Genomic DNA, 56116 nt, shown 5'->3' with positions numbered 1-56116 from the left:
AAGGCTGCTGCTGCCGCAGCAGGGGCTCACCGAGGGAGTGCTGGGCGTCATCGACGGCCGCATCGCCATCATCGCCGAGCCCGGCACGCCGCTCGAAGCCCGCGAAACCATCGACTGCCAGGGGCTATGGGTGCTGCCTGGCCTGATCGATCCCCACGTGCACTTCGGCTTTGGTTCGCCGGAGACCGACTTCGAGACCGAATCGCGCTTTGCCGCGCTGGGCGGCACCACCACGGTGCTGTCGTTCCACCGGTCCGCGGACATCCGGGAATCCTTTGAAAAGGTGCGCGACCGGGCGCTGTCGCAAAGCTGCGTGGACTTCGGCTTCCATTTCGGCATCACCAGCAACCTGCATGTGGAGACGCTCGATGAGATATCGCGCCGTTTCGGCGTGTCCTCGTACAAGCTCTACATGATGTACAAGGGCGCGGCGGGCCTGTCGAAAGGTTTCACCGACATCGACGACGGTTTGCTGTATTCGGCCCTGCGCGCCACCGCCGCCATTCCCGGCGCGATCATGGGCGTGCACTGCGAGAACGTCGAAGTCATCCCGGTGCTCAGGGATCCCTTGCGCGCCGCCGGCCGCGACGATCTGAAGGCCTGGAACGAGCAGAGTCCGGACTTCCTGGAGGCCGAGAACGTGCATCGCGTGTGCTACTTCGCGGCGAAGACCGGCGCCGCCGTCAACATCGTCCACCTGAGCAGCCGCGAAGCGCTGGACGAGGCGCGGCGCCACCGGCGCACGCCCAACGCGCCGCCCATCTACGTCGAGACCTGCCCGCACTACTTGTTCCTGAACGACGAGTCGCCCGCCGGCACCTACGCCAAGGTCAACCCCCCGGTGCGCGGGCAGGGCGATGTGGACGCCATGTGGGAAGGCGTGCTGGATGGATCCATCACCACCATCGGCACAGACCATGTGCCGCGCAAGCGTGCCACCAAGGATACGGACATCTGGGCCGCCAGCAACGGCTTCCCCGGCACCGGCCTGATGCTGCCGATCCTGCTGCACGAAGGCTATCACCGTCGCGGCGTGCCGCTGGAAACCCTGATGAAGGTCAGCGCCGGGAACTCCGCCCGCATCTATCGCATGCCCGGCAAGGGCAGCATCGAAATCGGCAAGGACGCGGACCTGGTGCTGGTGGACCCAGACCTGGAACGCACGGTCGATCCCGCGACCCTGGAATCGAACTCCGACTACTCGCCGTACGAGGGCATGACCCTGAAGGGCTGGCCCGTGCGCACCCTGGTGCGCGGGCGCACCGTGGCGCAGGACGGCCGCATCACCGATGCGGCCCGCGCCACCCCGGGCGGCCGTTATCTCAAGCGTCTTTGAACTGAATCCATCTTTTATCTGGCGGACAACACTATGAGCGACACCAAGCGAATCTGGGACGACTTCCTCACCGAACGCGACAAGCAAGTACTGGCCCAGGCCGGCTACGGCAAGCGCGGCGGCTTCGGCAAGCGTCCCGCGCTCTTCATCATCGACGTGCAGTACAACTTCTGCGGCGATACGCCCCAGGACATCCTGGAAGGCCTCAAGCAATACCGGACCCATTGCGGCCGCGAGGCCTGGGAAGCGGTTGCGCATATCGTGCCGCTGCTGGAATTGGCGCGGGACAAGAACATTCCTGTCTTCTATACCGAAAGCGGCCGGCGCGCGGACTTGCTGGACAGCGGGGTGCAGGTGGGCAAGAACCATCGCGGCGGCGAAAAGACCGTACTTGCCGACACGCATGCCACGCAGACCGTGGAGCCGCTGGCCCCGCGGCCGCAGGATATCCGCATCACCAAGCAAAAGCCCTCCTGCTTCTTCGGCACCATCTTCATGAGCCACCTGAATTTCCTGGACGTGGACACGCTGATCCTGGTGGGCTGCACCTCATCGGGATGCCTGCGCGCCACGACGGTGGACGCCTATTCGTACAATTTCAAGGTCATCATTCCCGAAGAGGCGGCGTTCGACCGCTTCCAGGCCAGCCACGCAATGAGCCTGTTCGACCTCAATTGCAAGTACGCCGATGTGATCCCGTCGCGCGAAGTGCAGGACTACCTGCGCGAATTGCCTGCGCCCGCCAGTAAGGCCCAGGGCTGACCCAGGGCGGATGCCAAAACCATGTCCCTGACAGCCGGACCGATTCCCGTCTACCTCTTGACCGGCTTTCTGGGCAGCGGCAAGACCACGCTGTTGTCGCGCCTGGTGCGCAGTCCGCAATTTGCCGACACGGCGGTGATCATCAACGAGTTCGGCGAGATCGGCCTGGATCACATGCTGGTGGGCAAGGCCGACGACACCGACGTGGTGCTGCTGGACTCTGGATGCCTGTGCTGCGCAGCCACCAGTTCGCTGCAGGATACGCTGGAGTCGCTGTACTACCGGCGCCAGCGCAAAGAGATCCCCGCCTTTACGCGGGTGGTGGTGGAAACCTCCGGACTGGCTGATCCGTGCCCCGTCATCAACACGCTGGCGGCCGATCCGCTGATCGCCCGTCATTACCGCTTTGGCGGCGTGGTGGCCACAGTGGACGCGCTGCATGGAATGGCCACGCTGCACGCCTATCGCGAAGCCAGCACCCAGATTGCGATCGCCGACCGCATCGCGCTGACCAAGACCGATCTGGCCGAGGTCAGCAGCATCGAGGCGCTGCGAACCACTCTGCAAGAGTACAACGCCAGTGCGCCGGTCCGCGCGGTATCGCCCGATACGGTTGACGAGGACGCACCGGCACTGTTCCACGGATTGAAACCGGAGCATCTGAACGCGGCGGTTTTGGCTGCCGCGCGGCCAATCGCTGCCAGCCCGCTGGCGCACGTCTTGCGGTACGGCATCGTTTCGTATGCGTTCCGGCAGGAAACGCCGGTGAGCTGGGAGGCCTATGCACACTGGACCCGGCATATGCAGCGCCACGTCGGCGAACGCCTGTTGCGGGCCAAGGGCGTCCTGGCGTGGTCGGACGGGACTGTGCGCGCAGTGCATGGCGTGCGGCATGTGTTCAGCACGCCGGAAATCGTGGCGCTACCAGACGGCGCGGATAGGTCGGGCGCGATGATCCTGATCGTGCAGGATATGTCCGCGCAAGAGATAGACGAGGTGGTGCGGCCGCTGTTGCTGGACCGCACGGGGCGGTGACGCGCGGGGTGATCCGCCCAGGATCCTGACGCCGCAAGAAGACGCGCCGCGATCGCTGGCGCCGCTTTGCTGGCCGGTCATGGAACTGTTTTCGGGCGCCGGTTACTCAAGGGCGTACCAACCCCTTTCCAAGGCCCGCTTCGTCATGCCTACCCGGCCCACCCCACACAATCGCCCGCAAGTGCCGGCGCAACTGGCGCGCCTGCGCCTGACGCCCTTGCACCTCGCGCTGGTTTGCGCCCTGTCTGGCGCGCTTGCGGCCGCGCCCGCCCAGGCGGACAGCTTTCTCATCGGCAGCGGGGGCAACGGCGGGGCGGCCGACAATGTCAACGGCACAGGCATAGGGGCCGGTGGCGGGGGTGGCGGCATCGGCGGCGGTGGGGCGGCCGGCCTCTCGCCCTATGGCGGCGGCGCGGGCGGCGGTGTGGAAATGGGCGGGTATTTCGACCCCCTGGGCGGCTATGGCGGCAGCAATACCGGCCCAGACGGTGGCCTGGGCGCGTACCACATCTCGCCCATCAGCGGCGGCTACAGCATCGGCGGCGGCGCTGGCGTGGGCGGCGGGGGTGGCGGCGCCCAGCACCCGATGGGCTCGAACATGGGGGGCGGCGGCGCCGGACTGGGCGGCGCGGGTGGCGCGTCGCTGACGCCTGGGGAGTCCGGCGAAAGCGGCGGCCCGGTTCGTGATGCCTTGGACAATCTCGCTTCCGCCAGCCTGCCTGGCCAAGGCGTCCAGGTTTACAGCAATGCGCTGGTGTGGGGCCCAAAAACTTACGATTATGTCGGCGTGGGCGGCGGCGGCGGCGGCGCCTCGGACGCTGGCGCCGGTGGCAGTGGTACCCATGGCGAGCTGACCTACGACACGACGCGCCTGACCGTGAACCGCTCGATCCTGATCGGCGGCGGCGGCGGGGGCGGAGCAAGCATCAACGCCGGCGGGCGCGGCGGCAACGGTGTCGTGACGCTGATCAACGGCGCGGAGCTGGTGGTCGCCGAGCACCTGCTGATCGGCGGCGCCAACGGCGGCGGGAGCGCCGCCATGACGAACGGCGGCCAGGGCGGCGACGGCCGTCTCACGGTGAATAACGGCACCGTTATTGTCGGATCCGGCGGCCGCCTGCGCTTGGGGGCGGGCGCACAGGGCGGGTCGGGCGAACTGTTGCTCGGACCGGGCCTGCTCCAATTCGATAGCGGCGCCACGTTCGTCATCAACAACAACGGCGTTCTCCTGGTGGGTGGCCGGCCGGGATCCAGCATGCAGGCCGGCAGCATCGAGGGCCTGAGCACCCTGCGCAACGACGGCAGCATCGAGTTCAACCAGACCGGCGCCGCCCGGCTGAACACCGCGATTACCGGCACGGGGCAACTGCACACCAATAACGGCACCACCTCGCTAACCGGCAGCAATACCTACACCGGCGGCACCTGGGTCGGATCCGGATCGACGCTCAATATCGGCGCGAACGGCGCCAGCGGAGACCTGGCTGGCCCGGTCGCGGTCAGCGGCACGCTGGTTTTCCAGCGTAGCGACGCCAGCACCTTCAGCGGCGCCCTGAGCGGGGCTGGACACGTGAGCAAGTCGGGCGCCGGCACGCTCACCTTGGCGGGGGCGCACTCCTTCAGCGGACAGGTCTCGGTCGACGCTGGCGTGTTGGACGTGGCGGGCTCGGCGCCGAACGCCGCCTTCGTGGCGAATGCCGGCGGCACCCTCAGCGGCACGGGGCGGTTGGGAGGCACAGTCATCCAGTCTGGCGGCGTGCACGCACCCGGCAATCCGCTTGGCACGCAAACCGTGGCCGGCGGCTACAAGAACAGCGGCACGCTGCGCATCGCCGCCACGCCCACGGCCAGCGCCAGCCTCACGGCGCTTGGCGCGGTCGAGCTCGACAACACCACCTTGGCGCTGGCCTTCAGCCCGAACGACGCGGCCTCCTGGGCGCCTTCCGCCGCGCCGGTGGTCATCCTGGACAAACAAAGCGCGGGCGCCATTGCCGGCGGCATCGGGCGGATCGAGAATCCCTTGCTGTTCCTCGATGCCAAAGTCAGCACGAGCGGCGGCGATGGCAACGACCTGACCTTCCAGCTTGTACCCAAAGGGGCGGAAGAACCCGGGGTCGGTCCCGGAATCGACCCGGGAATCGACCCCGGGGTTGAACCCGGCAGCGGCGCGAAGGAGTTCGCCAGTCTTGCGGCCACCGCCAACCAGCGTGCCGTGGCCAGGGCGGCGCAAGCCCTGCCCGCCACCAGCGAGGTATGGCGCGCACTGGCGCTCTCGACCGACGTGGGCGACTACAGGCAGGCGCTGCAAGCCTTGTCGGGCGACACGCACGCCAACGTGAATTCGGCGCTGGTGAGCGCGGGCACTCCGGCCCTGCAACGCGGCCTGGACGGCCTGCGCGGCAATCTCGCCGCGGGCCGGCTGCCAGGCGCGCCCACGGCCCAGGCCGGCACGAGCGACGCGCCGCCCGCGGCCAGCGCGCTGCCACGCTCAACCGCGCAACCGGTGTGGGCGCAGATCGAGGGCGATTGGCGCCGCCTGGGCAGCGACGGCAATGCGCCGGCGCTCACCCAGCAAACCACGACGCTGGCGCTCGGCGGCGACGCGGAAGTGGGCCGCGGGTGGCGCCTGGGTGCGGCCCTCGGCTACGCCGACGCCAAGCTCAAGACGGGCAGCCGGGCCGCCACCGCCGATACGCAGAGCTATACGGCCACGCTGTATGGCGGCAAGGCCTACGCGCTGGGCGCGGGTTCCCTGAACCTGCTGGCCGGCACGGCCTACTCGTGGCATGACATCGCCACGCGGCGCCAGATCGACTACGGCAGCCTTTCGCAGACCCTCAAGGCCGATTATCACGCGTCGACCACCCAGCTTTTCGCTGAAGTGGGCTACGCAGTGCCGATCACGCCGGACACCACGATCGAACCGTTCGCCGGACTGTCGTGGAGCGACTTGCGCACGCGGGCCTTCTCGGAATCAGGCGGGTCCGCCGCGCTGTCCGGAAAAAGCCAGAGCCAGACCCTGGCATCTACCTTGGCGGGCTTGCGCGCGCGCTGGCAGGTGCCTGACTCGGCCATTGCACTGCGCGGCATGTTGGGGTGGCGCCATGCCTACGGCAATGTGCAGCCCAGCACCACGCTGGCCTTCGATGGCGGCGTGAGCTTTTCGGTGGCCGGCGCGCCCATCGCCCGCGATGCGGCGCGCGTGGAGGTGGGTGCCGACCTGGTCACGATCCGCAACCTGACGATCGGCCTGGCTTATGCCGGCGAATTCGGCGGCGGCAATCGCCAGCAAGCCGGTACGGTGGACATGCGCTGGCGCTTCTAGGCTCGGCGGCGGGGTATTCACTCCGCTTCGCGCGCCACTTGCAGCAACGCCTGCTCGAAGGTTTCGACCGGCTGCGCCCCTGACAGCAGATATTGACTGTTGATGATGATGGACGGCACCGACGAGATCCCCGCGGCTTGCCATTTCTGCTCTTCCGCGCGTACCTCATCGGCAAAGCGGCCGGATGCCAGCACTTCACGCGCGGCCTCGGCATCGAGGCCTGCCTGCGCCACGGCCTGCAGCAGCACGTCGGCCTGGCTGGTGTCGAGGTTGTCGTGATGGTAGGTCTTCAGCAGCGCGCGCTTGAGCGCGATCTGCGCATCTTGTCCTTGCTCGCCGGCCCAATGCAGCAGGCGGTGTGCATCGAAGGTGTTGTACGACTTGTCGGCCTCGGTCATGCGCATGGGCATGCCGACGGCGGCGGCCCGTTCGCTGATGACGGCACGGTTGGCGGTGATCTGCTCGCGGCTGTAGCCATACTTCTTCTCAAGCCGTTCCAGCGTGTTCTGGCCGCCGGCAGGCATGTCTGGATTCAGCTCGAAGGGCCGCATGCGCAGTTCGACCGATACCGAATCCTTGACACGGTCAATGGCGGCCAGCAGGTTGCCCAGGCCGACCGCGCACCAGGGGCAGGCGACGTCGGACACGAAGTCGAGGATGATCTTGCCGGGGGTGGCTTGGCTCATGGCGGGGGGTTCCGATAGGGGGGGGTGCACCATCATCGCGCAAATTCCGGCGAGAGGCGAACGGCCGCTTGCAGGACGGACGATTCGGGCCTGCCACCCGAGGATGGCAGGCCTGATATCAGGCGGGGTGGCGGCCAGTCGTGGCGCGCCGCGCGGTCACGGGCCGGGTTTCGCGTGCGTGAGCGATATGTGCCTGCGCCACCGGGCGGGGAGCTCCATCTTCCGCAAGGCGGAACACGCTGACCAGCTGCACCAGTGTCGCGGCCTGCTCGTTGAGGCTGTGGGCGGCGGCGGCCGACTCTTCGACCAGCGCGGCGTTCTGCTGCGTGGTCTGGTCGAGCTGGTTGATGGCGTCGCCAACTTGCGAGATGCCTTGTCCCTGCTCGTGTGCCGCGGCGCCGATTTCGGCGATCAGGTCGGCAACGCGACGCACCTGCGTCACGATGTCGTTCATGGTGCCGCCCGCCTCGCCGACCAGGTTGGAACCCGCTTCGACGTTGCCGACGCTGTCGCTGATCAGTTGCTTGATTTCCTTGGCGGCGCTGGCGCTGCGCTGGGCGAGGGCGCGCACTTCGCTCGCCACGACGGCAAAGCCGCGGCCTTGTTCGCCCGCGCGGGCCGCTTCGACAGCCGCGTTCAGGGCGAGGATGTTGGTCTGGAAGGCGATGGAGTCGATGACGGCGATGATGTCGACGATCTTGCGCGAGCTGGCGGAGATGGCGTCCATCGTGTTGACCACATTGCCGACGACTTCGCCGCCGCGCGCGGCGGCTTCACGGGCGGATCCGGCCAGCGAAGCCGCCATCTGCACGGATTCGAGGTTCTGCTTCACCGCCGCGTTCATCTCTTCCATCGAGGCGGCGGTCTCTTCGACGTTGGCGGCCTGTTCTTCGGTGCGCTGGCTGAGGTCGGCGTTGCCGGAGGAGATCTGGGTGGCGCCCGTGGCGATCGACTCGCTCGACTGGCGCACCTGGCTCACCAGCTTCGCGAGGTTGGCGCGCATGGCGTCCATGTTGGCCAGCACGCTGGTCTCGTCGCCATCGCGGCGCTGCACGCGCACGGCCAGATTGCCCTTGGCGACTTCCTGGGCGATCCGGGCGGCGTATGCCGGCTCGCCGCCCAGGCGGCGCATGACGGAACGCACGAGGACAAGGCCAAGGACGATGCCGATCAGGGCGCACAGCACGATAAGCGCGGTAAGCGTCCAGAAGGTGCGTTCCACGGCCGCGGCGGCGTCTTCGGTGTCGAGCCGGGCCAGTTCTTCCTGGCGCTTGGCGGCGTCCATCAGGATGTTGCGCGCCGCGACATGCAGCTCGGCCGAGTCCTTGTGCAGCACGGCCATCGCGGTGGGGTCGTTGCGATCGGCCAGGCTCTTCACGTTGTTCACGGCCGCCTTGTAGCGGGTCCAGGTGTCGGCCAGTTTGCCGCCCAGTTCGCGCAGCGCGGGATCCTGCTCTTGCTGCAGACGGTCACGTGCCTGCAGCACCGATTTCTCGGAATCTTCGTTCAGGCGCAGTTCGTTCTGGCGGCCTTGAGGATCGGTATTCCAGATATAGACGTACATGCGCCTGAAGTGCGTGGCGCCTTGCCGCGCGGCGTCTACGACGACGCGCAACGGCATCACGGTTTCCGTGTACATGGCGCGCTGTTTCTGGCTGATGCTCCAGAGCTGCTGCATGGCAATGACGCCAACGGCGAGCAGCGTCACGATGAAGAAGAGCACCAGCGCGATCAGGCTGCTCCGGAGAGAGAGATTTCTGAGTTTGGACATGTTGGGCACGCGACGGGGCGCGGAATGCACCCGCTACCCGTGCACTACAGCACATCATGCGGCGGTGCAATATGGCGAACTACGGGGGAAAAATCCGAGTCGATCCCCACGGGTGGGCTGCTGTTCCAATATGCGGGACGGCCCGGGTGCCGTCACGTCGAAACGCTGGTTCACCGCTTTCACCGGCACGGCTGTGGATCCGCACCGTCGGCGCGTGCGAACCCGGCCGTCAGCGCAAGGCAGGCAAAGCCGATCACGGCGTGATTGGCCGTCAACCGGTCCATGAGCAGGCCGAAGCCCGAGGCTCCCGCGGCCTGGCCAACAGCCAGCGCCAGAAACGCGATCATCACGCCGGTGGCGGGCCGACAGGGTAGTGCCGACACCCCCCACAGCAGATAGATACCCGTAAGCACGATGTAGGAGGCGCCGAATAGCGCGCCGCCGCATAGCGTCAGGGCTGTCGAGGTGCCGTCGGCCCCGATCAGCAGTATGCCTGCTGCCATCCCCGCAAGAAATACCCGGTGCACCGCGTCGATTCCGAATCGCGCGATCAAATGGCCGGCGCCCGCCCCCGCGATGCCGGCCGAGCCGATGGCGATCCAGAGCAGCCCGGCGCCGGTGCCGCTCCAGTCGAGTCGAAGTGCGACAAGTTGCCCGCCAAAGGACCAGACAGCGGTGCTGGCCGCGCCGGTCAGAAAAGCCGCCGAGGCCAAGCGCCGAAGGGCGCCGTCGATCGGCGGCATGCCACGCGTGCCAGTTGCCGTTCCGGGTGTGTTTCGCGGCAGGGCCAACGCCACGGCGTATGCCAGGCCGACCGCGGCGGCGGCAAACCCCGCGAAGGCGAGGCGCCATTGACCGCCCATCAGCAGCGCCACGGGGCCAGACAATGCCACGCCCGCCCCGGTGCCCGCGTTGATGATCGTGTTGGTCGCGTTCTGCCGGTCTGGCCTGACCGCCGCGGCCACCGCCGCCGCCAAGGGCGGCGAGGCCAGCCCCGTGCTTGATCCGGCCAGCATCACCGCGCCCGCTAGCCAGGGGGCCGAGGGCGCGGCCGCGATACCCGCCATGCCCGCCGCCGCGATCAGCGCGGCGGCGATGGCCACGTGGCGGGCGCCGATGCGTTCGGTCAGCCAGGCCGATAGCGTGACCGCGACGCAGTAAGTCAAGAATGCCCCGCCCGAAACCAGCCCGCTCAGGGTCGGCGACAAGGAAATTTCCGCATCGATCGCGGGCAGAAACAGTCCGAAGGCGAAGCGGGCAAAGCCGTAGCAGACGGCGATCAGCGCGAAACCCGTGGCGCCCAGATACAGACTCGGGTTCATGACCGAGCCCGCGCGATGGCCGGGCCGAGCGCTCGCGTCACAGGGTGTCCAGCGAGACGATCCGGCCGCCTTCCGCCTGCAAGCGCAAGAGATACGAGCCGTGATCGACAACCTGGTACGGGAAATACAAGCCCGCCGGGGTGGGAGCATTGCCGTCCAGCCCGGCCAGCCGCTCAAGAATCATGCTGACGCCCAGCGCGGTCAGGTGGGCCGCGCCGCGCGGGTGGAACACCGCGTGGCGTGTGCGCAGCGCAAGACCGTCATGGCCCTTGCCTGCCAGTTCGATGAGGATCTCGGTGGACTTGGGTTCGCCACGGCGCCGTGACGAACTGATTCCGGTGGCGATGTTGAACTGCACGTTGGGTGCACCGGTTGCAGCCGCCAAGCCGGCCACATCGATGGACGAGAAGCCAGCTGCTTGCATCGTGGCGCCATCGATCGCACGGAATTCGGTTTTTGCGTCGTCCTTGCCGCGCCAGACATAGCGGCCATCTTGCCGCGTCAGCGCGGCCGGCATCATCCGGTTCAGCCGTTCGAAGTCTTCGGCTACGGCGGGGCCGCCGCCGTCCTGCTCATCGACAAGCGCGCCGATCTTGATGTCGTGGATTTGCGCAAAGGCTTGCGCGCAGGCGAAGGTGGCGATGGTCGTGGCGCCCACGAGCCACTCATAGCCCAGCACGATTGCCGCGGCGCTGGGCGCATGCATGTAGGCCGCGACTTCGGGGGCGATTTCGAAGACGCCCGAAGAAATGCCCAGGTGCGCCGCGCCGCGGCGTTGCGCGTAGCGCAAACCGGCCAGTCGGTCGTCAGCGTAAAAGACCGCCACAGCCGCGACCGGACGGTCACCCAGGCCAAGATCGTCCACGCGAGGGTCTATCACCACCCCTTCGGCATTCCCCAGATCGTCAGCCGCTTCAGCGCTTTTGGCGGCATTGCGCCCGCCGATCAGCAACGGCACATCGGGGTGCGCGGCGCGCAGTGCCCGGGCGCTCAGGCGGCCGATGGCGCCGGTGCCGCCCATTAATAAAATTGGAGTCGACGTCAATTCAAGGTACCTCCGCACGTGGGTCCGGGCGCGGGCGGTTCCGCCTTATCGCGCGTGAAAGGGATGACCAGGCGCATCGTCAACCATACCGATTTCGGCGACCGGGTCATCCTCCCGCACGGTCAGTCTGCCGCGGCGGGGACCGGCGTGTTCAGCAACTGCTGTTCCCACAGGTAGGCGATGCCGCTGCCCGCGGCATGCTGAACGAGTATGTCGGTCAGCGCCGGGGCGGTGTCGGTGCGCGCCCAGTCCCGTTGCCACTCGGCGGCCACCGCCAGCCACGTCATCAGATTCACGCCGGCGGCCGCCATGCGCTGGAGGGCGACTTCGTGCGCTTCGACCGAAACGCCACCCGACGCGTCGGTGATGACCGTCACATCCCACCCTTCGCCCGCGGCCTGGATCGCCGGCATCGCGACGCAGATTTCGGTCCACAGACCGGCGATGACCAACTGCTTGCGGCCCGTGGCCTTGGCCGCGTCGACCACCTTTTTGTCTTCCCAGGTATTGATGAGCGTGCGGTCAATGACTTCCTGGCCGGGGAACACATCGGTGATCTGGGAAAAGATGCGGCCGCCTCGGGCAGCGATCACGCTCGTCAGGATCGTGGGTACGCCAAAGACCTTTGCGGCCTTCGCCAACGCCGTCGAATTGTTGACCACCGCATGCGGATCGTGGCTGTTCAGGTTGGTCAGTTGGTAAGGCTGGTGGTCGATCAGAACGAGTACCGAATCTTCAGGACGGAGAAGCGAATCGAGGCCGTTGCGAAAAGTCATTGGTGATTCCTGGTTGGCTTGGTTTGCGGAAATTGCATTGCGAGTCGCGTTGCAAATTGCTTCCCGGAAGGCGTGCGCTTGTGGCGACGCTATCCGGATCCGCCATTATGTTTTCGTCAATCTGGATGCGGTAGTTCCGTTCCGAGGCGAACTGTGTCGCGCGATCAGGAACACCATCGTCTCGCCCGGCACGCCGATTCGGCGCTTGCGGCGGTAGTGCTATCCTGGGGCGAACCGCGACGCGGAAAGGGGAGCAACGCCAAATTGGATCTCGAAGAACTTCAAACATTCGTCGAAGTTGCCGATGCGGGCGGCGTGTCGCCCGCCGCGCTCAGACTGGGGGTGTCCAAGTCGATCGTCAGCCGCCGGTTGCTGCGGCTGGAAAAGGAACTGGGCGTGCAGTTGCTTGCACGCACCACACGCGGGGCAGCGCTTACCGAAGCCGGGGCGATTTTCCGGGACCATGCGGCCAGAGCCAGCGCCGAGATCGACATGGCCCGGGAAACGATCGTGCCCGCCGGTGATCTGCGGGGCCGCTTGCGTGTTGCCGTGCCGGTGTCGTTCGGCCTGACGCATTTCGCGCCGGTGGTCGCGGAATTGGCGCGGCGCCACCCCAAGCTTCAGGTCCAGACCTGCTATAGCGATCGCTTTGTCGATCTCATCGCAGAGGGTTATGACTGTGCGATACGGGTGGGCTATCTGCAGGACTCCAACCTGATCGCACGGCGCGTAGGCCCCATCCACGGCAAGCTGCTCGCCAGCCCGGGCTACATCCAGGCGCATGGGGCGCCCGAAGCGCCCGAGCAACTTGTCGCGCATGAGGCACTCATGCAGGGCACCGAGACCTGGCAGTTCATGGATGGCGACAAGATCATCGCGGTTCGTCCGCAAGGGCGCTTCAAGGCCGACAACGGCGCGGCCTTGGTCGCCGCCGCGACGGCCGGACTGGGGATCGCTTATCTGCCCGATTGCCTCACCCACGACCATGTAGCCGCAGGCGCCCTCGTGCCCATCATGACCCGCTATCCCCCACCGCCGGCCGGAGCCTACGTTATCCGCCCGCCCGGCCAGCATCCCGCACGGAAGATACGGGTGCTGACGGAGCTATTGATCGAGCATTTTGGGCAATCGCCGCATTTCGCGGGGGCCGGCGCGGGGTGACGGCGGCTTGAGCGCCGGGCAAACCTGTGCGGTCAGACGGGCACGCCCTTCGCCCGCAGAATCGAATCAAACCGCTCCGGGTCGGACGTTCCCGAACGGTTCTCCTCGCGTATCCTGGCCTCTTTCTCCAGATGGCGGCGGGTCCGCTCCAGGATGTCCCTGGCCTGGATGGCTGGAACGGCTATCACGCCGTCTGCATCGCCGACGATTACGTCGCCCGGCGCGACCTGCAAACCCGCGCAAGCGATCGGAATATTGATTTCTCCGGGGCCATCCTTGGTCGGGCCGCGATGGGTGTGGCCCCTGGCAAAGAGGGGCATGCCGTCCGCGGCCCACTCGACCACATCGCGGACCGCGCCGTCGATGACGAGTCCGGCCAGACCGCGCGCGACGCAGGTGGTGCGCATCAGCCCGCCCACCAGCGCCTGGGTGAGATCGCCGCCGCCGTCGATGACGAGCACGTCGCCAGGCCGCACCATGGTGAGCGCCTTGTGGATCATCAGGTTGTCACCCGGCCGGACACGTACGGTAAAGGCAGTGCCGCAGAGCACGGTGGTCAGGTCATCGTGATACTGGCGCAATCCGATCGCGCCAATGTGCCGGCTCATCGCGTCGCCGATCGCGGCGACCGGCAGCGAGCGAAAGGCGTCGATGGTTTCGGCGTCCGCGCCCTGCTGGCGCGGGTTGATGCAATAACCCGCGGGCCACGGGATGGCGGGGGAGGGAGCGTTCATGGTCGGTGGGTTCCTGGCGTGTAAGGGGCGGATTTTCAGAGTTGAATGTCCGCCTGTTTGACGAGATCGCCCCACTTGGCGCGGTCCGCCTTCAGGAATGCCGCGAACTCCTCCGGCGTGCTTCCCACCGCTTCGATGCCGTCACGCTGGAAGCGATCGCGGATCTCGGGGTCGGCCAGGGCCTGCGCGGTGGCCTTCTGCAGCGTTTTGACCGCCTCGGGAGGAATGCCGGGGCCCGCGCACAGTCCGGTCCAGGGCGTGGGATTGAAATCCTTCAAGCCGGATTCGCTGGTCGTGGGAAGGTTCGGCAGGCCGGCCAGGCGGTGATCGTTCGCCACGGCCAGGGCCTTCAGGGCACCGGACTGGATGTAGGGCAGCGAGCTGACTGCCTGATCGAACATCAGCGACACGCGCCCGCTGTTGAGGTCAACCATGGCTTGGCCCGCGCCCTTGTAGGGCACGTGAACGATGTCGATCTTGGCCAGGGCGCGAAGCATCTCGCCCGCAAGGTGCGCGGTGGTGCCGTTGCCGGAGGAGGCGAAGTTGACCTTGCCGGGATTCGCGCGCGCATAGGTCAAGAATTCGCCGACCGTCGAGACGGGCAGATCCTTGCTTACCAGCATCAGATAGGGCGTATTGCCAATCTGCGTGATCGGCGTGATCGTCTCGACGTCGAAGGGCATGCGCAGCGGCAGAAAGGGCTGGATGGAAAGCGTGCCCGTCGTGCACATGAATACCGTGTGCCCGTCGACGGCCTTGATGGCCGCGTCCGCGGCGATGTTGCCCGCGGCGCCGGGACGATTCTCGACGACGACCGACTGCTTCAATGCCGCTTCCAGCTTGGGAGCCAGCAGCCGGGCGATGATGTCGTTGGATCCGCCGGGCGCGAAACCGACGATCAGGCGCACGGGCTTGCTCGGATAGTCGGCGGCCTGTGCGAGCGGCGCGCAGGCGATCAACGCGGCCGACAGGGCCGTCGCAAGAATGGGCTTCAAGAAATATTGTTGTTGCATGGTTTTCCCCTTGATTTGTGTGAGTGCGGCAGGTCAGGCCAATTGAGCTCGAGCCCGCGCGATACGGCGGCAACCTTCTTCCAGTACGGCATCGCTGGCGGCAAAGGAAATGCGGAAATGGCTATCCACGCCGTAGGCCGACCCTTGTAGCACCGCCAGATTCTGTGCGTTCAACAGATGCAGCACCCATTGCTCGCTGGTTTGCAGCCGGCTGCCGTCCGGCAATGCCGAACCGAACAGGTCCGAACACTTCGGGAAGACGTAAAACGCGCCCTCCGGGCTGGCGCACTGTATTCCATCGATCGCGTTCAGCGCATGGACGATACGGTCGCGCCGCGCCTGGAAGCGCTGGCGGCTCTGCGACACGAAGTCCTGCGGGCCTGTCAGTGCGGCCAATGCCGCCGCCTGGCTCACCGAACTGGGATTGGAGGTGCTTTGCGATTGCAGCTTGGTCATCGCTTTGATCAACGCCGCCGGCGCGCCGGCATAGCCGATACGCCATCCTGTCATGGCATAGGCCTTGGATACGCCGTTCAGCGTCAGGGTGCGGTCCTTCAGCGCCGGCGCCACTTGTGCCAGGGTGTAGAACTTCCGGTCGTCATAAAGCAGGTGTTCGTAGATGTCGTCCGTCAAGATCCAGACTTGCGGATGCCTGAGCAAGACCTCGGCCAATGCTTGCAGGTCGGCTTTTGTGAAATTGGCGCCGCTGGGGTTGTTCGGGCCATTCAGAATCAACCAGCGGGTCCTGGGCGTGATCGCACGCTCAAGTTCTTCGGCCTGCAGGCGGAATCCGTTCGCCGCGAGCGTATTGACGATCACGGGCGTGCCGTTGGCCAGCAAGGTGATGTCGGGATAGGAAACCCAATACGGCGCGGGCACGATCACCTCATCGCCGGTGTCGACGGTGGCCATGATGGCATTGAAAATGATCTGCTTGGCGCCGGTGCTGACGATGATTTCATCAAGCCCATAGTCGAGTTCGTTTTCGTTCGCGAACTTTGCCCGGATGGCTTCCCGCAGCGGGGCCGTTCCGCCGACATCGGTATAGCGGGTATGGCCTTCGTTCATGGCGCGATAGGCCGCCTCGCGGATGTGCTCGGGCGTATCGAAATCCGGCTCGCCAGACGTGAGGCTGACGATGTCCCGGCCCTGCGCGCGCAGCATGCGGGCGTGCTGGCCGGCCATCGAGCTGGGAGAAGGCTTGATACGCTGAAGTCGTGCAGCGGTCTGCATTGGCGATCCTGAAGGCTATTGAACAGTGGGCCAATTATGGATACGATCAGTTTCCGGCGGGTAGCGAGTTATCGGCATACCTGGCCATTCCATACTGGCATGGGCTTGCAGAACGTTGCGGGCCGCGCCGTCCGTCGCAATGAATCCAACCTTCAAACAACTAGAGGCGTTCTACTACAGCGCCACGCTAGGCAGCTTGAGCTCCGCCGCCACGGCGTTGCACGCGACGCAATCCGCGATCTCCAAACGCGTGAGTGACCTGGAAGCCGAATTGGGCCGGCGCCTGCTCCATCGTGGTGCGGCCGGCATCGCACTGACCCCCGACGGCGAGCGGCTGTTGCCCTTGGCCGAAGAGGCGCTGCGCCTGCGTCTGCGCATGGCGGAAGGGGTTGGCGGCGCGGTGCGCCTCGAAGGCAGAGTCCGTATCGGCGTCACCGAACTGACCGCGCTTAGCTGGCTGGGGATGCTGATCAGCACCCTGGCCAAGGAGAGCCCCGGGCTGACGTTGGAGCCCAGTGTGGCGCCGGGCCTGCAACTGATAGACCAACTGCGCCAGCACGAGTTGGATCTGGCGATCGTGCCGGGAAATTACTGGGGCGACGAGTTCCGGCTGCTGCGGGTCGGCGTGGTCGAGAACGTCTGGATGGCCAGTCCCTCGGCCGGCGTGCCGGAAGGCCCCCTGAAACCGGCGGATTTCGCGCAGTACCCCTTTCTTGAACAATCGCATGATTCCAGCAAGAGTCTGTTCTATCGGCCGTGGCTGGAAGAGCATGGGTTCCGCTTCAACCGGGTGTTCGCGAGCAACAGCCTGGCGGTGCTTGGGGAATTGACCGTGGACGGCTTCGGCATCAGCCAGCTATGCCCCGCGTATTTCCGTCCCGAACTCGACGCGGGCCTGCTGAAGATCATCCGTAGCGATCCCATGCCTCCGCCCATGATCTACAACGCGGTCTTTCACCAGGGCACGCTGGATGCGCGCAACGAGCACATCGCTCGGCGGGCCGCCGAACTCTGTGATTTTTCGCGCCGCCGCAACCATCCTGTCGGCGGCGTGGTTCGTTGATCCGCCGTCGGCGCGCCGTTCAGATCGCGGGGCTGCGTCTTGCCGGCCGGCAGCCCATTCGTTGCAGGCGCCTAGGGGAACGACAGCAGCCCCTGGTCGTGGCCGCACACCTGTTCCACCAGGTCCACCCGGTCGGGCGCCATCTGTTTGACCAGGCGCACGAACAGGCTCGCAAACTCGCGCGCCTGTTCCGATGGCGCGTAAGAGCTGGGCAGTAGAAAGCCATACGGAATGCTGAGCCGCGGCTCGAAATCGCGCAGCACGATACCTGGCACGTTGGCCGCCAGGATGGGATCGGCCAGCGCGACACCCACCCCAAGCGCCGCGAGTTGGCAGGCGGACTGACCTGACGATGTCTCCATGACGATGCGCAGCGGCAACCGCTGTTTGGCCATCAGGTCGTCGATGCGCTGGCGCAGCAGCGTGAAGGGGCGTAGCGCTATGAACGGTTCGTCCTTGATGTCGTCGGCGGTGACGACATTCTTGGCCGCCAGGCGGTGGCCTTCCGGCATGGCGATCACCAGCCGCACATCGGCAAACGTGCGCGAGCGGATTCCGGGAAAGTCGATGGGCAGGGCGGCGACGCCCAGGTCGAATTGCTGGCCGGACATCCACAGCCCCACGTCGACCCGGGACCGGACTTCCAGCGAGACCCGCATTTGCGGATGGCTGCGCGCGAATTCGGCGATGGCGGCGGGGGTGACGCTGTAGGCAAAATACGGTTGGGTCAGGATGCGCAGCCATGCATCTTGCTGGTTGCGGATGGAATCAGCGATGCGCGAAACCTCTTCAAACCCTGCCAGAATATGGCGCGTGCCTTCGTAGAAACGCAGGCATTCCTGCGTGGGTATCAACCCGCGCCCCTGGCGCAGGAACAGGGAAAACCCGACCTCTTCCTCCAGCGCCGAAATCAACCGGCTGATCTGGGGTTGCGTGCGGTGGATACGCCGCGAGGCTTCGGTGACGCTGCCGGTTTCCATCACGGCGCGCAGGGCTTGCAGGCGGTTCAGACGCATAGGGAGAAACCCGAGCAGTGGAGGGGAGTGTGGAGGCAGGCAAAACCGATGCCGGGGGCCGCCCCATAGGGCGGGAAGGCAAGGCGGGCGTCATCCATTACAAAAGCGCATGAATCGATACTCCAAACGAAATTGACGCATGGATTCCCGGAATCTTAGGATCATCCCACGTTCAATGAAAGAGGCGCGGCGTGAATATCCTAGAAAACGCGGTATCCGTGGGTGGACCCGCGGCACTGTTTCCCGATGACCGCAATGGCATCGAACATCTGGATTGGAGCAACATCGGGCAGGCGTTCCCGATCAAGCAGCGGCGGGCGTACCTGAACAACGCCTCGATCGGCGCGCTGAGTCAGCCGGTCGTGGCGGCCGTCAACCGGTTCATGGAGGACGTGCGCGACAACGGGCGCAACGCCTATCCGGAATGGTGCCGTTATGCGGAAGAAACCATCAAGGCGCGCATCGGCCGGCTGATCGGCGCGCATCGTGACGAGATCGCCTACGTCAAGAACACCACCGAAGGGTTGGTCAACGTCGCCAATGGCTTTCCGTGGCGCGATGGGGACAACCTGATCCTGCCGGATATCGAGTACCCGTCCAACGTCTATTGCTGGATGAAGCTGGCGGCGCGCGGCGTTACGATCCGCTGGGTGAAGAACCGCAATGGCCGCATCCTGGTCGACGACATCCGCCGATTGATGGACGACCGCACCCGGCTTGTATCGCTGAGCGCGGTGCAGTTTTCCAACGGATTCCGGCAAGACCTGGAAGCCACCTCCAACCTGTGCCACGAACGCGGCGTGTACCTGAACCTGGACGCCATCCAGTGGGCCGGTTCGCTGGAACTGGATGTCGAAAAGCTGGGCATCCACTTCCTGTCGGTGGGTGGGCACAAATGGATGCTGGCGCCCATCGGGACAGGGTTTTTCTACTGCCGCAAGAGCGTGCTGGGACTGCTGGACCCGCCCAGCGTGGGTTATCACAGCGTGGACAGCACGGAAGACCACATGCACTACATGCTGGAATACCGGCCCACCGCCGCCCGCTTTGAAGAGGCGCTGGCCAACTTCACCGGTATCTGGGGCTTGGACGCGGCCGTGCGTATCCAGCTGGCGCTGACGCCGGCCCGCATCGAATCCCATATCCTGACGCTGACTGACTACGCCTGCGAGGCCTTGTTGCGCAAGGGGTATCAGATCGTCAGCTCGCGGAACCCGGGCGAGGCCTCCGGTAACTTGTCGTTCAAGCATTCTGGACACGACGCCCAGGAACTGTCGCAGCGCTTGCGTGACGCGGGCGTGGACCTGGCGGTGCGCGGTGGCAATCTGCGTATTTCGCCGACCTATTACAACGATTCCGATGAAATCGACCGTCTGATCGAAGCGCTGCCGTCCTGAGGGCTGCGCGCTTCTAACGGGCCGATCAACATGCAAGGGGAAAACATGACGATGCAACACACATGGCGCCGCCTGGCGCTGGGATTGGGCGCCTGCGCGCTGGCGGCGTTTGCGTCGGGGGCCCAGTCCGCCGACACGCCGAAGAAGGGTGGCACCTTGCGTTATGGCACGGTGTCCGAAATCGTGTCGCTGGACCCGCACGTGTATGGCGGCAGCGCGTGGAAGGTATTGATCGAATCGCTCTATAGTCCGCTGGCGGGCTATGACAAGACCGGGGCGGTGGTGCCGCGTCTGGCCCAACGATGGGAACAGCCGGATGCCCGCAGCATCGTGTTCCACCTGCGTCCGGACGTGAAGTTCCAGGACGGCACGCCGGTCACGGCGGACGACGTCAAGTTCTCGCTGGACCGTATCCTGGACCCGGCGACCGGCGCCACGCTGCGATCCAACCTGTTGGGCGCCACGGTGACGGTCATCGACCCGACAACGGTCAAAGTGGAAAAGCCATCGCCCGACGCCACGCTGCTGGGGGTGCTGGCCCTGCCTGAAGCCGCCATCGTGTCGCGCAAATGGGTGCAGGGCGGCGCCAATCTGAAGCTGAGCGCCAATGGCACGGGCCCCTTCCAGTTGAAGAGCTACGAGCCGGCGGTGCGCGCCAGTCTGGCGCGTAATCCCAGCTACTTCATCGCGGGCCAGCCGTATCTGGACGCGGTGGATTTCCGCATGATCAAGAGCGACGACGCTCGCGTGAATGCGCTGCGCAGCCAGTCCTTGGACATGATCGACTTCGTGCCGTGGAAGGACATCGACGTGCTGCGCCGCAATGCCGGCATGAAGATCGACATGGCGGGCGGCGCATTCATGAGCGTCTGGTTCAACACCAGCAAAAAGCCCTTTGACGATGTGCGCGTGCGCCGCGCCGTGTCGTACGCCATCGACCGCGAGGCCGTCTCGAAGGCCGCTTTCTTTGGACATGGCCAGCCCATTTATGGCGCGCCCACGCCGCCAGATTCGCCGTACTACAACAAGGCGCTGGACGGCACCTTCAAGCGCGACGTGAAGCAGGCCCGCGCCTTGCTGGCCGAGGCGGGTTACGCGAACGGCATCGACGCATCGATGGTGGTGTTTCAGGGCCTGGGCATCTACACGACGATGGCGCAAGTGGTGCAGGCCAACCTGAAGGAAGCCGGCATCAACCTGAAACTCGAACCGGTGGAATGGGCAACGCTGGTGGAACGCAAGAACCGCGGCGACTACGAGTCCATGATCTACGGGGTGTCGGTCAAGCTGCCGGACCCCGATGCCTATGCCTATTACCTGGGCGGCGATTCCAGCTACTGGGCCAAGCCGATCGGCTATCGCGATCCCGAACTGGAAAAGCTGCTGGCCGACGGGCGTGCATTGACGGATCCCAAGGCGCGCCAGCCCATCTACGCGCAGGCGGAGAAGCGCATCCTGGACACCAGCCCCTGGGTGTTCGTGAATTGGCGCGAACAGGCGCAGGGGTATCTGCGCAAGGTGCACGGGTACACGCAGTTGGGCGGGGCGCTTAGCGAGAGCAGCCCGGGCATATCGCTGCCCACCATGTGGCTGAACTGAGCACGCTGGCATGCTGCCATTTCTGCTGAGACGCCTGACGTCAGCCATCGTTACCTTGGCGCTGGCGACGGGCGTGGTGTTCATCGCCATCCATCTGCTGCCCGGCGACCCCGTGGCCATCATGCTGGGTGACCAGGCCGGCAGCGACCCCGTCGCCGTGGCGCGCGTGCGGGCGCAGCTGGGTCTGGACTTGCCGCTGGCGACGCAGTTCACGCACTGGGCGGGAGCCCTGGCCCACGGCGATCTGGGCGTGTCGCTGCGCACGGGCGAACCGGTCGCGCACGAGCTGGCGCGGCGCATTCCCCGCAGCCTGGAGCTGATTGGCGCGGGCTTGCTGATTGCGGTGCTGTTCGGGGTGCCCCTGGGCGTGATCGCGGCGCGTGCGCGCGGCCGGCTGGCGGGACTGGCGGCCTCCGTGCTGGCGATCGCGGGGTTTTCGGCGCCGGTATTTGTGTTGGGGATTCTGCTGGTGCTGGTGTTCAGCCTGGGGCTGGGCTGGTTGCCGTCGTCCGGCTTTGTGCCGTTCACCGACGACCCCGTCCAGCATTGCCTGTCGTTGATACTGCCGGCCTTGACGATCGGCCTGAACTTCATGGGCGTCATCGCCCGTATGACGCGGGCCAGCCTGGCCGATGTCATGGGGCGCGACTACGTCAAGCTGGCGCGGGCCAAGGGACTGCCGCGCAACCAGGCGATCTTTCGTCATGCGTTGCCCAACGCCCTGGTGCCGGTGATCGCCATCGTCGGCATCCGCGCCGGCAATCTGCTGGGCGGCACGGTCATCATCGAAGCGCTGTTCGACTGGCCGGGGCTGAGTTCCCTGCTGGTGAGCGCGGCGTTCTCGCGTGACTATCCCGTGATTCAAGGGTCCTTGCTGGCCATCTTTGCCATCTTCATCCTGATCAGCCTGGTCATCGACCTGGCCCAGGGCCTTGTCGACCCTCGCATCCGCAGGCCGTCCGCATGATCACATTCCTACGCAACCACACAGGCGGGCTGTCCGTGCGGATCGCCCTGGGTTTCCTGACCCTGCTGGTGCTGGCCGCCGCTTTCGGGCCGGTGCTGGGGCTGGCCGATCCGTATCAGATCGACGCCGCCAATTTATTGTCGTCACCGACCTGGCAGCACTGGCTGGGCACCGACGAACTGGGGCGCGATCTGTTGTCGCGTTCCGTGTACGGCGCCCGCGTGTCACTGACGGTCGCCGCGGCGGCGGTGATCCTGGCCGGCGTGCTGGGCGTGGCCATCGGCGTCAGCGTGGCCTTTCTGGGGCCGCGCGCGGAAGCCGCTGCCATCCGGGTGGTGGACGTGTTTGTGTCGCTGCCCGAGATCTTCGTCGCGCTGGTCGTATTGGCCTTCATCGGCGGCAATCTGCCGACGCTGATCGCCACCATCGGCATTCTGTACGCCCCGCAGTTCGCGCGGGTGACGTGGGGGGTGGCACGGGGCATCCGGGCCCGTGAACACGTGTTGGCCGCCAGTTCGCTGGGGGCGGGAAATGGCTGGATCATCTGGCACGAAGTGTTGCCCAACATGCGGTCCATCATCGCCGTGCAAGCGTCGTTCACCTTCTCTTTCGCGATGCTGCTGGAAGCGGGCCTGAGCTTCCTGGGCCTGGGCGTGCGGCCGCCCGTCCCCTCATGGGGGCAGATGGTGGGATCGCTGAAGGACTATCTGTTCACCAATCCGTGGCCCGTGCTGGTGCCCGCGCTGGCGCTGTTCTTTACCGTGCTGGCCGTCAATGTGCTGGGTGACTGGCTGCAAGATGCGCTGAATCCGGAGCTGCAACAATGAGCCGCGACCCCGATACCCTGCTGACCGTCAGAAACCTGGCCGTCAGTTTCGACACCCGCCAAGGCCTTGTCGCCGCCGTCAAGGGCGTGGACCTGACGGTGCGGCGAGGCGAGGTGGTTTGCCTGGTTGGGGAGTCCGGCTCTGGCAAATCCGTCACGGGCTTTTCCTTGATGGGCCTGGTGGATCCGCCAGGCCGGGTGACCGCTGATGAGCTATGGTTCGATGGCCGTGACCTGATGCGCGCCTCGGACCGCGAGAAGGACGCGCTGCGCGGCAAGGACATCTCCATGGTGTTCCAGGAGCCCATGACCGCCTTGAATCCCGGACGCACCGTTGGCAGCCAGATCGCCGAGGTGATCCGCATCCACGAACGGACCGGCCGTGAACAGGCCTGGAACCGGGCGGTGGATCTGCTGCAGCGGGTCGGTATCCGCGAACCCGCGCAGCGCGCCAAGGCCTATCCGCACGAACTTTCCGGCGGCATGCGCCAGCGGGTGATGATCGCCATTGCCTGCGCGTTGACGCCCAAGCTGATCATCGCCGACGAGCCCACCACGGCGCTGGACGTGACGGTGCAGGCGCAAGTGCTGGAGCTGCTGTTTGCGCTGCAGGCGGAAACCGGCGCGGCCGTGCTGTTCATCACCCATGACTTGGGAGTGGTCGCCGAGATTGCCGACCGCGTCGTCGTGATGCAGGCGGGCAGGGTGGTCGAAGAAGGCGGCGTGCGGCAGATATTCGAACAGCCCCGCCAGGCCTATACCCAAGCCTTGCTGGCAGCCGTTCCAGACGTCGATGCGCCGCGTGACCGCGCGCGCCGCCTGTCGCGGCAGCCTGTTCTCAGTGCCGGAGGAACCCCGTAATGACCGATTTCATGTTGCGGGCCGAAGCCGTGACCAAGGACTATGTCGTGGGCCGCAGCCTGCTGGGCAAGCCGTCGCGCGTGGTGCAGGCCGTGCGGGGCGTCAGCCTGTCGGTCGCGCCCGGCAGCACGCTGGCGCTGGTGGGCGAGTCGGGCTCGGGAAAAAGCACGTTGGGCCGCTGCATCGCGGGATTGGTCCGTCCGTCTTCGGGCCGTATCCACCTGGCGGGCCATAATGTGCTGCAACTGGCCGGCGCGTCGCTGATGTCGTTCCGCCGGCAGGTGCAGACCATCTTCCAGGATCCGTATTCCAGCTTGAATCCGCGGCGCACGGTCGGCGACGCCATCATGGATGGCATGGTCATCCACAAGCTTTATGGCGCCGAAGAACGGCGCGCCCGCATGCAAGCCTTGCTGGCGCGGGTGGGACTGCACCCGGATCATGCCAAGCGGTTTCCGCACCAGTTTTCGGGCGGCCAGCGCCAACGCATTGCGATTGCGCGCGCGCTGGCCCTGGAACCTCGTTTCATCGTGGCGGATGAAGCCGTGTCCGCGTTGGATGTGTCGGTCAAGGCGCAAGTACTGGATCTGCTGGCGGATTTGCAGGCAGAACATGGGCTGACGTACTTGTTCATTTCTCACGATCTGGGCGTGGTGAGGCATTTCGCGGATCGCGTGGCGATCATGTCCGCCGGAGAGCTGGTCGAGGAAGGCGAGTGCGATCAGATATTCCAGGCCCCGCGGCACGACTACACGCGCAAGCTTATCGCCGCGGTGCCCAGGCCGGATCCCGCCCGGAGGCGCTTGAGAAGGGCGCCTGAATAGGATTGGCGTGGTTCATGCGGGCGCCCGGCGGCCGCCGGCCGCGCTTGGGACAAACCCGCGTACCCGTGCCATTCTTGGCGGAATTTCCCAGTATCAAAGGTTTTTCCTATAGGCCCATCGCAATCCCATATTTGAGCCGGTGACGCGCGCCGCCTACCATTTCTCCACATGCCCAGAACGGGCAGAAGGGCGCGTTCAGTCGCCGAATCAGGGGAAATCATATGCAGTGGGAACGTCGTTTTCTTGGCGCCTTGTGCGGCGCGGCGATGCTGTGGAGCGCGCAAGCCGGTGCGGCAGACGCATTTCCTGACCGTCCGGTCAGATTGATCGTGCCGCAATCCGCGGGGTCGGGCGGCGACGTGGTCGCCCGGTTGCTGGGAGAGAAGATCGGCGCGTCGCTGGGACAACCCGTTGTGATCGAAAACCGTCCGGGCGCCAACGGCATCATCGCCGCCAGCTTTGTCGCGAAGGCGCCCGCCGACGGCTATACCCTGATGCTCGCCGGGGTATCGCAGATGAGCTTCAACCCGCGGCTGTACAAGTCTCTGGCGTATCAGGCAGACAAGGACTTCACCTATATCTCGCCGGTGGTGGACACCCCCTTTCTTCTGGTCGCCAGCAAGTCCAGCGGCATCAAGTCGCTGAAGGAACTGCAGACGGCGGCCAAGGCCAAGCCCGGCACGCTGAGCTTTGCCAGCGCGGGCGCGGGCAACTCCACCCATCTGTCTACGGAGATGATTGCCGAGGCGGCGGGCATCAAGCTGATGCATGTGCCGTTCAAGGGCTCGGGGCCGGCGCTGAACGCCGTGCTGGGCGGGCAGGTGGACCTGATGACCAGTGTGCTGGGCGCCGCGTTGCCTCAGGTGGCGGCGGGCAATCTGGTGCCCTTGGCGGTGTTGGCCGACAGCCGCGCGCCCGACTTGCCCGATGTGCCTACCCTGCGCGAAGCGGGACTGCAGGCGCCGGTGATGCCCGGCTGGTTCGCGGTGGTGGGGCCGGCCGCAATGGACGGGGGCGTGGTGTCGCGGCTGAATGCGGCGGTGCAGGCGTCATTGGCCGATAAGGCGATACAGGAACGCTTGCGGGCGCTTTACCTGGTGCCCATTCCGGGCACGGCGCAAGGCATTGCGCAGCGTGCAGCCACGGACGCCGAAGTCTGGGGCGCCTTCATCCAGCGTGCCGGCGTCCAGGCCGAATAGCGCGATCAGTTCCCTCTCTCGTTCAAGGAATGGCATGAAGACGTCTCTATTCGCCTTTGGTCTGAGCATGGTCGTGGCGGCTGGCGGACTGCCGGCCGCGCACGCGGAGCCGGCCTGGCCGAGCAAACCCATCCGCCTCATCGTTCCTTTCGCGGCCGGCGGGTCCACCGACATCGTGGCGCGCAAGGTGGGCCAGAAACTGGGCGAAAAAGTGGGCCAGCCCGTCGTGGTGGAAAACAAGCCCGGCGCGGGCGGTACGATCGGCGCCGCCTATGCGCGCGGCCAGCCCGCGGACGGCTACACCCTGTTCCTGGGCACGGTCAGCACGCAATCCGTCGCGCCCTTCCTGTATAAGTCCCTGACCTACGATCCGGTGACGGACTTCACGGCGCTGGCGATGATCGCCACCGTGCCCAATGTGGTCGTGGTCAACAAGTCGCTGGGCATCTCGACCCTGGCAGACCTTGTGAAGCAGGGCCGGTCCAGGCAAGGCGGGATCAGCTATGGCTCCAGCGGCCAGGGGTCTTCGAATCATCTGGCCACAGAAGGGCTGCGCGCCAGCCTGAACGTGCCGTTCACCCATGTGCCGTACCGCGGTTCGGGCCCGGCGCTGACCGATACCATGGCCGGCCACGTCGACTTCATGCTGGACGTGGTGATGACGTCGTTGCCTTATATCCAGCGAGGCGACCTGAAAGCGGTGGCGGTGACGTCGAAGGAGCGGGTAGGCGTCCTGCCTGACGTGCCCACCGTGGCCGAACAGGGCTATCCGGAATTCGAAGCCATCGGCTGGTTCGGCCTGTTTGCGCCGAAGGGCATGCCGGCGCCGCTGGTCGACCAGATCACGAACTCCCTCAAGGAAGTGCTGAACGAGGACGACATGAAGCAGTACTTCCTGGCGCAAGGCGCGGTGCCTGGCGGCGTGACGGGCAAGGCGTTCGAAGCGGTGGTGGCCAAGGACCGGGAGCACTGGGGGAAGGTGGCGAAGTCCGCCGGCATCAATCCGGAATAACGGGCGTGGCGCTATGCGCCAAGCCACGTGACCCCTTGCCAGCGTTTGCTGGCCACCAGGTCGCGCGCCGTCTCGATGACCAGATCGTGTATCGCCATGCAGCCCAGGCTGGTCTGCGCCTGGGCTGACAGGCACAGCGAGGCGCGCCGATGGAAGTTCGGATCGTTGATGGGAATGGCCGTCACGGATGCGCCGGGCGCTTCGCTGCCGGCCAGCGCCGAGGTCGGCAGGATTGTCCAGCCCCGCTTCGCGCGCACGGCGGCCAGCAGGATCGACACCGCGCTGGTTTCCGCGACGAGCGTGTACTGAAGCCCGGCCTCGGCGAACGCCCGCTCGATCAGCACACGGATGGAATTGGGAAAGCTGGGCAGCAGCAGCGGCAGTCCGGCCACCTCTTGCAGCGAGACGGCTTTGACGCCGCCGGGCAGGCGCGATCCGACCAGCATCAGCTCTTCGTCCAGCAAGGGCGTGACCTGCATGCGGGGCTGCTGCTGCACATCCATGGCGATCGCCACGTCCATGCGCTGGCGGGCCACGGCTTCGCCCAGGTCGGCGCTGCTGCCTTCGATCAGTTCCAGCGTCACTTCGGGCATGCGCGCCGACACGGCTTCGATCAGCAGGTCGGCCAGCACGCGCGACGTGCTGGTGGGCAAACCCAGCGTGACGTGGCCCGCCGGCGTATCGCGCCCGCGCTCGACCGCGACGCGCGCCTCTTCCACCTGCCTCAACACCATCTTCGCGTGCCGGTACAGCACGCGGCCGATGTCGGTCGTGCTGACGCCCATGGGGCTGCGCACCAGCAGCCGCGTGTTGAATTCGGCTTCCAGATTGGCAACATGCTGGCTGAGCGAGGGCTGCGCGATGTGCAGCGCTTCAGCCGCGGCGGTGATGCTCTCGAGTTCGACGATACGGGTGAAGTAGCGCAGTTGCCTCAGGTCCATAAGCGATACCTATTGCTTGATTGTGGCCGCTATCAGAACATGTGTTTCAAGGTGATGATTCCTGGTGGATACCCTAGGTTTTCAGGGTGGTGCAGCCAGATATCCCCGCATATAGGTTTGCCCTATGCGTACATAGAAAAGCCGTATTGGATTCCCCATTCCGCGCTTTCTAAGATGCCAGCATTGCCGATGATCAGGACCGCCATGCATTCCACCCACAGCCAATCCGCCGCCTGGAAAGTCACACCCGCCGCCTATGCGCAGTCGCGTCCCGAGACGCACGCGATTCCCGAACCCGTCTCGCGCTATCTGGCAATGCGCGACGGGTGCCGCCTTGCCATCGATGTGTACGTGCCGCGGTCCATTGGCGAACCCCGCGAACCCCGCGAACCCGGCGACGGCGGCGGCCGCTATCCCACGATCACCTTGTTTACGCCCTACTACCGACGCTTCAAGATGGATCCGAGCGCCGAGGGCGAGCGCGCGCCCAACATCGCGAAGTTCCGCGATTATCTGGTGCCGCGCGGCTACGCGCTGGTGGTGATCGACGTGCGGGGCACGGGCGCAAGCTTCGGGACCCGCGACAGCTTCCGGTCGCCGCGCGAGCGCGAGGACAGCGTCGAGGTCGTGGACTGGATCATCGCGCAGCCGTGGTCCGACGGCGTGGTGGGCGCCACGGGCATTTCCTATCTGGGGGCGGCGTCGGACTTCCTGGCCAGCACGGGCCATCCCGCCGTACGCGCGATCGCGCCGCTGTTCTCGGTGTGGGACACCTATGCCGACAACTACTTTCCCGGCGGCATCGCCTTGAAGGCCTTGACGCAAAGCTACGACGATCTGATGGTGGCGATGGATCACGATCAGCGCCATATGTTGTCGCGCGTGGTGTATTACTCCAATCCCGCCTATCAGGGGCCGCAGCCGGTGGACGACGATCCTTCGGGGGCGCTGGTGGCGCAGGCCATCCAGGAACATTTGGCGAACTTCCGGCAAACGGAGTTCATGCCCGAGTTCCGCTATCGCGAAGATCCCTTGCCCTACGATCCGGCGTTCAGCTCCGCATCCTTCAGCCCGTACAGCGTCTCGTCGGGCATCGGCAAGGAGGTCGCGGTGCTGTCGGTGTCGGGCTGGATGGACGGCGCGGGCTACATGAACGGCGCCATCTCGCGATTCCTTACCTTGGCGGACAACCCCCGGCATTTGCTGCTGGGGCCATGGGATCACGGCGCCCGCATCGATGTGTCGCCATGGCGCGGCACGCAGATGGCCGATTTTCCGTGGCTGGCGGAAGTGTTGCGGTTCTTCGACCATTACCTGTTGGGCCTGCCCACCGGCCTGGACGCGGAAGACCCGGTGCATTACTGCGCCCTGCATGCCGAGCAATGGCGCAGCGCGTCGCAATGGCCGCCGTTGCCCGCGGCCGACGAGACCGTGCTGTTTCTGCAGGCGGGCGCGAAGCTGGCGGACCGTCCGGACGCCGACGCGGGCGCCAGCCGCCATCAGGTCGATTTTTCCATCGGCACCGGGCAGGGAACGCGCTACGAGCGCATCGCCGCCATCAACAGCACGGAATACTATCCGGATTGGCAGGGCCGCACCGACCGCATGGCAAGCTTTACGTCCGAGCCGCTGGCGCGTGACGCCGAGCTGGCGGGCCATGCGGTGGCGGATATCTGGTTGTCCAGCAACGAACCCGACGGCGCCTTGTTTGTATACCTGACCGAGGTCGAGGCCGACGGGACCGAACGTTATGTCACGGAAGGCCTGCTGCGTTTGCTGCATCGGAAGGAAGCGCCTTGCCCCGACGCGTATCGCACGACATGGCCGTTTCGTACGTTCAGCAAGGCCGATGCCGCGCCCATGACGCCGGGACGGCAGGAACGCATTCGGCTCGGGTTGCTGCCGACCGCATGGCGGTTTTCAAAGGGCAGCCGGATACGCGTATCGCTTGCCGGCGCCGACCGGGATCATTGCGGGCAGGTTCCTCACGGCAGGCCGCCATTATGGGAGGTCGGCCACGGCGCGGCGCAGGCGTCGCGCATCAGCTTGCCGCTTGGATTCCACAAGGAAAGCACATGACGAAACACGGTACGGAAAATGGGCTTGGACGGCCGGCGGGCCTGTCGTGGGCGGAGCTGGAAGCCCTTGCAAACGCCGTGGCCGCGCCTGAGCCGCACGCCTTGCTGGCTTGCCTGGACCGCTTGCTGGACCGGCATGTCGGGCACAAGTTGTTCACGGCTTTGCAATATCGCCACGCAGAGGGTCTGGCCGTCCGGCTGTACAGCAGCCGGCCCGACGTCTATCCGGCTTCCGGCTCCAAGCAGATCGGCGGCGCCCCGGCGTTGACGCGCATGTTCGAGACCGGGCGGGCGCAGTTGGCGCCCGATGCCGCCGCCGTGCGAGCCGACTTTCTGGATGCGTCCAGCATCCTTGCGCTGGGGTGTGAAAGCGTGCTCAACGTGCCGGTCATGCATCGCGGTCAGTTGCTGGGTCAGATCAATCTGTTGCATGACGCTCACCATTTTCAGGCGTATCACGTCGATGTCGCTTCCACGCTGGCGCAGATGGCGGCGGTTGCCTTTCGTTGACCGCGAAATTCTCTGCGGTCAAAGCCTGCTTTGCGGGGCTGTCGATCAGCGTGGGCCGGCTCGACTTGATAAGCAGAATCTCTCAATCCGTGGGGCATTTTTGATTACTTGCCGCGAATAGGCACATGCTACTTTTTCCTTGCATTTCAAAGACCAATCCATAAAGCAAGGGAACAAAGAATCATGAATGCGATGCTGAAGAAGCGCCTCGCGGCGGCGCCGGGTTGCGCCACGCGCAGAAGTCTTTTGGCCATGGCGGCGGCGCTTTGCGCGGGCCTGTTGACGGGCGGCCCGGCGTGGGCGGCCTCGGATTATCCGGCGGGCAAGCCGATCAATCTGGTCGTGCCCTTTCCCGCGGGCGGCGGCACGGACTTCATCGGCCGGCTGCTGGCGGCCGAGCTGGGCAAGATTCTGCAGACCACGGTCGTGGTCGAGAACAAGGGCGGCGCCAACAGCAACATCGGTACCGCCTACGTGACGCAGGCCAAGCCGGATGGCTACACGCTGCTGTTGTCGGGCGTGGGCATGGCCACCAATCAGTCGCTATACAGCCGCTTGCCGTACCGCTTGGATCAGTTGGATCAGGTGGCCATTCTGGCCTATGGCGTGGATGTGCTGGTGACGTCGCCTGCGTTCCCCGCCAAGACCTACGCGGAGTTCGTGAAGATGGTGAAGGACGAGCCCGGCAAGTATTCCTATGCGTCGTCCGGCAACGGCACGTCCGGCCATCTGGGCATGGAGATGCTGAAGATGCGAAGCCAACTGGACATGATGCATGTGCCCTACAACGGCGGGTCGGCGGCCATCAACGATGTGCTGGCGGGTCGTGTCGATACCTTGTTCCTGAATCAGGACACCGTGCTGCCGCACGTGCGGGCGGGCAAGCTGCGCGCGCTGGCCATCGGCAGCGCGGAACGCAACCCGGTGTACCCGGATACGCCCACGCTGGCCGAAAGCGGGCAGCCGGAATTTTCGTCGGAGTACTGGTTTGGATTGAGCGCTCCCGCGGGCCTGCCGGATGACGTATTCCAGAAGCTATTCGAGGCGACACGCACGGCGATGCAATCGCCGCAGATCCAGGAAAAGCTCGGCACGGTGGGTCTGGTGATTCCCACGCTGACCGACAGGAACCAGTATGCGAACCTGGTCAACCGTGAAGTCGAAAAATGGGGAGAGGTGGTGCGCGCCTCGGGCGCCAGAATCGACTGAGGCAGACACCTGCCAAGGGGCCGCCACATCGGCGGCCCCTTGGCTTTACTGGTGGTCCGGGGTTGGCGTCAGGAAGTTCAGGCGCGTCAATGTGTCCCGCGTGATGTCCACGATGGAATCGATGTGCGCGCCGTGCGCGGCCGTCAGGTAGGAAATATAAAAGCGCGCGGGCGGGATGGGCGGATCGCTGGGCAGCGCCTGCAGCACCCCCATGGCCAGCATGTCGTGCAGCAAGGGCACGGGCAGGATGCCGATGGCGTGTCCGGCCCCGATCAGGCGCGAAATCAGGGCGAGCGAATTGGTGGTGCTGAGTCCCGCCATGTCCACGCCGCCCGACGCCAGCCAGTTTTCCACCACGGTATAGAGCGTGGACGGCGGCGAGTGCGTGGCGATGTGGTGGCCGCGAGCGTGTTCGGGACGAAAGGGATCGGCGGAAATTCGCAGCGAGGGCGAGGCCACCCAATGAAAGGGCATCCAGCCGATGAAGACATCGCTGACCGCTTCGCTGGTGGCGGGGTTGGTCAGCAGCGCCATGTCCAGTTCGCCCGCGTTGAGCATGCGGTTCAGCACCGAACCCACATCCACCGTCATTTCCAGCGCCAGCGTGGGGTAGTGCGCCTTCAGTTGCGCGATGACGGCCGTCAGCCCGACGTTGGCCGAGCATTCGTCCGCGCCCAGCCGCAGCTTGCCGCCCAGCTTGCGGTCCTTGCCGAAGTGTTCCAACTGCCGGCTGCTGTGCAGCGCGGTTTCGGCATGGCGCAGCGCTGACTGGCCGGTGTCGGTCAGGGTGATGCGCTGGCGCGAGCGGTCAAAGAGCTGCACGTCCAGCGTGCTTTCGAGTTCGCGGATGCGCGACGAGACGGCGGGCTGGGTGACGTGCAGGTGGCGCGCGGCGGCGTGGATGCTGCCCAGCTTGGCGGCCCAGTAGAAGGCTTCAAGCTGGCTAAGGGTTATCCGCATGATAAGGAATACTTTTCAAAGTGCGCCGGAATATTGATTATTTGGGCCGAATAGCCCCGTGCTACCTTTTTATTCACCGGGTTTTAGCCCTTTTCATTGTAGTGAAACCACACGATGTATCTGATCAATTCTTTGCCCGCGCAACTGCCGCCCGAGGATCTGGCAATGCTGCAACAGGCCGAGCCCGCCACCATCGGCCACTTCCAGACCACGGGTTTTATGCGCGCCGACATTCGGGCGCACAGCCAGGATGTGCGCGTGGCGGGCACGGCGGTGACGGTGCGCATGCCAGGCATGGACGGCGGCATCCTGCACTATGCGATGGGCTGCGCGCGGCCGGGCGATGTGCTGGTGATTGACCGCTGCGGCGAGGCCGTGACGGCTGCGCTGGGCGGCGCGATGGCCTATGCCGCGCGCCAGGCGGGCGTGGCGGCGATCATCGTGGATGGGCTGGTGACGGATCTGGGTGAACTGCGCCAGCATGGCGTGCCGGTGTGGTCCAAGGGGCCATCGCCCGTGACGACGCGGGTGCTGGGCCACGAGGGCGAATTCTGCGGCGCGATAAGCTGCGGCGGCGTGCAAGTGCTGCCGGGCGACGCGGTGCTGGCCGACGAAAATGGCGTGCTGATTCTGCGTCCGCAAGACCTTCGCGCCGCCGCGCAGCGCGCCATTGATTTTCAGATGCAGGAACAGACGACGCTGGCGCGCCTGCGCGGCGGCGAGAAGTTTCCGGACGTCGTGGGGTCGCGCGCCATCATCGACCGCGCCATTGCCGCGGCGCGCCGCCACGCGGATACCGGAGCACAGTGATGAGCATCGATCTGGACCTGGCCGGACTGGCCGATTCGATCCGCCGCCGCGAAATCACCGTGGAATCCGTCATCAACGGCTATCTGTCGCGCATCGACGCGCTGGACGGCTGGCTGCATGCCTATGTGGACGTGTACGCCGACGAGGCGCGGGCGACGGCGCGCGCCGCCGACCTGCAACTGCGGGCGGGCGTTGATCTGGGACCTTTGCACGGCGTGCCCATTGCGTTGAAGGACATCATCGACATCGCCGGGCGCCCCACGACCATCGGCTCGCCGATCCACGCCGAGCGCATTGCACAGAGTTCCGCGCGGCTGGTTCGTCAACTGCAACAGGCGGGCGCCATCATCCTGGGCAAGACCCATATGGTGCAGTTCGCGATGGGCGCCTGGGGCACCAACGAACACATGGGCACGCCGCGCAATCCGTGGGACGACGCCGTGCATCGCATCCCGGGCGGGTCCAGCAGCGGCTCGGCCGTCGCGGTGGCCGCGCGCCTTGCGCCGGTCGCCATAGGCACGGATACGGGCGGTTCGGTCCGGGTGCCAGCCAGCTATTGCGGCATCACGGGCTTCAAGCCCACGGTGGGGCGCATCGCGACCGATGGGGTGGCGACGCTGAGCCATACGCTGGATAGCGTGGGCGTGTTTGCCCACACCGCCGCCGATGCGCGTAGGGTTTTCGATGCGCTGGCGCCCGCGCAACCCGGCGAATGGGCCGAGGCGTTCGACTCGCCCCGCTTTGATGTGTGCGGCATGACGCTAGGCCGCCTGCCCGACGCCTTCCTGCCGGATGTGCAGCCCGGTGTGCGCCAGGCCTACGAGGACGCGCTGGTGGCGTTCCACGCCCTGGGCGCGTCCATCGTCACGGTAACGCCGCCCGCCAGCCTGTCGCATTTCAAGGCGGTGACGGGCGACATCATGATGACCGAGGGCGCGTTTTCGTTCGAACGCGAGATCACGGACCGGAGCCTGCCGGTGGACGATTCGGTGCGGCCGCGCCTGCTTGTCGGATTGGATGTGCCTGCCGTCCGTTATCTGGCCGCGCTGCGTGAACGCGACCGCCTGCAGGCCGACATGCAACAGCGCCTGCAGGGGGTGGCCGCGCTGCTCACCCCGACCACCCTGACCAGCGCGCTGCCGCTGTCGCGGGTGGACCACGCCAATGCGCCGGTCCATTACACGCGGCTCGGCAACCTGCTGCAGATGTGCGGAGTGTCCATTCCCAACGGCCAGGATGCCGAGGGTCTTCCTACCGGGTTGCAGATCTTGTGCCCCGGTGGCGAGGACCGTCTGGCGCTGTTCCTGGCGGAGGTCTATCAACGCCATACGGATTGGCACCGGTTACGCGCGGAGCCGTGCGCGGAGGGCGGGCGCGCCTGATTTCGCTCGGCCAATAATCAAGGGGAAAACATGAAACGTAGAAGCATGGCGGCGCTGCTGGCGGCCGTCGCGATGACGGCCGTCCCGGCGGCGGTCCTTTCCGATACGCTGCCCAAGACGCATTTCCAGGTCGTGGGCGGCGGGAGCCACAACTACACCTACTCCGCCGTCGAAAAGCCGTTCTGGGAAAAGACGCTGCCCGAGGCGTCGGACGGCCGGGTGACCGCCGAACTGGCGGGTCTGTCCGAGACCGGCTTGAAGGGGCCCGAGATCATGCGGTTGATGCGCGGCAACGCGATCGACATAGGCATGGGGGTATTCGCCTTCGTCAGCGGCGACGACGCGATGCTGGAAGGGGTGGACCTGCCGGGCATGGCGCCCGACATCGCCACCGCGCGCAAGATAGTGCGGTCATACCGGCCTACGCTGGCTGCCCGCCTGCGCGACCATCACGGCGTGCATCTGCTGGCCACGGTGCCCTACACCGCCCAGGTGTTCTTCTGCCGGGAGCCGGTGCAGCGCCTGGAAGACCTGAAGGGCCGCAAGATCCGCACCCGCGGCCGCAACATGGCGGACTTCATCAGCGCCCTGGGCGCGTCGCCCGTGACTATCTCGTTCGCCGAGGTGATTCCCGCCTTGCAGACCGGCGTGGTCGATTGCGCGGTGTCGGGCATCGGTTCGGGCAACTCGGCCAAGTGGTACGACGTGGCCAAGTATCTCTACAACCTGCCGACCGACTGGTCCATCGGTTTCTACGCGATGGGAGAACAGCGTTGGCAGCGCCTGGATCCCGCCGTGCAGCAGTTCCTGCAGCAGCGGGCCGCGGTGCTGGAGGACAGGCTATGGGAAGAGACCGCGCGCGAGAACGGCTATGCGCTGGCCTGCAACACGGGGCAGGGTGAATGCCGCATTCACAAGCCGGCCGATATGCAGGCCACGGAGCCAACCGCCGCCGAACGCGAACAACTGCGCGCGGTGGCCTCTCGGGTGGCCGGCCAGTGGGGCAAGCGCTGCGGCGCGGCGTGCGCCCGGGCCTGGTCCGATTCGGTAGGGAAAGCGCTGGGCGTAACGCTGCCCTGACTACACGCGAACAAGGAGCTTTCATGTCATCTGCATCCCCCATTGCCGTGCGCGGCCTGGAACGCATTGCGCGCATTGGCGCCTGGATAGGCGGCCTGGGCCTGCTGGCTGCGTCCTGGCTGATCGTCATCGATCTGGCGGCGCGCAAGCTTGCTGGTATTTCACTGGGCGGCGCCGACGAGATCGCCGGCTATGTGCTGGCGGTGTCCAGCGCCTGGGCGTTTCCCATCACCTTGCTGCGCCGGTCGCACATCCGAGTCGATGTGCTCTATACGCATTTTTCGTCCAAGACGCGGGTGGCGCTGGATTGCTTCGCCCTGGCCTGCCTGAGCGTTTTCGTCGGCTTGCTGACGTTTCATGCCTGGGGCGTGCTGGCCGACTCGATCCGCTTTCATTCCGTGTCCAACACACCCTTGCAGGTGCCGCAGTGGATTCCGCAATCGTTGTGGTTCGCGGGCTACGCCTTCTTCTTGCTGACGATAGTCGTGCTGGGTGCGTGCGCGCTGGCGCGCCTGATGGCCGGACGCTGGCAGGCCGTGAACGAGCTTATTGGCATCCATACGCTCGACGAGGAGATCCAGGCGGAAACGCAGTCGGCGGATCTTCGTCCTCGTTCGCAACCCCAACGCTAGGAACGCAACATGCTTACCTTGACCATTTCCATGCTGCTTGGCCTGTTGGCGCTGAGCGTGACCGCGGCGGCCACGGTCGGCCTGCTGGGCGTGACATTGGCTGAAGCCTATTCCCCGCTGTCGCTGGTGAACGCCATGGGCGAGCTGGCGTGGGGCTCCAGCTCCGAATTCCTGCTGGTCGCCATTCCGCTGTATGTGTTGATGGGCGAACTGCTGGTCAGCTCGGGCGTGGCTGGCCAGATGTATGGCGCGGTGTCCAAGTGGGTGTCGTGGCTGCCGGGCGGATTGATGAACGCCAACATCGGGGCGTCGGCCCTGTTCTCGGCCACCAGCGGCTCCAGCGTGGCCACGGCGGCCACGATTTCAACGCTGGCCCTGCCCGAGCAGCGCAAGGCGGGCTACAACGCGCCGCTGTTCCTGGGGTCCATCGCGGCGGGCGGCACGCTGGGCATTCTGATCCCGCCGTCCATCAACATGATTGTCTACGCGCTGATCGCCAACGTGTCCGTGCCCAAGCTCTACCTGGCGGCCACGCTCCCGGGCCTGCTGATGGTGGTGATGTTCATCCTGCTGATCGTGGGGCTGTGCTTGTGGCGGCCAGGACTGGCGGGCAACCGGCCGTCGGTAAGCTGGGCCGAACGCGTCGCCGCCTTGCCGCACCTGCTGCCGCCGCTGGCGATCTTTGCGCTGGTCATCGGCGTGATCTACGGCGGTGTCGCCACAGCAAGCGAATCCGCCGCGCTAGGCGTGGTGGCGGCCATGCTGCTGTGCCTGGCCAAGGGCGCGCTCAGCTGGGACATGCTGGGCCGCGCCTTCGAGGCGACGCTGCGCACGACGGGCATGATTATCTTCATCACGCTGGCCGCGTTTTTCCTGAACTTCGTGCTGTCGTCGATCGGTCTGACGACGATGCTGGTGGACGCCGTCGCGGGATTGGACCTGCCGCCGTTGGGGATGATGCTGGCCATCATCGCGTTCTACATTCTGTTGGGCTGCTTCATGGACACGCTGGCCATGCTGGTGACCACGGCGCCGCTCACCGTGCCCATCGTGGTGGCGCTGGGCTACGACCCGGTGTGGTTCGGCATCCTGCTGATCGTGTTGTGCGAAATGGGGCAGCTCACGCCGCCTTTCGGCATGAACCTGTTCGTCGTCCATAGCGTGCGGGGCGAGGGCAAGTTCATGGATGTCGTGGTAGGGGTGCTGCCCTTTCTGGCGGTGTTGCTGTTGATGATCGCGCTGTTGCTGGCGGCGCCGCAACTGGCGCTGTGGCTGCCGGGAGCCTTGTCCACACGGTGAAGCAAGCGAGGAAGCGCCGGGGCGATTCGCCCCGGCGGCGCGGACGCCGGGCGTATCAGCCGCCGAACCAGCGGGCGGGAACGATCACCAGCGCGGGGAAGACCACCATCAGGAACAGGATCAGGAACTCCGCCGCCATGAACGGCACGACGCCTCGGGTGACGTCGTCCATCTTCATCTTGCCCACGCCCGCCACCACGTTGAGGACGGCGCCGACGGGCGGGGTGACCAGGCCGATCGAGTTGTTGATGATGAACAGCACGCCGAAATACACCGGATCGATGCCGGCCGCGCGCACCAGCGGCATCAGCACGGGCGTCAGGATCAGGATGGTGGGCGTCATATCCATGGCGGTGCCGACGACCATGACCAGCACCATGATGGCGGCCATCAGCAGGATCTTGTTGCCCATGAACGGCTGCAGCAAGTCCACGATCTTGGCGGGCAGGTCGGCCACCGTGATCAGCCAGGCGCTGACCATCGCGGCGGCGATCAGGAACATGACGATGGCGCTGGTCTTGGCGGCCGAGACGAACACGGCGTAAAGCTGGTTGAGCTTCAGTTCACGGTAGACCAGGGTCGACACGAACAAGGCGTATGCGGCGGCGACCACGGCCGCCTCGGTGGGCGTGAAGACGCCCATGCGCAGGCCCACCAGGATGATCACCGGCAGCATCAAGGCCCACAAGGCCTTGCGAAACGCCGTGCCGATTTCCTGCGCCGATTTGCGCGGCGGCGGCACGATCTTTTCGCGGCGGACCAGCCAGGCCCAGGTCAGCCACAGGGCGCCGCCGATCATCAGGCCGGGAACGATGGCCGCCATGAACAGCTTGGAGATGGAGACATTGGCCGCCACGCCAAAAATGACCAGGCCGATGCTGGGCGGAATCACGGGGCCGATCACGCCGGTGGCCGCGATCAGCCCGCCCGCCGTGGCTTTCTTGTGGCCGGCGCTGACCATCATGGGCAGCAGAAGCGCGGTCAGCGCGGCGGCGTCCGCCACGGCGGAACCCGACAGGGCCGACAGCAGGCAGCCCGCCATGATGGTGACGTAGCCCAGCCCGCCCTTGACGTGGCCGACCAGCGCCAGCGCCAGGTCGACGATGCGGCGCGACAGTCCGCCGACGTTCATGATCTCGCCGGCCAGCATGAAGAACGGCACGGCCAGCAGCGGAAAACTGTCGGCGCCGCCGATGACGTTCTGGGCCAGGATCTGCGCGTCGAAGATGTCCAGGTGCCACATGAGCGCGACGCCGCTGGCCAGCAGCGCGAAGGCGATCGGCACGCCCAACGCCATGACGCCCAGCAGCGATCCGATGAAAACGGCGATGGTCATGCGCTTCTCCCGGGAGCGCCGTGTTGGGCGTCGTCCAGAATCTGCTTGAGCTGCACCGCTTCTTCGGATTCCTGCACCATGATCAGGTCCTGTTCCTTCAGCTTTCCGGCCAGGACGCGGTAGAGGTCGACCGCGATGATCAGGCCGGCCATGGCCGAGAACACCAATCCGGACGCATAGACGATGGCCATCGGCAGGCCGCTGACCGGCGCGCTGACATCGGCGTTGATCACGGCCTGGGCCCAACTGCCCTGGAACATCAGGCCGACGATGTACAGCATGATGATCTGTCCCGTCACCAGGCAGATCTTCTTGCCCGCGGTCGGAAGCTTGGCCACCACCATGTCCATGCCGAGGTGCCCCCGTTCCTTGAGGGCGATGACGGCGCCCAGGAACGTCAGCCAGATGAACATCCAGCGCGAGATCTCTTCGGACAGCGTGATGCCCGAGTTGAAGCCATAGCGCGCGACGACGTTGCCGAAGACCAGCACCACCATCGCCGCCAGCAGCAGGGCGATGGCCAGTTCGAGCACGCGGCAGATACCTCCAATGAATCTGTCTATGTAGACCATGCCGCGGCCCCTCTTAGAATCGGATGAAGGCGCCGCCGCGTCATGCCTGGGCTTCCCGGACGATATCGACGAGGCCCCGCAGCGCCGTCAGGTAGGAGTGCGGCCCCAGCCCTTGCACCGTGCCGCGCACCGCGGGCGAGATGATCGAATGCGCGCGCCACGTTTCGCGCGCCGCGATGTTCGACATATGCACTTCCAGGGTGGGGAAGGGCATGGCCTTGATCGCGTCGTGCAGCGGCACGCCGTGCTGGGTCAGGCCGGCCGGATTGACCAGGGCGCCGCGCGCGGTATCGATGTTCTCGTGCAGGAAATCGATGAGCGCGCCCTCGTGGTTGGATTGCACGGTTGCAAGCTCCACGCCGAGTTCGCCGGCCAGCGCAGCCAGGCGCTGGTTGATTTCCGCCAGCGTGGTGGTGCCATAGATGTGCGGCTCGCGGCGGCCGAACAGGTTGAGGTTGGGGCCGTGCAGAACAAGAATCTTCATGATGGATAGGCCGGTGCGTTTACTTGCGGATGCGGGCGAGTTCGTCGTTGTAGAGCTTGACGATCGCGGGGTCGTAGCTGCCGGTGAAATGCCCGATGACCGGCTTGACGACCTCCTGCATCCGGACCTTTTCACCCGGTTCGATCGTGTTGTATTGGATGCCCTTGGCCTGCAGGGCGGCCACGGCCTTCTGCGCGGCTTCGCGGCTGACCTTGCGCTGGTAGACGCGGGCCTCGTCGGCGGCCTCCTGCATGATGCGCTGCTCGGCGGGCGACAGCTTGTCCCAGAACTTCTTGCTGACCAGCACGATGTTCGCCGCGTAGACATGGTTGGTCGCGCTGACGTATTTCTGCACTTCGTAGAACTTGTTCGACAGGATCACCGAGTACGGATTTTCCTGGCCGTCCACCGCCTTGGATTCCAGCGCGCCGTACAGCTCGGCGAACGGCATGGGCACCGGGTTGGCCTTGAATGCCTTGAACGTGTCCAGGAACACCGGGTTGGGAATGACGCGGATCTTCAGGCCCGCCAGGTCTTCCGGCTTGGTGATGGCGTGCTTGGAGTTGGTGACGTTGCGGAAACCCAGGTCCCAGAAGCCCAGCGCGACCAGGCCTTTTTCCGGCAGCTTCGCGGTGAGCGCCTTGCCCAGCGGACCGTCCAGCAAGGCGTCCGCCTGGCCGAAGTCGGTGACGGAGAATGGCAGGTCGATCAACCCGAATTCCTTGACGATGCCCGCCAGCGACGTCGAGGCGGGCGCCGCCATTTCCTGCACGCCGCCCTGCAATCCCGACTGCTGCTGCATTTCATTGCCAAGCTGCGAGGCCGGGAATTCCTTGACCTTGAGCTTTCCGCCGCTCTTGGCGGCCACCAGCTCGGCGAACTTCTGCACACCGGCGCTGACGGGGTGGTCGGTGTTGTTCAGGTGGCCGAAGCGGATCGTGCGTTCCTGGATGTCCTGGGCCGTCGCCGGCATGGCGGCGACGGATAGGGCGCCAATCAACGCCAGGCGGATTATGCTGGTCTTCATCGTTGTCTCCTTCCGGGTTTTTCTGGAATGTTGTCGATGTCTTGCAAGACTCGGTAGTGGAATGTAATTCCGAGTGGAATAGTTTTCCAGTTAGGGTTATCATCCATCACCCTCTACTTGTAGAAATGCCATGGCCGGAATCCTCGAACGCGCGCTCGCCGTCATGGAACACCTCTCTTCCAGACCAGAAGGTGTTCCGCTTGCATCCCTTGCCCAGCAACTGGATATTCCGCAAAGCGCGGCGCACCGCCTGTTGACCGACCTGTGCCGTTGCGGCTACGTGCGGCAGATCCGCGACCATGGCGACTACGCGCTGACCGCCCGCGTGGCGTCCATCGGCCTGAGCTATCTGGCCGCGACCGGCATCGTCGACATCGCCCAGCCGCTGGTGGATCGCCTGGCGGATATTTCGGGTGAACTGGTGCGGTTGGCGATCGTCGACAACGAGCGCCTGACCTGGGTCGCCAAGGCGCAAGGCGCGCGTCACGGCCTGCGCTATGACCCGGAAATGGGTTCGGACGCCAGGCTGTCGTGCAGCGCGTCGGGACATGCGTGGATGCTGACCATGTCCGACGAGCGGGCGCTGGATCTGGTCTCGCGGCAGGGCTTCGGCACGCCCGAGGAATACGGCCCCAATGCGCCGACCACCATCGCCGCCCTGACCAAGATATTGCACGCCGGCCGCAAGCGCGGCTACGCGATGATCAATGAAGTGTTCGCGCCGGGCATGACCGCCATGGCGGCGCCGGTGCAGCGCAAAGGCGAAGACGCCATCGGCGTGCTGAGTATCGCGGGCCCCGCCATGCGCCTGACCGAAGCGCGCATGCTGGAACTGGGCCCGGAATTGCTCGCGGCGGCCGGGGAACTGGCGCTGGCCAGCCTGGCGTCGCCCATGTTCCGCACGCGGTTTCCGATGCAGGGCCGCAATGCCGGCGACGAGACGCCGCTGGACAAGTAACGCGTACCGGTCCGGGCGCTATGGCGCCGGGCCGCCGCCCGGACCTGCCTCCACCGGGCCGTTGCCCCATGTCCCCACCCGGGCCGACCGCAGCAACGGCGACGCGTCTCCCGCCTGCGCCAGCTCGCTGGCGGCGCGCAACAGGGCAGGCCCGAATTTCTCCATTGCCTTCAGCGTCAGGCGCTGCGATGGACCGGCCACCACCAGGATGCCGGTGCTCTGGTGGCCGGGGCGCCGCACGGGCGCGGCCATCGCGCTCATGCCGGCCGCGTAGACGTCTTGCAGGATGCTGTATCCGCGCCTGCGGTGGCCGTCCAGGCTGCTCAACAGGGCACGGATCGATGTGGGCGCGTTTGGCCCGAAGTCGCGCGGTTTGCCGAGTCCCTGCCCGGTGACATACGCAATTGCCTGATCCTCGGGCAGGGTCATCAGCCACGCATGGCCCGCCGCGCTGCATGACAGACGCAGGTCGATGCCCATGTCGGGATCGTAGAGCAGGCCCGACTTCGCACCCTGAGCCTTGGCTACCAGCGTCAGCCGCTTGCCGTCAACGATTGCCAGCCGCACCAGTTCGCCGGTGGCCAGCGCGAAACGGTCGATGACCGGCTGGGCAATGTCGACCACGCCGGACCGGCTCAGAAAGCTCAGCCCCATCGACGCCAGCTTGGTCGTCAGCGCGTATTCGCCCCGGACCGGTGTCTGCCGCACGTAGCCGTACTTCATCAGTTCATGCAGCGTGCGATGGCATCCGCTGCGCAACTGGTTCAGGTCGTCGGCGATGGTGGCCAGGGCCACCCCGTCGGGATGGTTGGCCAGGTATTCCAGCAGCGCCAGTGTCTTTTCGATTGCCCCGCTCATGGCCGTCTCCCGAAGATCGCAGCGCCAATTGTTCAAATTTTGAATTCGCTCAAATTTTGAACGGTATTCAAGATTATGTCCTATGCTCGCAGCCGAATATTCAACGATAAGGTCTGCAACGGCTGTCGATGGATGCGGACCGCTTGCCACCATCAATTGGAAAAGGGGTTGGAGATGAAGACGAAGAAATCACCCGTTCGCCTTGCCGCGGCGGCAGCCGCATCCCTCTTGGCATGCCTGGCCTTGACGGCCACGGCGGCCGCGCAGGACATCAAGGCGCGGACCTTGAAGTTCGCCTTCAGCCTGGCTCAGGACCATCCGCTGGGTCAGGGCGCGCAGAAATTCGCCGATCTCGTCGCCGAGAAAAGCGGCGGCAAGATGAAAGTGTCGATCTACGCGAACGCGGTGCTGGGCGGAGACCCCCAGAACCTATCGGCGGTGCGCGGCGGCACGCTGGACTTCACTTCCATGGCGACGGGGCTGCTGGCCGGCATCGACAAGCGGTTCATGGTGTTCGACCTGCCGTTCCTGTTCAACGATGCGCAAGAGGCCTACGCGGTTTCGGATGGCGCCGTCGGCCAGCGGCTGCTGGACGGATTGGCCGACCATGGCCTGATCGGCCTGGGCATCTGGGACCTGGGCTTTCGCAACATGACCAACAGCAAGCGTCCGATATCAACGGTGCAGGATTTTCAGGGCCTGAAGATCCGGGTGATCGCGGCGCCGGTCTATATCGATATGTTCAAGAGCCTGGGCGCCAACCCGGTTCCCATGACCTTTGGCGAAGTCTACGGCGCGCTGGAATCCAGGGCGATCGATGGGCAGGACAATCCCGTGGGCGTCATCCAGTCCGCCAAGTTCGCCGAGGTGCAGAAGTACCTGTCATTGACGCGCCATATCTACACGGGCATGCCGTTCCTGATGAGCAAGAAGACCTGGGACGGCATGACGCAAACCGAGCGCCAGATCATCCTGGATGCGGCGGCCGAGGCCAAGGTTCAGGAACGCAAGATCTCGCAGGCCAGGGAAGCCGTGGCCATCGACGAGCTGCGCAAGGTGATGCAGGTCAATAAGCCGACCCCGGAAGAAATCGGGCGGCTGCGCGACGCCGTCAAACCCGTGGTGGACAAGTTCGCGGGAGAGATCGGTCCGGATGTGATGCAGCAGGCGGCGAGCGAACTTTCCACGTTGCGGGCAAAGCACTGACCATGGCGCTCCGTGGCAAGGCCGCCATCGCAATGTGGTGGGACATCGCGCCCGCCTGGCGCGCGCAGTTCGAAGACTGGCACTCGCACGAGCACTTCCCGGAACGCATGGGCGTGCCGGGATTCCTGCGCGGGTCGCGCTGGATCAGCGCACGGGGATCGGAGGGCTTCTTCGTCATGTACGAGCTTGACGCCTACGAGACGCTGAGTTCGGCCGCCTACCTGGCCAGGCTCAATCGTCCCACGCCCTGGTCCACCACGCTGATGCCGCAGCATCGCAACATGATCCGAAGCCAGTGCCATGTGCTTGAAAGCGCCGGTGGCGGCCTGGCAAGGTATGCGCTGACGATCCGCCTTTCACCCCGGCGGGGGGCGGAAGCGGAGATGCGCGCGTATCTGAAAGCCCACGCGGCTTCGATCTCGATGCAAGCCGGCACCTGCGGCGGTCACCTGCTGATGACACAGACGCCAGCGATCGCGTCCACGACGGAGCAGAAGATACGCGGGGGAAAGGACAGGGCGGCCGACTGGATCTACGTTGTCAACGGCTATGAGATCGGGGCAGTGGCTGCGTGCGACGGCGACGTCATGAATGCGCGTGAACTGCGCGCCTACGGCGAACCAGACGCGCCGTGGTCGGACATCTATTGCCTGTCGCATACGCTGGAATCCGCCTGAGCGGACCCCGGCCGGCAAGCCGGCGGCCTACAACCCCAGCACCAGCAGCATCAGGAACGTGCCGAAAAGGATGAAGTGCGTCATCCCCTCGATGGCGTTGGTCTGGCCGTCGTTCAGGTTGATGGCCGCCGCCAGCAGGGTGACGAGCATCATCACTGTCTGCACCGGCGTCAAGGCCATGTCGATGCGCTGGCCGGTGTAGAGCGCCAGCGCCTCCATGGCAGGCACGGTCAGGATCACCGTGGATAGCGACGCGCCCAGGGCGATGTTGACGACCGATTGCATGCGGTCGGCCAGGGCGGCCCGCAGGGCAGTCAGCATCTCGGGCGCGGCCGAGATGCCGGCGACGATCAGCGCCAGCAGGCCAGGGGGGACGGCCACGCCTTCGAGGCCCCGGTTCAGCGCATGCGACATCAATTCGGCCAAGGCGCCCACCGCGACGATCCCGATGACCATGACCGCAATCGATTGCCGCCGATTGGGGTAGCCCGGCGCGGGAGACGGTCGGCGAGCTTGCTTGTCCGGGTAGCTGTAGCTGAAAAAGTAGCTGTGCGGTCCCGTCTGCATGCGCAGGAAAACGCTGTAGAGCAGCAGCATCGCCACGATGGTAAAGCCGCTGTAGGCGCGCCAATGGGGCAGCGGGACGAACTCTGGGATGACCATCGATACCGCCACGGCGGTAAGGATCATCACGCTGTAGGTCCGCGCGGAATCGTCGTTGTAGGACTGCTCGCCGTGCTTGAAGCCGCCAATCAGGGCGGCGACACCCAGGATGCCGTTGATATCCAGCATGACGGCCGAATAGATGCTGTCGCGCACCAGCGTGGGCGAACCTGCCTTGGCCGACACGATGGCCAGAACGATCACCTCGACGAGCACCGCCGACAGCGTCAGGATCATGCTGCCGTAAGGGTCGCCCAGCTTCTGCGCGATGCGTTCGGCATGCCGCGCCACGCTCAGCGATGCGGCCAGGATGGCGCCGATCAGCACGGCCGATTCCAGCAGGCTCACGAGCTGCCCGTAGGCTTCCAGCCGGACGTCGGCCACGTAGCCCGCGACGGCGAGCGCGCAGGCCAGGAACAGGAATTTCTCGGATAGCAGGATCGCTTTCATCTGGGTCGACAGCGCTCCGGTTCCTCCGCGCGGCGCTGTCGACGCCATCGCGGTCCTTACAGCATGTCTTCCCGCGATTGCTCCGCACGGGAAGCGCCAATGGCGGTCTCTACCTTCTTCACCTCTTCCGGCGGCGGCAGCACCGCGGGAAAGCCCAAGGCTTCGATCCACAGTTCGCGCGTCCAGCCCATGGTGTGATACAGGTGGTGGTCTTCATCCTTCTCGACCGCGTCATGCGCCTTCTTCAGGATCTGCGCTTCCTTGCCGGTCTTCTTTTCGGCCACCAGGCCGATGAGTTCCCAGTTCTGATGGTCCTTGGTCTCGGCAAGGACTACGCATTCGGCAGCCACGATCTGCGCGGCGGCGGGGTCGCCCGCTGCCTTGGCCATGGAAATCGCCGCGACCAATGATTCGCCATGGTGCCGGACCACGGCGCGGCTGGGTACTTCCAGCTCGGGGTCCAGGCCTAGTTCTTCAAAAACGGTGAGCAGTACTTGGCGGTGGGTGGTGGTTTCGTCCAGATAGCCCTTCCATTCCTTGGCCAGATCCTTGTTGGTTGCACAGGAGAGCGCCGCGGTGTAGACGTTGATCCCTCCCATTTCGGTTTCCAGCGCCTGATACAGCAGGTCGTGGATGATGTCCGTGTTGCCTTGTTTCTTGGTAGCCATTCCGATCTCCCAGGTGTAGTTGCTATGCGGCGTTCAGCAATATTCGTTCCCGCCCGTCGTCTGGGGCGGGAGGGCGGCTTCTGGCGTAATCCGAATGGGCACGCGGTTTGCTGAGTGCTGCGGCTACGGCAGACAGACCGTCGCCGGCAACCAGGCTGTTTCAGGAGACCCGCATGAACAAGATCAACACGATACTTTTCAAGGCCGCGCTTGGCGCCGCCACCGTCCTGAGCATAGGAAGTGTTGCGCTCGCCCAGACGCCAACCGCGCCGGCACCCGCGGCCACCAACAAGCTGGACAGCGAGGCCAGGGGCTTCCTGAGCGAGGCCGCGGAGTCCGGCCACCTGGAGATCGCCGGCAGCAAGCTGGCGCTTCAGAAGTCACAGAATTCGCAGGTCAAGGCATTCGCCCAGAAAATGGTCGACGACCATGCCAAGGTCGGCCAGAAGCTGGACGCGCTGGCCAAAAGCAAGGGGTTCGAACCCCCGACCGAACCCTCTTTGGTTCAGAAGGCAAAACTGAAGGCTCTCGACCTGCGCGACGACAGCTTCGACAAAGCGTATGCGGACGAAATCGGCGTGGCCGCCCATGAAGACGCAGTGAAACTGTTCGAGAAGGCATCCAAGGACGTCAAGGATCCCGACGTCAAGCAGTTCGCGACGGAGACGCTTCCCAGCTTGAACCAGCACTTGCAGGAGGCCAAGGCCCTGCAGCAGAGCGTAGCGGCGAAGGCAAAATGATTGCCGGGTCCGCCCATCGCGCCCGCCCCTGCGGCTGAAGGGGCGGCGGGTAGCTTGCCGGGAAGCCGGAGACTTCGGGGATGCGTATGAACTCCATAGAACGCGTTGCACGGTTCATGCAGGAAAAGGGCCTTACGCTCGTGACCGCTGAGTCCTGCACGGCGGGCCTCATTTCGGCCACGCTTGCGGACATTCCGGGCGCCGGCAGTTTATTGGACTGCGCCTTCGTGGTGTATTCCGTGGACGCCAAGATGCGCTGCCTGGGCGTTCCGCAGTCGACGCTTGCCAGTCACAACCTCACCAGCGAGGCGGTGGCGCGCGACATGGCGTTGGGCGCCGCCCGCAAGAGCCCCGCCAATGTGGCGGTGTCGAACACGGGCGTCACCGATGCCACGGACGATCGCATTCCCAGCGGAACACAGTGCTACGCCTGGGTGTTCAAGCGAGGGCAGGCCGACTCGAATCCCGTGGTCTATACCGAAACGAAGGCGTTTTCGGGCGATCGCAACGCGATACGCAGGGCCAGCGCCGAGCACGCGTTGCTGGGTATCCTGGAGCACTATCACCGCCATCATCCGGCATAGCGGATTCGCCGCGGTTCTGTACAAGCTTGGAGTCGAAACATGGAAAATCACCTGCAATCAGGCGATGCGCAACGCGAAATCGCGCGCGCGCTGGGCGTGACGCCGGGGTTCGATGCGGCGTCAGAGTTGGAAAAGAGGATCGCCTTCCTGGCCGACTATCTGCTGCGAACCCGGAAGGCCGGATACGTCCTGGGTGTCAGCGGGGGAGTCGATTCCACGGTGGCGGCGCGGATCGCGCAACTTGCGGTGGAGCGCGTTCGAGCCAACGGCAATTCAGCAACCTTCATTGCCGTGCGATTGCCCTATGGCGAGCAGCGGGACGAGCACGATGCGGCCGAAGCGATGGACTTCATCGCGCCGGATCAGCGCATGCGCGTGGATATCAAGCCCCCTGTCGACGCGCAGCGCAGCGCCTTGGAAGCGGCGGGACTGGCCTATGTGGACAAGGCTGCAGAGGATTTCTCCGCCGGCAACATCAAGGCCCGTCAACGCATGGTGACGCAGTACGCAATCGCCGGTGCGCTCGATTGCCTGGTCATCGGCACCGACCAGGCCGCCGAGGCCTTGATGGGTTTCTTCACCAAGCACGGCGATGGCGCCGCGGACCTTGTCCCCCTACAGGGCCTGACCAAGCGCCGCGTGCGGGCGCTGGCCGCTCTGCTGAATGCCCCGGAAAGGCTGGTGATGAAGGTGCCGACGGCCGATCTGGAATCGCTGCAGCCGCTGCGTCCCGATGAAGACGCCTTTGGCGTGCCGTACTCCGTGATCGACGGGTTTCTCGAAGGCGAGGCTGTCTCGGATGAGCACGCCGCCTTGCTCCAAAAGCAGTACCAGGCCACCGGACACAAGCGCGCCTTGCCGGCCGGCCCGGCGGAGTAGCCCGCTGCACGCCGTCCGGCGCGGTTGAAGCTACCCGCATAGGCGCGTAGCCACCGTCGTCACCAGGGTGCCGTCGGGCAACTCGTAGTGGCCGTCCCCGCGCCACGAAACGAGCTGCCCGTCCTGGAGGCAGCAAAAGAAGTGCGGCTCGGCCTCCCGGTCTGGTTCGGACCGGCAGTATCTGTCGATACGGTATGTCGACCCGTCCTCCGCGGCCGCCAGCACTTCCATGACCCGTTTGGTTTGTGCGTTCGCCATGCGCGCCTCCTTGATGTGGTCCGCGCGTCCATTGGGTCACGCGCGCCGGGGGCGGTCAATACGCGTCGCAGCATTGCTTCGCGGCTGTCGGCCTGCCATGCATCGTTCAAATGGTGCAAGGGTTTCCCCCTATTTGCATACGTATGCAAGGCTTCGAAAGTGTCTCCACCTTATCGAACCACCAACGTTTGCAGGGCCTACAGACCATGATCCGATATCTGAAGCGCGGCCGGACCGCCGCGGTAAAGACCGACGATGACGCCAAGGTGCGCGCTACCGTCGAAGACATCATCCGCGACATCGAAACCCGAGGCGACGAAGCCGTGCGGGACTACAGCCGCAAGTTCGACAACTGGGACCCGGCGGACTTCCGCCTGTCGCGCGCCGAGATCGAGGCGGCCCGCGCGCAGTTGTCGCCGCGCGAGATCGAAGACATCGCGTTCGCGCAGAGCCAGGTCCGCAACTTTGCGCAGATCCAGCGCGATTCCATGCGCGACGTGGAAGTGGAGACCTATCCCGGCGTGGTGCTGGGGCACAAGCATGTGCCGATGAACGCGGTGGGCTGTTACATCCCTGGCGGGAAGTATCCCTTGCTCGCGTCGGCGCACATGAGCGTGTTGACGGCCAAGGTGGCGGGCGTGAAGCGCATCGTGTCGACGGCGCCGCCGTATCAGGGCAAGCCGCATCCGGCCATCGTGACCGCCATGGACATGGCGGGCGCGGACGAGATCCTGGTGCTGGGCGGCGTGCAGGCCGTGGTGGCGATGGCGGTGGGCACGCCCAGCGTGGCGCCCGTGGACATGCTGGTGGGGCCGGGCAACATGTTCGTGGCCGAGGCGAAGCGGCAGTTGTATGGCCGGGTGGGCATCGACCTGTTCGCCGGTCCCACCGAGACGCTGGTGATCGCCGACGATAGCGTGGACGGCGAGTTGTGCGCCGTCGATCTGCTGGGGCAGGCCGAACACGGCCCGACGTCGCCCGCGGTGCTGCTGACCAACAGCGAGCAGCTTGCGCGCGACACGCTGGCCGAAGTCGAACGCCAACTGGCCATCCTGCCCACCGCGGGCATCGCGGCCAAGGCGTGGGCCGACTGCGGCGAAGTCATCGTGTGCGACACCTATGAGGAAATGCTGCAGGTTGCCGACGACTTGGCGTTCGAGCACGTGCAGGTCATGACCCGCGATCCGGACTACTTCCTGAACAAGATGACCAACTACGGCGCGCTGTTCCTGGGCCCGCGCACCAACGTCAGCTTTGGCGACAAGGTGATCGGCACCAACCATACGCTGCCGACCAACCGGAATGCGCGCTATACGGGCGGCTTGTGGGTGGGCAAATTCCTCAAGACCTGCACCTATCAGCGCGTGCTGACGGACGCCGCCAGCGCGACGATGGGCGAGTATTGCTCGCGCCTGTGCCACATGGAGAACTTCGCCGGCCACGGCGAGCAGGCCAATATCCGCGTGCGCCGCTATGGCAACCGGCCCGACCTGCCCTGGTACCGGCCCGTTGAGGCGCAGGCATGATTGCGCTGCCCGAAGGACCGGATTTCCGGCTGGATGGGCGCCGCGCCCTGGTGACCGGCGGCAGCGGCGGCATCGGCCTGGCGGCCGCGGCGGCGCTGGGCCGGGCCGGCGCGCACGTCACCGTGGCGGCGCGACGCGCAGCGGAGCTGGCGCAGGTGTGCGAGGCCTTGCGGGCCGAGGCCATCGACTGCGCGCCGCTGGTCCTGGACGTGACGGACTCCGCCGCGGTCGATCAGGCCGCGATGCGCGGCGAGCCCTTCGACATCCTGGTCAACAATGCCGGCATGAACCGTCCCAAGCCGCTGCTGGAGCAGTCGGACGACGACATCGACGCCGTGCTGGACCTGAACGTGAAGGCGGCCTTCTATACCAGCCGGGCCGTGGCGCGCCGCCTCGTGCAAGAGCGCCTGGGCGGCTCGATCATCAACGTGTCGTCGCAGATGGGGCACGTGGGCAGTCCAAGGCGCACGCTGTACTGCGCCAGCAAGCACGCGCTGGAAGGCATGACGCGCGCGCTGGCATGGGAACTGGGCGCGGCGGGCATCCGCGTGAATACCGTCTGCCCGACCTTCATCGAAACGCCCATGACCGCCGGGATGCTGGAGCAGCCGGGTTTTCGCGAATGGGTCTGCGCGCGCAATGCGCTGGGCCGGGTCGGACGCCTGAGCGAGGTCATGGGCGCGATCGTGTTCCTGGCCAGCGGCGCGTCCAGCCTGATGACCGGCAGCGCGCTGATGCTGGATGCAGGATGGACGGCGGCATGAAGACCGCGCCCCGTGCTCAGGATGTGGCTGACCTGGCGCAGGTGTCGCAGTCGGCCGTCAGCCGCACGTTCACGCCGGGAGCCAGCGTGTCCGAAGAAACGCGCCGCAAGGTGCTGGCGGCCGCGCAGAAGCTGGGCTATCGGCCCAATGCGCTGGCGCGCAGCCTGATCACCCGCCGCAGCCGCATCGTGGCGCTGGTGATGAGCTATCTGGAAAACCAGTTCTATCCGCTGGTCATCGAGCGCCTGTCGCAGAAGCTGCAGAAAGAGGGCTACCACGTACTGATGTTCATCGCGGAGGTGGACGAGGCGGCCGACGGGGTACTGGCCGAGATCCTGCAATACCAGGTGGACGGCATCGTCATGGCGTCCGCCATGCTGTCGTCCAACGTGGCGCGCAGTTGCGCCGAGGTGGGCGTGCCGGTGGTGCAGTTCAACCGCGTGTCCATCCTGGGCGGACTGGCGCGCCATGCCAGCAGCTCGGTCACGTCCGACAACTACGCGGGCGGACAGTGGGTGGCGCGGCTGCTGGTGGAACGCGGCTACCGGCGCTTTGGCTATCTGGCGGGCCTGGAGGATTCTTCCACCAGCATCGAGCGCGAGCGCGGCTACCGCGATGCCTTGCGCGAACTGGGCCACGACGTGCACCGCCGCGAGGTAGGCCACTACGACTTCGACCTTGCGCAAGCGGCGGTGCGGCGCATGTTCTCGGGCGGCGCGCCGGACGCGCTGTTCGCGGGCAACGATCACATGGCGATCGCGGCGCTGGACGTGTTGCGCCAGGAGCTGGGCGCGCGCGTGCCGGAGGACGTGGCCGTGGTGGGATTCGACGACGTGCCGCAGGCCGCCTGGGGCGCGTATCGCCTGACGACGGTGCGCCAGCAGGTCGAACCCATGGTCGACGCGACGGTGGACCTGCTGCGCGAACAGATGCAGGCCGAACTGCGGCCGCGCGACATCGTGGTGCCCTGCGCCCTGGTGGAACGCGCGACCGTCAGGGCGGCCACTTGATCATTTCTTACCGGCACTACCGTAAAGCGCGCACAGACCGCGCTCATCATCAACTTCAGGAGACAAACGCATGCGCAGCATTTTTGTACGCACCCTGACCGCCGTCGCGGCGGTGGGGCTGACCGCCACCCTGGCCCACGCCCAAGGCGGCGCGCCGGCCTGGCCGGCCAAGACCATCCGATACGTCGTGCCGTTTTCGCCGGGCGGTGTGTCGGACGGCGTGGCGCGCCTGATGGCCGAACAGCTGAGCGCCCGGCTGGGGCAGTCGGTCATCGTCGAGAACCGGCCGGGCGTGTCCGGCCTCGTGGGCACGCAACTGGTCGCCCGCGCCGAACCCGATGGCTACACCATCATGGGCGGCACCATCACCACGCACGCCGTCAACCCATTTTTCATCAAGTCGCTGGGCTATGACCCGGTCAAGGACTTCACGCCCATCGCCCTGGTGGGCATGGTCAGCAATGCGCTGGTCGTGCGCGCCGACAGCCCCTTCAATACCGTGCAGCAGGTGATCGACGCCGCTCGCGCAAAGCCGGACAGCCTGACCTACGGCACGGCCGGCGCGGGGACGTCGCAGCATCTGTCGGGCCAGCTCTTCCAGTCCATTTCGGACACGAAGCTGCGCCAGATCGTCTACAAGGGCGGCTCGCAATCCATGGTCGACCTGATCGGCGGGCAGATCGACATGGTCTTCGAAACCGTGGCGGCGGCGCGGCCCATGATCGATTCCAAGCGCGTCAAGGTGCTGGGCGTGACGGCCGCGGCGCCGCTGGCGGACCTGCCCGGCGTCAAACCCTTGGCGGAGCTGGGCTTGCCCGGGTTTGAAATGCAGTCCTGGCAGGGGATCTTCGCGCCCGCCGGCACGCCCGCGCCGGTGGTGGACCGCCTGGGGCGCGAGGTGGCGGCGATCGTCAACAGTCCGGACGTGCGCGCCAAGCTGCTGATGCTGGGCGTGGCGCCGGACGGCCGCGGGTCGGCGGCGTTCTCGCAATTCCAGCGCAGCGAAATCGATAAATGGGGCAAAGTGATCAAGGACGCCGGCATCCAGGCCGATTGATCCCGCGATCCCACCCAGGAGACTTGTATGACGGAACCCCGTTTTCCATTGGACGGCCGCCTGCCGGGCATGCTGCGTGGCGGAAAGCCGCTGCGCGGCGTGTTCAATGGCTTGCCCAGCCCGGCCATCGTAGAGATGTGCGCGTATGCCGGTTTTGATTTCATCATTCTCGATAACGAGCACGGCAGCGCGGATCTGGGCATGACCGAGCACATGCTGCGCGCGGCGCGGGCGGCCGGCATCGCGCCGGTGGTGCGCTGCTTCGAACACGACCTGCCGCGCATCCTGGACATGGGCGCCAGTGCCGTGCAGGTGCCCATGGTCGAAAGCGCGGCGCAGGCACAACGGCTGGCCAGCATGATCCACTACCCGCCGCTGGGGCGCCGCGGCAGCGCCTTCAGCACGCGCGCCGCCGGCTACGGCGCGTTTGGCGGGGCGGGCCACACGCAGCGCAGCAACGACGGCATCGGCTTCATCGCCATGATCGAAACCCCCGAGGCCATCGCGGCGGCGGCGGAGATCGCGGCGGTGGACGGCGTGGACGCCGTGTTCATCGGTCCCAATGACCTGGCGCACGCGATGGGCCACGGCAGCGACTGGAACGCCGCGCCCGTGCAGCGCGCCATCGACCTGGGGCTGAAGGCGATCGCCGGGGCGGGCAAGTGCCCCGGCATTATCGCGTTGACGCCGGAAGACGAGGAAAAGTATGGCGCGCTAGGCGCGCGTTACTTCGCCAATGTGTCGACCAGCATCATCACGCGCGCGCTGGCGCAGGCGGCTTCGGCGGGAAGGGACGCGCAATTGCGGTATTGAAGCGGCGGTTGCGCTGTGTGCGCAGGCGGCAGATCAGGCGCTTTCGCGCGTAACGATGCGAAATCCGATTTCCACCACGGGTTGCGCCGGCCGCTGGTGGTTGGCGCATAGCGCGATCATCTCGGCGGCCTGGGCGCCGATGGCCGCTCCGTCCACGTGCACCGAGGTGATCGACGGCGCCATGGACGCCGCGATATCCATATCTCCGAAGCCCATGACCGCCAGTTGTCCCGGAACGGCCAGGCCTTGCGCGGTGGCTTCGGTCAGCACGCCCGCCGCCATCAGGTCGGAGCTGCAGAACACCGCATCGATCCCTTGTCCCGCGCGTTGCAGGGCACGCAGGCCTTCGCGTCCTTGGGCGTGGGTGGTGGGGGCCGGCATGTAGTGCACCACCGGCTCGGGCAGGCCCAGTTCGACGGCGGTGCGCTGCAGGCTTTGGGCGCGCAGCCGCGCGCGCTCGTCATCGCCGCTGAGCACTGCCTGCCGGACCTTGCCCGCGGCGTGCAGGTATTGGCTGACGGCCGCGCCGATGGCGTCGTGCGACAGGCTTAGCAGCATGTCGATGGGCGTGTCCGTGGTGTCCCAGGTTTCAACGATGGGGATGCCGGAGGCCTTCAGCAGTTGCCGGCCTTGCGGCGAGTGCATGACCCCGGTCAGCACGATGCCGTCCGGGCGGCGGCCAATGATGGCGCGCAGCAGCGCGTCTTCGCGCGGAGAGTCATAGCCGCTCTGGCCCACCATCAGTTGATAGCCCTTGGCTTCGAGCGAACGGGTCAGTTCCGTCAGCATGCCGCCGAAGAGCGAGCCGGTGACCGACGGCACCAGCACCATGACCAGATTGCTGCGCGACAAGCGCAGGCTGCCGGCCATCAGATTCGGCACGTATCCCAATGCCGCGATCGCGGCATTGACCTTGTCCAGCGTGGCGGGGGAGACCTGTTGCGGGGTGTTGATCGCGCGCGACACCGTAATCATGGAAACACCGGCCGCCTGGGCCACTTCACGCACGGTGACGCTGGACCGTTCGGCGGATCGGGAAGGGGTATCGGTGGACGAAAGCTGGGACGCGCGCATGCTGGGTTCTGGGTAAAGGGGGCGGGGGGACAGGCATCAAGCCTACCCGCTCCGCCGGGCCTTGCGGGCGGGAGCGGCTACGGGTTTCCCCGGATGGCGGGTCAGGCAAATGCCGAAATACTCTATCGAATCCCAGATGTTAACGTTACCAATAAAATTGTTAACGTTAACAAATAAATAAAACCCAAGACGGAGACAGAGATGAATCGCAACGCGCGCAAGTGGATAGCAGGGCTCAGCTTGATGGCGGCGGCCGGCGCGGCCCACGCCTGGCCGGACAAACCCGTCACGATCGTGGTTCCGTTCCCGCCCGGCGGCGCGACGGATTCCGTTGCCCGTTCGGTGGCGAACAAGCTGGGTGAACAGCTCAAGCAGTCGTTTGTCGTCGAGAACAAGGCCGGCGCCACCGGCACTATTGGCGCGTCCCAGGTGGCCCGCGCCGCGCCCGATGGCTACACGCTGATGGTGACCTCGCTGGCTCCGCTGGTGGTGGCGCCCCACCTGATGAAGGGCATCACCTACGATCCGGCCAAGGACTTCACGTATCTGACCGTCGCGGTGCAGACGCCCAACGTGCTGGTCGTGAGCCCCAAGCTGGCGCCGCAGGTCAACAGCGTCCAGGACGTGCTGGCCCTGCTGAAAGCCAAG

53 protein-coding genes (2 of these 53 running past the window's edge) are annotated in these 56116 nt (G+C 65.7%); 34 read left to right on the top strand and 19 right to left on the bottom strand.

Annotation, left to right across the window (positions count from 1 at the left end):
- From ASE30_RS07520 to ASE30_RS29740, 4 genes are all read left to right on the top strand, one after another.
- A protein-coding gene (locus ASE30_RS07520) for a dihydroorotase family protein (RefSeq protein WP_057283681.1) crosses the window boundary here: on the top strand, positions 1–1336 show its 3' portion. It extends 26 nt beyond the left edge of the window; the window shows 1336 of its 1362 coding nt (coding positions 27–1362); its start codon lies beyond the left edge, outside the window; its stop codon occupies positions 1334–1336.
- 33 nt (positions 1337–1369) lie between these two features.
- On the top strand, positions 1370–2098 hold the full coding sequence (locus tag ASE30_RS07515) for an isochorismatase family protein (RefSeq protein WP_057283680.1): 729 nt from the start codon (positions 1370–1372) through the stop codon (positions 2096–2098).
- 21 nt (positions 2099–2119) lie between these two features.
- Positions 2120–3133, top strand: a complete 1014-nt coding sequence (locus ASE30_RS07510; RefSeq protein ID WP_057283679.1) for a GTP-binding protein — start codon at positions 2120–2122, stop codon at positions 3131–3133.
- Positions 3134–3212: 79 nt separating this feature from the next.
- Positions 3213–6458, top strand: coding sequence for an autotransporter outer membrane beta-barrel domain-containing protein (locus ASE30_RS29740; protein WP_057283678.1), 3246 nt, complete (start codon positions 3213–3215; stop codon positions 6456–6458).
- 17 nt (positions 6459–6475) lie between these two features.
- Here the strand turns inward: ASE30_RS29740 and ASE30_RS07500 are convergent, their stop codons facing one another.
- From ASE30_RS07500 to ASE30_RS07480, 5 genes are all read right to left on the bottom strand, one after another.
- The gene (locus tag ASE30_RS07500) at positions 6476–7144 is read right to left on the bottom strand and encodes a DsbA family oxidoreductase (RefSeq protein ID WP_057283677.1); all 669 of its coding nucleotides are present in this window, start codon (positions 7142–7144) and stop codon (positions 6476–6478) included.
- Positions 7145–7262: 118 nt separating this feature from the next.
- On the bottom strand, positions 7263–8915 hold the full coding sequence (locus ASE30_RS07495) for a methyl-accepting chemotaxis protein (protein WP_082601488.1): 1653 nt from the start codon (positions 8913–8915) through the stop codon (positions 7263–7265).
- A 179-nt stretch (positions 8916–9094) separates the two neighbouring features.
- Complete coding sequence (locus ASE30_RS07490; RefSeq protein WP_057283676.1) at positions 9095–10237, bottom strand: MFS transporter; 1143 nt, start codon at positions 10235–10237, stop codon at positions 9095–9097.
- Between the two features lie 37 nt (positions 10238–10274).
- Positions 10275–11282, bottom strand: a complete 1008-nt coding sequence (locus tag ASE30_RS07485; RefSeq protein ID WP_057283675.1) for a hypothetical protein — start codon at positions 11280–11282, stop codon at positions 10275–10277.
- 122 nt (positions 11283–11404) lie between these two features.
- Complete coding sequence (locus tag ASE30_RS07480) at positions 11405–12058, bottom strand: hydrolase (RefSeq protein WP_057283674.1); 654 nt, start codon at positions 12056–12058, stop codon at positions 11405–11407.
- A 264-nt stretch (positions 12059–12322) separates the two neighbouring features.
- Here ASE30_RS07480 and ASE30_RS07475 point away from each other — a divergent pair, with 264 nt between their 5' ends.
- Positions 12323–13219 (top strand): LysR family transcriptional regulator, encoded by an 897-nt coding sequence (locus ASE30_RS07475; protein WP_057283673.1) that lies wholly within the window; start codon positions 12323–12325, stop codon positions 13217–13219.
- Positions 13220–13251: 32 nt separating this feature from the next.
- Here the strand turns inward: ASE30_RS07475 and ASE30_RS07470 are convergent, their stop codons facing one another.
- From ASE30_RS07470 to ASE30_RS07460, 3 genes are read right to left on the bottom strand one after another with little or no spacing between them, the layout of a single operon-like run.
- Positions 13252–13953: an RraA family protein gene (locus ASE30_RS07470; RefSeq protein ID WP_057283672.1), complete on the bottom strand. Its 702-nt coding sequence runs from the start codon at positions 13951–13953 to the stop codon at positions 13252–13254.
- A gap of 35 nt (positions 13954–13988) precedes the next feature.
- On the bottom strand, positions 13989–14966 hold the full coding sequence (locus tag ASE30_RS07465; RefSeq protein ID WP_057283671.1) for a tripartite tricarboxylate transporter substrate binding protein: 978 nt from the start codon (positions 14964–14966) through the stop codon (positions 13989–13991).
- A 33-nt stretch (positions 14967–14999) separates the two neighbouring features.
- Positions 15000–16199, bottom strand: a complete 1200-nt coding sequence (locus tag ASE30_RS07460) for a pyridoxal phosphate-dependent aminotransferase (protein WP_057283670.1) — start codon at positions 16197–16199, stop codon at positions 15000–15002.
- A 139-nt stretch (positions 16200–16338) separates the two neighbouring features.
- Between ASE30_RS07460 and ASE30_RS07455 the strand changes: the two genes are divergently transcribed.
- Complete coding sequence (locus tag ASE30_RS07455; RefSeq protein WP_057283669.1) at positions 16339–17262, top strand: LysR family transcriptional regulator; 924 nt, start codon at positions 16339–16341, stop codon at positions 17260–17262.
- A 71-nt stretch (positions 17263–17333) separates the two neighbouring features.
- Here ASE30_RS07455 and ASE30_RS07450 read toward each other — a convergent pair whose 3' ends face one another.
- The gene (locus ASE30_RS07450; protein ID WP_057283668.1) at positions 17334–18278 is read right to left on the bottom strand and encodes a LysR family transcriptional regulator; all 945 of its coding nucleotides are present in this window, start codon (positions 18276–18278) and stop codon (positions 17334–17336) included.
- Positions 18279–18469: 191 nt separating this feature from the next.
- Between ASE30_RS07450 and ASE30_RS07445 the strand changes: the two genes are divergently transcribed.
- The 8 genes from ASE30_RS07445 to ASE30_RS07410 all read left to right on the top strand — a co-directional run bounded on the left by ASE30_RS07445 (position 18470) and on the right by ASE30_RS07410 (position 26963).
- The gene (locus ASE30_RS07445; RefSeq protein WP_057283667.1) at positions 18470–19675 is read left to right on the top strand and encodes an aminotransferase class V-fold PLP-dependent enzyme; all 1206 of its coding nucleotides are present in this window, start codon (positions 18470–18472) and stop codon (positions 19673–19675) included.
- Between the two features lie 45 nt (positions 19676–19720).
- A complete protein-coding gene (locus ASE30_RS07440) occupies positions 19721–21274 on the top strand; it encodes an ABC transporter substrate-binding protein (RefSeq protein ID WP_057283666.1) in 1554 nt (517 codons plus the stop codon).
- Between the two features lie 10 nt (positions 21275–21284).
- Positions 21285–22241: an ABC transporter permease gene (locus ASE30_RS07435; protein WP_057283665.1), complete on the top strand. Its 957-nt coding sequence runs from the start codon at positions 21285–21287 to the stop codon at positions 22239–22241.
- Positions 22238–23068, top strand: coding sequence for an ABC transporter permease (locus tag ASE30_RS07430; protein WP_057283664.1), 831 nt, complete (start codon positions 22238–22240; stop codon positions 23066–23068). Before ASE30_RS07435 ends, ASE30_RS07430 begins: the two co-directional genes overlap by 4 nt.
- Positions 23065–23928, top strand: a complete 864-nt coding sequence (locus ASE30_RS07425; protein WP_057283663.1) for an ABC transporter ATP-binding protein — start codon at positions 23065–23067, stop codon at positions 23926–23928. The genes ASE30_RS07430 and ASE30_RS07425 overlap by 4 nt, the downstream gene beginning before the upstream one ends.
- Positions 23928–24752 carry an ATP-binding cassette domain-containing protein gene (locus ASE30_RS07420; RefSeq protein ID WP_057283662.1) on the top strand — a complete coding sequence of 275 codons (825 nt, stop codon included), beginning with the start codon at positions 23928–23930 and terminating at the stop codon, positions 24750–24752. Before ASE30_RS07425 ends, ASE30_RS07420 begins: the two co-directional genes overlap by 1 nt.
- A 221-nt stretch (positions 24753–24973) precedes the next feature.
- Entirely contained in the window at positions 24974–25951 is a 978-nt protein-coding gene (locus ASE30_RS07415) for a tripartite tricarboxylate transporter substrate binding protein (RefSeq protein WP_057283661.1), read from the top strand.
- Between the two features lie 34 nt (positions 25952–25985).
- The gene (locus tag ASE30_RS07410; protein WP_082601487.1) at positions 25986–26963 is read left to right on the top strand and encodes a tripartite tricarboxylate transporter substrate binding protein; all 978 of its coding nucleotides are present in this window, start codon (positions 25986–25988) and stop codon (positions 26961–26963) included.
- Between the two features lie 11 nt (positions 26964–26974).
- On the opposite strand, the gene ASE30_RS07405 is transcribed toward ASE30_RS07410, so the two are convergent.
- Positions 26975–27904: a LysR substrate-binding domain-containing protein gene (locus ASE30_RS07405; RefSeq protein WP_057283660.1), complete on the bottom strand. Its 930-nt coding sequence runs from the start codon at positions 27902–27904 to the stop codon at positions 26975–26977.
- 204 nt (positions 27905–28108) lie between these two features.
- Between ASE30_RS07405 and ASE30_RS07400 the strand changes: the two genes are divergently transcribed.
- The 3 genes from ASE30_RS07400 to ASE30_RS07390 all read left to right on the top strand — a co-directional run bounded on the left by ASE30_RS07400 (position 28109) and on the right by ASE30_RS07390 (position 31701).
- Positions 28109–29983 (top strand): CocE/NonD family hydrolase, encoded by a 1875-nt coding sequence (locus ASE30_RS07400; RefSeq protein WP_057283709.1) that lies wholly within the window; start codon positions 28109–28111, stop codon positions 29981–29983.
- Positions 29980–30492, top strand: a complete 513-nt coding sequence (locus ASE30_RS07395; protein ID WP_057283659.1) for a GAF domain-containing protein — start codon at positions 29980–29982, stop codon at positions 30490–30492. The genes ASE30_RS07400 and ASE30_RS07395 overlap by 4 nt, the downstream gene beginning before the upstream one ends.
- Before the next feature lie 192 nt (positions 30493–30684).
- Positions 30685–31701 (top strand): Bug family tripartite tricarboxylate transporter substrate binding protein, encoded by a 1017-nt coding sequence (locus ASE30_RS07390; RefSeq protein ID WP_369819306.1) that lies wholly within the window; start codon positions 30685–30687, stop codon positions 31699–31701.
- A 45-nt stretch (positions 31702–31746) separates the two neighbouring features.
- Here ASE30_RS07390 and ASE30_RS07385 read toward each other — a convergent pair whose 3' ends face one another.
- On the bottom strand, positions 31747–32661 hold the full coding sequence (locus ASE30_RS07385; protein WP_057283657.1) for a LysR family transcriptional regulator: 915 nt from the start codon (positions 32659–32661) through the stop codon (positions 31747–31749).
- 114 nt (positions 32662–32775) lie between these two features.
- Here ASE30_RS07385 and ASE30_RS07380 point away from each other — a divergent pair, with 114 nt between their 5' ends.
- Genes ASE30_RS07380 through ASE30_RS07360 form a run of 5 tightly spaced genes read left to right on the top strand, consistent with a single transcriptional unit; the run spans position 32776 to position 37864 of the window.
- Positions 32776–33471, top strand: coding sequence for an RraA family protein (locus tag ASE30_RS07380; RefSeq protein ID WP_057283656.1), 696 nt, complete (start codon positions 32776–32778; stop codon positions 33469–33471).
- Complete coding sequence (locus ASE30_RS07375; protein WP_057283655.1) at positions 33471–34853, top strand: amidase; 1383 nt, start codon at positions 33471–33473, stop codon at positions 34851–34853. The genes ASE30_RS07380 and ASE30_RS07375 overlap by 1 nt, the downstream gene beginning before the upstream one ends.
- Before the next feature lie 30 nt (positions 34854–34883).
- Positions 34884–35933 carry a TRAP transporter substrate-binding protein gene (locus ASE30_RS07370; protein ID WP_057283654.1) on the top strand — a complete coding sequence of 350 codons (1050 nt, stop codon included), beginning with the start codon at positions 34884–34886 and terminating at the stop codon, positions 35931–35933.
- A 23-nt stretch (positions 35934–35956) separates the two neighbouring features.
- Positions 35957–36565 (top strand): TRAP transporter small permease subunit, encoded by a 609-nt coding sequence (locus ASE30_RS07365; protein ID WP_057283653.1) that lies wholly within the window; start codon positions 35957–35959, stop codon positions 36563–36565.
- Positions 36566–36574: 9 nt separating this feature from the next.
- On the top strand, positions 36575–37864 hold the full coding sequence (locus ASE30_RS07360) for a TRAP transporter large permease (protein WP_057283652.1): 1290 nt from the start codon (positions 36575–36577) through the stop codon (positions 37862–37864).
- A 55-nt stretch (positions 37865–37919) separates the two neighbouring features.
- On the opposite strand, the gene ASE30_RS07355 is transcribed toward ASE30_RS07360, so the two are convergent.
- Genes ASE30_RS07355 through ASE30_RS07340 form a run of 4 tightly spaced genes read right to left on the bottom strand, consistent with a single transcriptional unit; the run spans position 37920 to position 41283 of the window.
- Positions 37920–39200: a TRAP transporter large permease subunit gene (locus ASE30_RS07355; RefSeq protein WP_057283651.1), complete on the bottom strand. Its 1281-nt coding sequence runs from the start codon at positions 39198–39200 to the stop codon at positions 37920–37922.
- Positions 39197–39763, bottom strand: coding sequence for a TRAP transporter small permease (locus ASE30_RS07350; protein ID WP_369819305.1), 567 nt, complete (start codon positions 39761–39763; stop codon positions 39197–39199). Before ASE30_RS07350 ends, ASE30_RS07355 begins: the two co-directional genes overlap by 4 nt.
- 49 nt (positions 39764–39812) lie before the next feature.
- On the bottom strand, positions 39813–40256 hold the full coding sequence (locus ASE30_RS07345) for a type II 3-dehydroquinate dehydratase (RefSeq protein WP_057283649.1): 444 nt from the start codon (positions 40254–40256) through the stop codon (positions 39813–39815).
- Positions 40257–40275: 19 nt separating this feature from the next.
- The gene (locus ASE30_RS07340) at positions 40276–41283 is read right to left on the bottom strand and encodes a TRAP transporter substrate-binding protein (RefSeq protein WP_057283648.1); all 1008 of its coding nucleotides are present in this window, start codon (positions 41281–41283) and stop codon (positions 40276–40278) included.
- A 130-nt stretch (positions 41284–41413) separates the two neighbouring features.
- Between ASE30_RS07340 and ASE30_RS07335 the strand changes: the two genes are divergently transcribed.
- The gene (locus ASE30_RS07335) at positions 41414–42241 is read left to right on the top strand and encodes an IclR family transcriptional regulator (protein WP_057283647.1); all 828 of its coding nucleotides are present in this window, start codon (positions 41414–41416) and stop codon (positions 42239–42241) included.
- A gap of 18 nt (positions 42242–42259) precedes the next feature.
- On the opposite strand, the gene ASE30_RS07330 is transcribed toward ASE30_RS07335, so the two are convergent.
- Positions 42260–43099: an IclR family transcriptional regulator gene (locus ASE30_RS07330; RefSeq protein ID WP_057283646.1), complete on the bottom strand. Its 840-nt coding sequence runs from the start codon at positions 43097–43099 to the stop codon at positions 42260–42262.
- A 174-nt stretch (positions 43100–43273) separates the two neighbouring features.
- On the opposite strand from ASE30_RS07330, the gene ASE30_RS07325 reads away from it, so the two are divergent.
- A complete protein-coding gene (locus tag ASE30_RS07325; protein WP_057283645.1) occupies positions 43274–44305 on the top strand; it encodes a TRAP transporter substrate-binding protein in 1032 nt (343 codons plus the stop codon).
- A gap of 2 nt (positions 44306–44307) precedes the next feature.
- Positions 44308–44982: a hypothetical protein gene (locus ASE30_RS07320; RefSeq protein WP_057283644.1), complete on the top strand. Its 675-nt coding sequence runs from the start codon at positions 44308–44310 to the stop codon at positions 44980–44982.
- 27 nt (positions 44983–45009) lie between these two features.
- On the opposite strand, the gene ASE30_RS07315 is transcribed toward ASE30_RS07320, so the two are convergent.
- Complete coding sequence (locus ASE30_RS07315; protein ID WP_057283643.1) at positions 45010–46095, bottom strand: calcium:proton antiporter; 1086 nt, start codon at positions 46093–46095, stop codon at positions 45010–45012.
- Between the two features lie 56 nt (positions 46096–46151).
- Entirely contained in the window at positions 46152–46763 is a 612-nt protein-coding gene (locus ASE30_RS07310) for a hypothetical protein (protein WP_057283642.1), read from the bottom strand.
- A gap of 173 nt (positions 46764–46936) precedes the next feature.
- Between ASE30_RS07310 and ASE30_RS07305 the strand changes: the two genes are divergently transcribed.
- The 8 genes from ASE30_RS07305 to ASE30_RS07265 all read left to right on the top strand — a co-directional run bounded on the left by ASE30_RS07305 (position 46937) and on the right by ASE30_RS07265 (position 54394).
- Complete coding sequence (locus tag ASE30_RS07305) at positions 46937–47503, top strand: DUF4142 domain-containing protein (protein WP_057283641.1); 567 nt, start codon at positions 46937–46939, stop codon at positions 47501–47503.
- 86 nt (positions 47504–47589) lie between these two features.
- Complete coding sequence (locus ASE30_RS07300; protein ID WP_057283640.1) at positions 47590–48087, top strand: CinA family protein; 498 nt, start codon at positions 47590–47592, stop codon at positions 48085–48087.
- Between the two features lie 39 nt (positions 48088–48126).
- A complete protein-coding gene (nadE, locus tag ASE30_RS07295) occupies positions 48127–48966 on the top strand; it encodes an ammonia-dependent NAD(+) synthetase (RefSeq protein ID WP_057283639.1) in 840 nt (279 codons plus the stop codon).
- A 464-nt stretch (positions 48967–49430) separates the two neighbouring features.
- Positions 49431–50750, top strand: coding sequence for a histidinol dehydrogenase (gene hisD, locus ASE30_RS07285; RefSeq protein ID WP_057283708.1), 1320 nt, complete (start codon positions 49431–49433; stop codon positions 50748–50750).
- Positions 50747–51514 carry an SDR family NAD(P)-dependent oxidoreductase gene (locus ASE30_RS07280; RefSeq protein WP_057283637.1) on the top strand — a complete coding sequence of 256 codons (768 nt, stop codon included), beginning with the start codon at positions 50747–50749 and terminating at the stop codon, positions 51512–51514. The genes hisD and ASE30_RS07280 overlap by 4 nt, the downstream gene beginning before the upstream one ends.
- Entirely contained in the window at positions 51511–52524 is a 1014-nt protein-coding gene (locus ASE30_RS07275) for a LacI family DNA-binding transcriptional regulator (protein ID WP_057283707.1), read from the top strand. Before ASE30_RS07280 ends, ASE30_RS07275 begins: the two co-directional genes overlap by 4 nt.
- Before the next feature lie 70 nt (positions 52525–52594).
- Positions 52595–53581: a tripartite tricarboxylate transporter substrate binding protein gene (locus tag ASE30_RS07270; RefSeq protein WP_057283636.1), complete on the top strand. Its 987-nt coding sequence runs from the start codon at positions 52595–52597 to the stop codon at positions 53579–53581.
- Between the two features lie 27 nt (positions 53582–53608).
- On the top strand, positions 53609–54394 hold the full coding sequence (locus tag ASE30_RS07265; protein ID WP_057283635.1) for an HpcH/HpaI aldolase/citrate lyase family protein: 786 nt from the start codon (positions 53609–53611) through the stop codon (positions 54392–54394).
- 33 nt (positions 54395–54427) lie between these two features.
- Here the strand turns inward: ASE30_RS07265 and ASE30_RS07260 are convergent, their stop codons facing one another.
- Positions 54428–55468: a LacI family DNA-binding transcriptional regulator gene (locus ASE30_RS07260; RefSeq protein ID WP_057283634.1), complete on the bottom strand. Its 1041-nt coding sequence runs from the start codon at positions 55466–55468 to the stop codon at positions 54428–54430.
- 201 nt (positions 55469–55669) lie between these two features.
- Between ASE30_RS07260 and ASE30_RS07255 the strand changes: the two genes are divergently transcribed.
- Positions 55670–56116: the 5' end (the start) of a tripartite tricarboxylate transporter substrate binding protein gene (locus ASE30_RS07255; protein WP_057283633.1), read on the top strand. The gene runs 525 nt beyond the window's last position; 447 of the gene's 972 nt are visible here — the first part of the coding sequence; its start codon is at positions 55670–55672; its stop codon lies beyond the right edge, outside the window.

The sequence above is a fragment of the Achromobacter sp. Root83 genome (genome assembly GCF_001428845.1).
In the GTDB taxonomy this organism is placed as follows: domain Bacteria; phylum Pseudomonadota; class Gammaproteobacteria; order Burkholderiales; family Burkholderiaceae_B; genus Achromobacter.
Note: the sequence above shows the minus strand (reverse complement) of the source record. Positions and strands in the feature narration are given on the sequence as shown.

Coding starts and splice junctions, on each gene's coding strand:
- ASE30_RS07515 (WP_057283680.1), top strand. CDS start 1,370: ATGAGCGACACCAAGCGAATCTGGGACGACTTCCTCACCGAACGCGAC.
- ASE30_RS07510 (WP_057283679.1), top strand. CDS start 2,120: ATGTCCCTGACAGCCGGACCGATTCCCGTCTACCTCTTGACCGGCTTT.
- ASE30_RS29740 (WP_057283678.1), top strand. CDS start 3,213: ATGGAACTGTTTTCGGGCGCCGGTTACTCAAGGGCGTACCAACCCCTT.
- ASE30_RS07500 (WP_057283677.1), bottom strand. CDS start 7,144: ATGAGCCAAGCCACCCCCGGCAAGATCATCCTCGACTTCGTGTCCGAC.
- ASE30_RS07495 (WP_082601488.1), bottom strand. CDS start 8,915: ATGTCCAAACTCAGAAATCTCTCTCTCCGGAGCAGCCTGATCGCGCTG.
- ASE30_RS07490 (WP_057283676.1), bottom strand. CDS start 10,237: ATGAACCCGAGTCTGTATCTGGGCGCCACGGGTTTCGCGCTGATCGCC.
- ASE30_RS07480 (WP_057283674.1), bottom strand. CDS start 12,058: ATGACTTTTCGCAACGGCCTCGATTCGCTTCTCCGTCCTGAAGATTCG.
- ASE30_RS07470 (WP_057283672.1), bottom strand. CDS start 13,953: ATGAACGCTCCCTCCCCCGCCATCCCGTGGCCCGCGGGTTATTGCATC.
- ASE30_RS07465 (WP_057283671.1), bottom strand. CDS start 14,966: ATGCAACAACAATATTTCTTGAAGCCCATTCTTGCGACGGCCCTGTCG.
- ASE30_RS07460 (WP_057283670.1), bottom strand. CDS start 16,199: ATGCAGACCGCTGCACGACTTCAGCGTATCAAGCCTTCTCCCAGCTCG.
- ASE30_RS07455 (WP_057283669.1), top strand. CDS start 16,339: ATGAATCCAACCTTCAAACAACTAGAGGCGTTCTACTACAGCGCCACG.
- ASE30_RS07450 (WP_057283668.1), bottom strand. CDS start 18,278: ATGCGTCTGAACCGCCTGCAAGCCCTGCGCGCCGTGATGGAAACCGGC.
- ASE30_RS07440 (WP_057283666.1), top strand. CDS start 19,721: ATGACGATGCAACACACATGGCGCCGCCTGGCGCTGGGATTGGGCGCC.
- ASE30_RS07435 (WP_057283665.1), top strand. CDS start 21,285: ATGCTGCCATTTCTGCTGAGACGCCTGACGTCAGCCATCGTTACCTTG.
- ASE30_RS07430 (WP_057283664.1), top strand. CDS start 22,238: ATGATCACATTCCTACGCAACCACACAGGCGGGCTGTCCGTGCGGATC.
- ASE30_RS07425 (WP_057283663.1), top strand. CDS start 23,065: ATGAGCCGCGACCCCGATACCCTGCTGACCGTCAGAAACCTGGCCGTC.
- ASE30_RS07420 (WP_057283662.1), top strand. CDS start 23,928: ATGACCGATTTCATGTTGCGGGCCGAAGCCGTGACCAAGGACTATGTC.
- ASE30_RS07415 (WP_057283661.1), top strand. CDS start 24,974: ATGCAGTGGGAACGTCGTTTTCTTGGCGCCTTGTGCGGCGCGGCGATG.
- ASE30_RS07410 (WP_082601487.1), top strand. CDS start 25,986: ATGAAGACGTCTCTATTCGCCTTTGGTCTGAGCATGGTCGTGGCGGCT.
- ASE30_RS07405 (WP_057283660.1), bottom strand. CDS start 27,904: ATGGACCTGAGGCAACTGCGCTACTTCACCCGTATCGTCGAACTCGAG.
- ASE30_RS07400 (WP_057283709.1), top strand. CDS start 28,109: ATGCATTCCACCCACAGCCAATCCGCCGCCTGGAAAGTCACACCCGCC.
- ASE30_RS07395 (WP_057283659.1), top strand. CDS start 29,980: ATGACGAAACACGGTACGGAAAATGGGCTTGGACGGCCGGCGGGCCTG.
- ASE30_RS07390 (WP_369819306.1), top strand. CDS start 30,685: ATGCTGAAGAAGCGCCTCGCGGCGGCGCCGGGTTGCGCCACGCGCAGA.
- ASE30_RS07385 (WP_057283657.1), bottom strand. CDS start 32,661: ATGCGGATAACCCTTAGCCAGCTTGAAGCCTTCTACTGGGCCGCCAAG.
- ASE30_RS07380 (WP_057283656.1), top strand. CDS start 32,776: ATGTATCTGATCAATTCTTTGCCCGCGCAACTGCCGCCCGAGGATCTG.
- ASE30_RS07375 (WP_057283655.1), top strand. CDS start 33,471: ATGAGCATCGATCTGGACCTGGCCGGACTGGCCGATTCGATCCGCCGC.
- ASE30_RS07370 (WP_057283654.1), top strand. CDS start 34,884: ATGAAACGTAGAAGCATGGCGGCGCTGCTGGCGGCCGTCGCGATGACG.
- ASE30_RS07365 (WP_057283653.1), top strand. CDS start 35,957: ATGTCATCTGCATCCCCCATTGCCGTGCGCGGCCTGGAACGCATTGCG.
- ASE30_RS07360 (WP_057283652.1), top strand. CDS start 36,575: ATGCTTACCTTGACCATTTCCATGCTGCTTGGCCTGTTGGCGCTGAGC.
- ASE30_RS07355 (WP_057283651.1), bottom strand. CDS start 39,200: ATGACCATCGCCGTTTTCATCGGATCGCTGCTGGGCGTCATGGCGTTG.
- ASE30_RS07345 (WP_057283649.1), bottom strand. CDS start 40,256: ATGAAGATTCTTGTTCTGCACGGCCCCAACCTCAACCTGTTCGGCCGC.
- ASE30_RS07340 (WP_057283648.1), bottom strand. CDS start 41,283: ATGAAGACCAGCATAATCCGCCTGGCGTTGATTGGCGCCCTATCCGTC.
- ASE30_RS07335 (WP_057283647.1), top strand. CDS start 41,414: ATGGCCGGAATCCTCGAACGCGCGCTCGCCGTCATGGAACACCTCTCT.
- ASE30_RS07330 (WP_057283646.1), bottom strand. CDS start 43,099: ATGAGCGGGGCAATCGAAAAGACACTGGCGCTGCTGGAATACCTGGCC.
- ASE30_RS07325 (WP_057283645.1), top strand. CDS start 43,274: ATGAAGACGAAGAAATCACCCGTTCGCCTTGCCGCGGCGGCAGCCGCA.
- ASE30_RS07320 (WP_057283644.1), top strand. CDS start 44,308: ATGGCGCTCCGTGGCAAGGCCGCCATCGCAATGTGGTGGGACATCGCG.
- ASE30_RS07315 (WP_057283643.1), bottom strand. CDS start 46,095: ATGAAAGCGATCCTGCTATCCGAGAAATTCCTGTTCCTGGCCTGCGCG.
- ASE30_RS07310 (WP_057283642.1), bottom strand. CDS start 46,763: ATGGCTACCAAGAAACAAGGCAACACGGACATCATCCACGACCTGCTG.
- ASE30_RS07305 (WP_057283641.1), top strand. CDS start 46,937: ATGAACAAGATCAACACGATACTTTTCAAGGCCGCGCTTGGCGCCGCC.
- ASE30_RS07300 (WP_057283640.1), top strand. CDS start 47,590: ATGAACTCCATAGAACGCGTTGCACGGTTCATGCAGGAAAAGGGCCTT.
- nadE (WP_057283639.1), top strand. CDS start 48,127: ATGGAAAATCACCTGCAATCAGGCGATGCGCAACGCGAAATCGCGCGC.
- hisD (WP_057283708.1), top strand. CDS start 49,431: ATGATCCGATATCTGAAGCGCGGCCGGACCGCCGCGGTAAAGACCGAC.
- ASE30_RS07280 (WP_057283637.1), top strand. CDS start 50,747: ATGATTGCGCTGCCCGAAGGACCGGATTTCCGGCTGGATGGGCGCCGC.
- ASE30_RS07275 (WP_057283707.1), top strand. CDS start 51,511: ATGAAGACCGCGCCCCGTGCTCAGGATGTGGCTGACCTGGCGCAGGTG.
- ASE30_RS07270 (WP_057283636.1), top strand. CDS start 52,595: ATGCGCAGCATTTTTGTACGCACCCTGACCGCCGTCGCGGCGGTGGGG.
- ASE30_RS07265 (WP_057283635.1), top strand. CDS start 53,609: ATGACGGAACCCCGTTTTCCATTGGACGGCCGCCTGCCGGGCATGCTG.
- ASE30_RS07260 (WP_057283634.1), bottom strand. CDS start 55,468: ATGCGCGCGTCCCAGCTTTCGTCCACCGATACCCCTTCCCGATCCGCC.